This is a genomic window from Streptomyces vastus (assembly GCF_039532825.1).
Lineage (GTDB): Bacteria > Actinomycetota > Actinomycetes > Streptomycetales > Streptomycetaceae > Streptomyces > Streptomyces vastus.
Genome location: NZ_BAAASJ010000034.1, coordinates 1 through 45797, shown reverse-complemented (window position 1 = coordinate 45797; position 45797 = coordinate 1). Strand labels below are relative to the sequence as shown.

Genomic DNA, 45797 nt, shown 5'->3' with positions numbered 1-45797 from the left:
CTGGACAACATGTCAGCGATCCGTCTTCTCGTGCTCGGTGCGGTCCGTCAGCATGGGCGGGCCCACGGTTACCAGGTGCGTAACGACCTGGAGTACTGGGGCGCGCACGAGTGGTCCAACGCCAAGCCGGGCTCGATCTATCACGCCCTGAAGCAGATGGCGAAGCAGGGGCTGCTGCTTGCCCACGAGATCGCGCCGTCCACGGCCGGCGGGCCGCCGCGTACGGAGTACCAGATCACTGAGAAGGGCACCGAGGAGTACCTCAGGCTGGTGCGTGAGGCGTTGACTTCGTACGACCAGAAGCCGGACGTACTCGCCTCGGCACTCGGCTTCATCGTCGATCTGGAGCGCGTGGAGGCGCTGAAGCTGCTGCGCGAGCGGGTGCTCTCCATCCAGGAGTGGCGCAAGTCGGTCACCGAGTACTACATGCCCGAGGGCGGCCCCGGCCGGCTCGGGCACATCGGCGAGATCATGAATCTGTGGGTCCATTCGGCCGACGTCGGAGAGGAGTGGACCCGCGGGCTCATCGAGCGCATCGAGGGCGGGGCCTACACCTTCGCGGGTGAGGGCGAGCTTTTCCGCGGGGTGCACGCGGTACTCGCGGAAGGGGAGAGCAATCCCTACGCCACGGGGGAGCGGCATCCGGAGGACGACCGGTAACAGGGGTCCGAGTAGGAACGGAACAGAAAACCGGTGGAGCCGTCAAATCTTTTGACGGGCCGTGAGGTGGGCCGAGAAGCTCACCGGCGTCAACCGCCGCACCCTGTCCCCGCCGTTCTGGACCCATGTAAATCCGTACGGCCGCTTCGAGATGGACATGAGCAACCGTCTCGGCCTGACCCTGCCGCAGCCGCGTACCGGCGTACCGAATGCTGAACCGGCGAGCCAGAAGAGTTCCGGCACCAACACATGAGCATGCGGTCGGCCCCGGCTCCGCCCTACGGGGGGATGGGCAGTGCCGGGGCCAGTCTTGTGGGCATGCAGGGGGAATGGGCCGGGGAGACGGTCGGGCCGGATGTGCGGGAGACGTGGCGGGAATTGATCCCGGCCGGGAGCGTGTTCGCGTTCCTGGCCGAGCACCGGGAGGCACTGTTCCCGCCGTCGATGTTCGCCGACATGTATCCCTCGTCCAACGGCCGGCCGAGCCTGCCGCCGCAGGTCCTGGCCGCAACCGTGGTGCTGCAGCGCCTGCCTGGCGTGTTCGTGAGTCTTACCGAGACGAACACCGCCCCCTTTTTTCAATAAGGGCGGTGTTCGTCTCGATTCGGGCGGCGTCACCATCACGGATCAGGCTAATCCCGAGGCGATTGGAGAGAACTCCGGCGGAAATATAGCGCCGCTTCTCCCGCAGGCAGCACCCCATGGTTTCCACGGGCGCTTACGAGCCCGTATTTATCCAGGCGATTGCTCCGAGGATGAGTACCACGAAGATGAAAGCCAAGATCACACCAATGACGACACCGGTCCTGCGTCCGGACATGTGAGCCTCCCTGCGAGGGACTAGGCGTTCTTCAGATAGGAATACCGGTAGCCAGTCTCATCGCAACGGACGTGCTGCCGCTTGTCGATTTGCACCGTGAGGCCCGAAACGGTGATGTCCCCGTGCCACGTGACGTACGCGAGTGCGTTGCCCGCAGCGGAGATCCACTGCTCCTCCGGCTCATTGCTCATGATGACGCCGGGGTTGTAGTTGTAGTGGCTGGCGGACACGTTGTAGATCTTGTTGACCTTGGTCGAGGTGGAGCGGTACCACTGTTCGAGTTTGAACTTGGTGACCCTTACGCCGAAGACTTCCGAGTAGTATTGGGACCAGCAGTGCCAGTCGCCGGCCGTTCCTCGCGTGGTGGGCCGCGTCGTGCCGGTCTCCACCCTGACGACGACGTCCCCGCCGGCGAGCCGGGTTTCCGGGTCGGGGTCAGGGTCCGCCTGAACGTCCTCGATTGCCTTGAATACCTCTTCATCGACGAGGTCGCCGAGGAACTTCTGCTGCTCCTCCGTGGGCAGGGCCTTGAACTGGCTCGCGACCTTGTCGGATTCGGCGTCGTTCTGGGCGTCGAGTCAGGCGAGGTATTCCTGCGCTGTCGGCGGCTTCGGTTCATCCGCTGCCGAGGCCGGCGCCATAGAGGTCATCACGCCAGCGACGAGCGCTGCGGCGATGAGAGCTGCCTTGCCTCTGGCGCGGGGTCGTGCGATGGTTCTGATGCTCACAACTGCCCCTTCCCAAGGGAGTGAGTGTCACCCCGTGGCGTCCAACCGCCACGGGGTATCTCTTTGCCCAGCGCAGCGGGAAGGAAAGGCCGTCTGAGGCGTGATACACGTGCGAAAAAGCCGCACGCGCATCGCAGCCCGATTTACCCCCCCCCGCTGCCCACCAGTCACGCTGGGCAAGATGACGCCAACTCATCACGCAGAGGAGAGGAAGGATCTGTGGAGGAATCCAGGAAATCGCAGAGAGCCTTCCTGGCAATCAAAGACAAATGCCCCACTCGGCAAGGGGTGTTACCTCAAGGAAACCTCAAATCGTAACGTCGGCGGTTCTCCGGACCGTCCGTCAGCCATCGGCCGGATGATGGCTGAGCAGATCACCCGGCTGGCAGTCCAGCGCCTCGCAGATGCGGGTGAGGGTGGTGAAGCGGATGGCTTTGGCCCGGCCGTTCTTGAGGATGGAAAGATTGACGTTGGTCACGCCGACGCGGGCCGCGAGCTCGGCGAGAGTCATACCTCGTTCTGCGAGGAGGCGATCGAGATGCACCTCGATGGCGTGAGCTTCCAGCGTCCTGTCGTCGGCCATCAGATGGTGGCCTCGATGTCCTCGCGCATCACGACACCCTCCTGCATGATTCGGGCAAAGGTGAGCAGGCCCAGCGCGGTGAAGATGGCGAGGAAGGGAATGTCCCACATGTTGCCGACCGTGGCCCTGCCCCCCTCGACGAGCGTCGCCAGCAGAGCTGCCTGGGCGATGGCCTGCGTGACCTCGGAGACCAGACTGCCGACCAGCAGCCACCAGCCGAGCAGCCGCAGCCGAGCCGCGGTCTGCGCGGTGTAGGCCCCGTCCCGAGCCGCTCCCCGGAGCAGCCTGTTGAGCAGCAGCAGCCCGCCGACCATCAAGATGAATGACGGCAGGTCACGGAGGACCTCGAGAAGCTGCTGGCTGCCCGAGGGGTCTGCGATGCAGTACTGGGGAGTCGAACTGACATCCACCCCCTCGCGCGCACCGAACATGGCATCGGTGTCGCTTGAGCTGCCAGACACCCCGTCCGCAGTGACGCACGCGCTGCCCCCACCCCAGCCGACATGGACGCCGTCGACGAACAGGCTCAGGACGAAGCCCACCACCACCACGCCGACCATCACGCGAAGTACTACCGAAACCACGCTGAAGAGAGGCTCGACCAACTTGCGGCCCTCGGCCATGACTGTCACCCCGTTATCGAAAAACGATGTTATCGAAGAACGATACAGCCTCTCCCTCTGAAAGCAATACCGGCCACAGATCCCGCCCGGCAGCCTCAACGTCGGCCGGGGAACCGTGTTCGTCACCGGTCGGCGGCTGTCAACGCGTGCGACCGACCCCGCCCGCCCACCGCGCAGCAGACTCCGGAGAGCTACGCCTCCCACCATGTCGCGCAGCGGACCGTCGGCCTTCTGGATGTGCCCCACGCCTGGAGTGTCGTCAAACGATCGAATGACGACAGGCGCCGCGGGCGTCCAATGAACCCGGGCTTTTCCGGGCCTGACGGCACGCCGGATCCAATGAGATCCGATGGCGATTGGCGACAGGGTTAGATGACACCCCGGGTCCGATGCGGCGGCACAAAGCGAGGGACAGCGTGGCCAATCTCGTCTACAAGCGGGTGTCGACCGACCAGCAGTCGACCGACCGTCAGGATCTCGTCCTGGCCGAGGCCGGGATCGAGGACCCGGTCGTCTTCGAGGAGGATGCCGGAACGTCCAGCCGCCTTCACCCGCTTCAGCGGCCGAAGTTCGGCGAACTGCTCACCTACGCGCGGCCGGGCGACACCGTACACATCTCCGAGATGTTCCGCCTGGTGCGCGGCACCGGGCACATCCTCGACGTGCTCGACGTCCTGCACCGCGACCGTCTCGCCCTGCGCATCCACGACGGAGCGTTCTCCGGCATGGACCTCACCGCCCGCCACCCGCGCACCGGTGAGCTGCTGTCCACCGTGAAGTTCATGGTGCAGACCCTCGCCGCCGCCGGCGAACTCCAGCGCGACCTCCAACGGGAGCTGACGTACGACGGACTGCGGGCCGCCGAGGCCAAAGGCAACAAGGGCGGACGCCGCCCCGCCCTCGCGGGCGAGGCGATCGCCGACGTGCGCACCGCCTACCTGGAGGGCCAGTCCATCGCCGCCCTGGCCCGCGAGCACAGCGTCAGCCGCGGCGCCGTGCGCACCGCCGTCGCCGATCTTCTGCCCGAGCACGCCGCCGACGAAGTTGCCCCGGCCCCGGAGCTGCTCGTCACCCTCGACATGCCCGGCAAGATCGCCGACTTCCTTCGCGCCGCCGAGCTGGACGACGCCGAGCGGGCCGCGCTCGACGAGGGCCAGGCCGTACGCCGCGGCCAGGGCTACACCCTCCGCATCACCGCCGTACCCGCGCTCCACCGCCAACTCCTCGACCGCTGTCAGCTGCTCGACGCCGCCTCGGCGATCCCGGCACAGCGCAAGGCCCGCCGCGAATACGCCAACCGCATCAACGCTGTTGCAGCCGCCACCGGGCCGTGATCAATCTCAGCGCCAACCACGGTTCGATTGGTCCCGAGGCCGTATCACATGGGGTGATGCTCTGGGCTGGAATCGGGGATCACCTTACGCACCGTCAGGCCACCTGGCACCGTCGCGCGAATCACGCCGACGGATCAAGGAGCGGGCGGTGCCCACCAACTTTCTCAGCGACGAACAGCGCAGGCGCTTCGGTCACTTCACCGAGGACCCGGACGAGGGACAGCTCGCCGGGTCCTTCCTACTGGATCAGACTGCACGCCGGAGGGCGATGGCCGCTCGCAGCGCGCGGAACCGGATCGGCTGGGCCGTCCAGCTCGGCACCATCCGCTATCTGGGCACCTTTCTCGACAACCCCCAGGAGGTCCCTGCCGTGGTGGTCGGCTATGTCGCCGAGCAGCTCGGCCTGGACCCTGGCGAGCTCACCGGGTACGGCACCGGTGAGGCCCGCTGGGACCACCAGGACCAGATCCGCAAGGAGTACGGGTACACCAAGTTCGAGTTCGACCAGTGGTTCGCGCTCGCCCGCTGGCTCTACCAGCGGGCCTGGATCGGCAACGAACGCCCGACCCTGCTGTTTGACCTCGCGACCAAGCGTCTGGTGGACAAGAAGGTGGTGCTGCCCGGGGTGACCGTGCTGGAACGCCTGGTCTCCGGCACCCGCGAGCGCGCCGAGAAGCGCCTGTGGGCCACCCTCGCCGCGGCCCCGACCACCGAGCAGGCCGAACGGTTGCAGCAGCTGGTCGTCGTCCCCGTGGGCAAGCGCCTGTCCGAGCTGGACCGGCTGCGCCGCTCGCCGCGCGACATCTCCGCGCGCGGGGTGGGCAAGGCCCTGGAACGCTACGAATCCTTGCGCGCCTTCGGCGGCTCCGCGTGGGACCTGGATGCGATACCGCCGGGACGGCTGCAGGCCCTGGTGCGGTTCGCCAAGGCCGCCCGTGCCCAGGCCGTCTCCGACCTCGCCGGAGACCGGCGCCTGGCCACCCTGGTCGCGTTCGCCGCGGTCATGCCGCAGCTCGCCGCCGACGAGGCGATCGAGGTCTTCGACCTGGTGATGGGCGACATCATCCGCAGCTCGGCCACCAAGATGACCAAGCAGAGGCTGCGGACACTGAAGGACCTGGATGCCGCCGCGATCGAGCTGCGCAAAGCCTGGCTCGCCATCTGCAGCAGCGCCGCCGACCCCGACGGCGACATCCGTCAGCTGCTCGACGCAATGGACGTCGGCCCCGTCCACGCCGCAGCCGACACCGTCAAGCTGCTGGCCCAGCAGCCCGACGACGGGGCCGAGCAGATGCTCGCCGCCCGCTACAACACCATCGCCCGCTTCCTGCCCAACCTGCTCAAGACGTTCACCTTCGAGGCCAGCCCGGCCGGCGAACCGGTCCTGGACGCCATCGACTTCGTGAAGTCCCTCAAGGGCCGGCGTCGCCCCATCCAGGCTTGGGAGGTCCCCGCCAAGGTGCTGACCTCCGCCTGGCGGCGCCTGGTCTTCCCGCCCTCGCCGATGCCCGTGGGCAGCGTCGAGAAGCGCGCCCTGATCGTCGCCTCCACCGAGGCCCTGCGCACGGCGCTGCACCGGCACGAGGTGTTCGTTCCGGGCCTGCGCAAGTGGGGCAACCCCAACGCCCGCCTCCTGGGCGACGCGGCCTGGGAGGCGGCCCGCACCCGGGTCTGCGAAGAACTCGACCTCGACCCCAAACCCGACAAGATGCTCGGCGAGTGGACCGACCGGCTCGACAAGGCTCACCGGGAGTTCGCCGACGGCCTGGCCGCCAATCCCAACGTGCGCATCGAGCAGCAGGGCGGCCGCGACCGCATCATCCTCACCGGCCTGGACCGGCTGGGCGAACCCGCCTCGCTCATCGACCTGAACAAGGAGATCGAGGCGCGCACCCCCGCCGTCGACCTGCCGGAGATCGTGCTGGAAGTGAACTCCTGGGTGCCCTACCTGGCCGACTTCACCCACGTCTCCGAAGCCAACTCCCGCATGGATGAGCTGGAGCTGTCCGTGGCCGCGGTCCTCACCAGCGAGGCCACCAACGTCGGCATCGAGCCCATCGTCCACGACGGCGTCGCCGCCCTCAGCCGCGACCGGCTGTTCTGGGTCGAGCAGAACTACGTACGCGCCCAGACCCTCTCGATGGCCAACGCCCGCCTGGTCGACCACCACATGCGCCTGCCCCTGGTACAGGCGTGGGGCGGCGGCGAGCTGGCCTCCGCCGACGGACTGCGCTTCGTCACCCCGATCCGCACCCTCAACTCCGGGCCCAATCCGAAATACTTCGGCACCCGCCGACGCGGCGTGACGTTCTACAACTTCCTCTCGGACCAGTTCAGCGGCCTGCACGGCATCCTGATCCCCGGCACCCAGCGCGACTCCTTCTACATCCTCGACGGCCTGCTCGAACAGGAAACCGCCCTCCGCCCCGTCGAGATCACCTCCGACACCCACGGCGCCAGCGAGATCGTCTTCGGCCTCTTCCGCCTCATGGGCTACCAGTTCTCCCCGCGCCTGGCCGACGTCGGCAGCGCCACCCTCTACCGCGCCGACCCGGACGCCGACTACGGGCCGCTCAACCCCGTCACCCGCGACAAGATCAACCTCAAGCAGATCACCGCCTACTGGGACGAGATGCTCCGCCTCGCCGGCTCCCTGCACTCCGGCACCATCAAAGCCTCCGAGGCACTGCGCGTCCTCGCCCCCGCGGGCAAGCCCACCCCCACCGGCAAGGCCGTCATGGAACTCGGCCGCCTGGACCGCAGCGCGTACCTGTCCTCGTACTTCACCGATGAGCTACTGCGGCGCCGGGTCAACACCCAGCTCAACCGGCAGGAGTCCCGCCACGAACTCGCCCGGAAGATCTTCCACGGGCAGAAGGGCGAGCTGAGGCAGTCCTATAGAGAGGGCCAGGAAGATCAACTCGGGGCGCTGGGGCTGATGCTCAACATCGTCGTCCTGTGGAACACGGTCTACTTCCAGAAGATCATCGCCGAGATGCGGGCCGAGGGCATCCACGTCCGCGACGAGGACATCGCACGGCTCTCACCGCTGAAGTTCGCACACATCAACTTCCACGGCCGCTACAGCTTCGCCCTTCCAGGCGAGGTCCAGGGCGGACAGCTTCGCTCCACCGCCAAGCCCGAGAAGACCACCACCACGATCTAGGACGGATCCCCGGCCGGCTCGCCCCTGCCCGCGCTCTGGGCGAGCCGGTAGCGGACCTTCTCGTGTGACAGGCCCACCTGGCCGCCGATCTGCCGCAGCCCCCAGCCCTCCGCCTTCGCCGCGGCCATCCCTTCATCCAGCGCCGCGTCCGTCACCTCGTCCAACGCGGCCCGCAGCTGCACGAGCAGCCGCAGTCGGATCGCCGGAGCCAGTTCATCCAGACCAGCGCAGAACCGGGCCACGTCCGCCTTCAGGAAACCGATCGCTGGATCATCGCTCACCCGCACACCCTGGCAGCCCCGCTCACGGCCCGTCAAAAGATTTGACGGCTACACCGGTTTTCTGTTCCGTTCCTACTCGGACCCCGTAACAGTCCTGGCCCGCTTCCATGCGATCGCCCGCAGAGGTTTCCTCTCTTCGCGACTAATCAAGTTTGACCAACCTCCGTCGTGGGTGCTATCTTGCGCAGGCGAACGGTAGTCAAGGTTGACTACATGATCCGAAGGAGACGCATGACCGACGCGATCGTCGTCGACGGCGTACGAAAGCGATACGGAGAGAAGGCCGCCCTGGACGATCTCCACCTGACGGTCGGATGCGGCACCGTCCATGGCCTGCTGGGTCCGAACGGTGCGGGCAAGACCACCACCGTGCGGGTGCTGACCACACTGCTGCGGCCGGACTCCGGACGCGCGACGGTGGCCGAGTACGACGTCGTGCGGCAGGCCGACCAGGTGCGCCGCCGCATCGGTCTGCTCGGCCAGCACGCCGCGCTGGACGAGGAGCTGGGCGGTCGGCAGAACCTGGAGATGTTCGGGCGCCTCTACCACCTGGGCGCCCGGCGCGCCCGGACCCGGGCCGACGAACTGCTGGAGCGCTTCGGCCTCGCCGACACCGGCACCAAGGCGGTCAAGCAGTACAGCGGCGGCATGCGGCGCCGGCTGGACCTCGCCGCCTCACTGATCACCGAGCCGGAGGTGCTGTTCCTCGACGAGCCGACGACCGGACTCGACCCGCGCAGCCGGGCCGAGGTATGGGCCTCGGTGCGCTCTCTGGTGGGCGGTGGCACAACCGTGCTGCTCACCACTCAGTACCTGGAGGAGGCCGACCAACTGGCCGACCGTATCTCGGTGGTCGACCAGGGCCGGGTCATCGCCGACGGCACCGCCGACGAGCTGAAGGCCCGCACCGGCGGTGACCGCATCGACGTCGTCCTGCGCGACGCCGGGCAGTTGGGCGCGGCGGTGGCCCTGCTGCCGATCGACGCCGACGATGTCTCGGTGGACGTCGACCGACGCCTGTTCAGTGCCCCGGTCGCCGACCGGATGAGCGCGCTCACCCAAGTCGTACGGGCCTTGGAGGAGGCGGGCATCGAGGCGGAGGACATCGCGCTGCGCAGGCCGACGCTGGACGAGGTGTTCTTGCATCTGACGGGGCGCTCCGAGGACGCGGCGATCGACGGTGTGCGAGCCAGGGAGGTCGCATGAGCGCGGTCGGCGCCGTGGGGACGGTGCGGGAGGACAGCGGCGGCAAGGTCTCGCTCGCCCTGAGCGACTCCTGGACGATGACGCGCCGGGAGCTCGCCCACTGGGCACGGCAACCGGTGCAGGTGGCCGTCAGCCTGGTCTTCCCCGTGATGATCCTGCTGATGTTCGGCTTTCTGATCGGCGGCGGCCGGGGGGTCGAGGGAAGGTACGTCGACTACCTCGTGCCCGGCGCGCTCGCGCTCACCATGGCCTTCGGTCTGGAGAGCACGATGATCGCCGTCACCCAGGACCTCAACAAGGGCGTGATCGACCGGTTCCGCTCCATGCCGATGGCCAATGGCGCCGTCCTGGTGGGCCGTTCGGTCGCTGACATGCTGCAGTCGACGGTCGGACTCGCCGTGATGATCGGCGTCGGGTACGCGATCGGGTGGCGGGCGCACGCCTCGGCGGGCGAGTTCCTGGCCGCCGTGGGGCTGTTGCTGCTGTTCCGGTTCGCGATGCTGTGGATCGGCATTCAGCTCGCGCTGGTCGCGGGGAAGCCCGAGATGGTGCAGGCCGTGCAGATCCTGGTCTGGCCGGTCGGCTTCCTCTCCAACGCCATCGCGACCCCCGAGTCCATGCCGGACTGGCTGGGCACGGTCGTCGAGTGGAACCCCATGTCTCAGACCGCGACGGCCGTGCGTGAGCTGTTCAGCGGCCGGGGCGCCGACGCGGGCGAGATCTGGGCCGCCGTGATCTGGCCGCTCGCTCTGCTCGCGGTGTTCTTCCCGCTGGCACTGCGGCGGTTCGGGGCACTGAGCAAGTGACGGCGCACCCCCCGTTGCGCCCGGCTCAGTGGTGAAAGCCGGTGGCCGCCCCCCTGTCCCCCGTCAGGGGGTGCGGCTGCCGGCGAAGCTCCAGCAGAATCCGGCCGAGGTCTTCCACGAACCGTTCGGCGAGTCCTCGGAGAACCGGTTGCGACAGACCACTCGCAGGACGGACAGGTCCTCGCGGTTTGGCGGGAAGGCGTACGCCGGGACCAGCCAGCCCTTCTCGCGCAGCCGCCGGGAGACGACGTAGACGTCGTACGCCCGCACGTCCAGCGCCGGTCGTGAAGGCGAAGACCGGTACCTCGTCGCCCCTGGTCAGCAACCGGAAGTTACCGAACTCGGCCACCGCCCGGGCGACCTTCCCGGCCATGTCTCGAGCCGCCTGCTGCACGGCCCGGTACATCTGCCGGCCCAGCCGCAGGAACGAGTAGTACTGCGCGCCCGGCCGGGAGAAGTTCAAAGCGAAGGTCGGCATGTCACCGCCCAGGTAGTTGACGCGGAACACCAACTCCTCGGGCAGCGCCCTCTGGTCCCGCCACAGCAACCAGCCGACACCGGGGTACACGAGCCCGTATTTGTGCCCCGAGGTGTTGATGGAGGCGAGCTTCGGCAGCCGGAAATCCCACACCAGGTCCCCGTCCAGGTCGGGTGCCACCATGGCGCCGGACGCCCCGTCGACGTGTACCGGGACGTCGACGGGGCCGGGCCACGGGGTGGCATCCACACAGTGCCGGAACAGGGTTTGCCGGACGCTTCCCCGCGATCGGCTCGGCATGCACCCGCCGTCGTCCGGCGTACCACGCATCGCCCCGGCCGCACGGGAGCCGTATGCCTGCCCGTCCGACGCCCGGCGAACCGGCCTGCGCGACGCGCGCCGGGGCGGACGGAGATTCGAGTGATCCTCCAGCCCGGTGGGTGAGGCTCGATGCCCGAGGACGCAACAGAGGCTCAGGACTGTGAGGAAGGCCATGAAACGGGTCGTCATTACCGGTATGGGGGTCGTCGCCCCGGGCGGTGTGGGCACCAAGGCGTTCTGGGAGCTGCTCACGGCGGGCCGGACGGCCACCCGGGGCATCACCCTGTTCGACCCCACCCAGTTCCGCTCCCGTATCGCCGCCGAGGCCGACTTCGACCCGGCCGAGCACGGTTTCTCTGCCGAGGAGGCCCGGCGTCTCGACAGGGCCGCGCAGTTCGCCCTGGTCAGCGCGGACGAGGCGGTTGCGGACAGTGGAATCGACGAGGCGCTCGACCCGCTGCGTACCGGGGTCAGCCTGGGCAGCGCGGTCGGCTGCACCATGGGCCTGGACGCCGAGTACGCGGTCGTCAGCGACCGCGGGCGCGACTGGACCGTCGACCACACCCGGGCCGTCCCGCACCTGTTCGACTACTTCGTGCCCAGCTCCCTGGCGGCCGAGGTGGCGAGGGCCGTCGGCGCGCAGGGCCCGGTCTCGCTGGTCTCCAACGGCTGCACGTCCGGTCTGGACGCGATCGGCTATGCCGTCGAGCTGATCCGCGAGGGCACCGCCGACGTCATGCTGGCAGGGGCCACGGACGCTCCGATCTCACCGATCACGGTCGCCTGCTTCGACGCGATCAAAGCGACGAGCCCGCGCAACGACGACCCGGAGACCGCTTCCCGACCCTTCGACCGGAGCCGCAACGGGTTCGTCCTGGGGGAGGGGGCGGCGGTCATGGTCCTGGAGGACTTCGACCGGGCACGCCGACGCGGTGCGCGGATGTACGCCGAGGTCGCGGGGTTCGCCAGCCGCAGCAATGCGTACCACATGACCGGGCTGCGCGCCGACGGCCGCGAGATGGCCGAGGCGATCCGGGCGGCGATGGACGCGGCGCGCCTCGACGGCACCGCCGTCGACTACATCAACGCGCACGGTTCGGGCACCAAGCAGAACGACCGGCACGAGACGGCCGCCTTCAAGCGCAGTCTCGGCAGCCACGCCCGTGCGGTGCCGATCAGCTCCATCAAGTCGATGATCGGCCACTCGCTGGGTGCGATCGGCTCGCTGGAGGTGGCCGCCAGCGCGCTGGCCATCACCCATGACACGGTTCCTCCGACGGCCAATCTGCACGAGCCGGATCCGGACTGTGACCTGGACTACACACCGCTCACCGCCCGCGAGCAGCGCACCGACACGGTGCTCAGCGTCGGCAGTGGCTTCGGTGGCTTCCAGAGCGCCGTGGTCCTCACCCGCCCGCGTCGGACGGAGGCGGCATGACCACGGCCACCTCCGCCGTCCGGGGCCGGGCCGGCGCGGACACCGCCACGGCGGTCGTCACCGGGATAGGGGTCGCGGCGCCCAACGGGCTCGGCACGCAAGCCTGGTGGGCGGCCGTACTGCGGAGGGAGAACGGCATCCGTCCGGTCACCCGCTTCGACGCCGCGGGCTATCCGGTGCGACTCGTCGGTGAGGTGCCCGGATTCGTCGCCGAGGCGCATGTGCCCAGCCGACTGCTGCCGCAGACCGACCGGGTGACCCGGCTGTCCCTCGCCGTGGCCGACGAGGCGCTCGCCGACGCCGGGATCGACCCGGCGCAGCTGCCCGACTACAGCGCGGGCGTGGTCACCGCCAGCTCCGCCGGGGGGTTCGAGTTCGGGCAGCGCGAGCTGCAGGCGCTGTGGAGCAGGGGTGGTCGGCACGTCAGCGCGTACCAGTCGTTCGCCTGGTTCTATGCCGTCAACACGGGCCAGATCTCCATTCGGCACGGCCTGCGCGGGCCCAGTGGCGCCCTGGTGACCGAGCAGGCCGGTGGCCTCGACGCGGTCGCCCATGCCCGGCGGCAGATTCGAAGGGGCACCCGGCTGGTGATCACCGGAGGCGTCGACTCGACGCTGTGCCCGTGGGGCTGGGCGGCGCATCTGGCGGGTGGCGGCCTGAGCACCTCGGACGATCCGGAACGGGCATTCCTGCCGTTCGACGCCGGGGCGTCGGGCCATGTGGTCGGCGAGGGAGGCGCTCTGCTGGTGCTGGAGGACGCGGACGCCGCGCGGGCGCGCGGTGCCCGGACCTACGGCTCGGTCACCGGGTACGCGGCCACCTTCGACGGCGCCGGTTCCCCGCGACTGGCCGACGCGGCCCGGCTGGCGCTGGCCGACGCGGGGGTGCAGGCCGACGAGATCGACGTGGTGTTCGCGGACGCCGCCGGCGAACGCGCCGCCGACCGGGCCGAGGCCGAGGCGATCGCCGGAGTGTTCGGTGTCTTCGGGGTGCCGGTCACCGCGCCCAAGTCCATGACCGGCCGACTGCTGGCGGGCGGTGCCTCGCTCGACCTCGCCACGGCGCTGTTCGCGCTGCGTGAGCAGGTGATCCCGCCGACGAGGGGAACGGCGCGGCCAGCCGACGACTGCCCCGTCGACCTGGTGACCGGGACCGCGCGCCGGGGTGTGCGGCTGCGCAACGCCCTGGTCCTGGCGCGGGGGCGGGGCGGGTTCAACGCGGCGGCCGTGGTCAGCGCCGCGGACTGACCCTTCGGCACGAGTTCCGGACGACGGCGGCCGTCCCGCCGTACCCAGACCCACCCAGACCCACCCCGACCGGCTCCGGTCGGCGACGAGCGTGCCCCGCACGCGGAGGAGACAGAGTGATGAAGCACCTTGAACTCAGCGACCTGACCGCCCTGTTGCGCGAATGCGCGGGCGAGGAGGAGGGCGTCGACCTGGACGGTGACGTCCTGGACGTCCCGTTCACCGACCTCGGCTACGACTCGCTGGCGCTGCTCCAGACCACCGGGCGCATCGAGCGCGACTACGAGGTGACGCTCGACGAGGCCCTCGACGTGGCCGGCACTCCGCGCCAGTACCTGGACGCGGTCAACCGGGCCCTGTCGGCCAGGAATGTGGCCTGACATCCGGTCGCGCCGCGTCGGCACGGGCTCGGCACCCGGTCGCCCGCCACGAGAACCCGATTCACACCGACGAGAACCCGATTCCTCGAGAAAGGGCCAGGATGACAGTGCCCAGTCGTCGGCGCTTGGTCGCCGGCACGTTCACGGCAGGGGTCGCCGGGCTGGTCGGGGCAGGGCTGAAGCCCGCCTCGGCCGCGGCGGCCGACGCACCCCCGGCTCCGGGGGCGGCGGCCCGGACACCCGGTGCCGCCGACATCACCCCGGGCGATCCCCGCTACGAGGAGCTGGCGACCCGGGGCGTCAACAAGCGGTTCACCGCGCGCCCGGCGGCGTTCCGCGTGGCCACGACCACCGAGGAGGTCGTCCGGGCCGTCGGCGAGGCCGCCCGCTCCGGGCGGCGCGTCGCGGTGCGCAGCGGCGGACACTGCTACGAGAACTTCGTGGGTGACCCGGCCGTGCGGCTCGTGATCGACCTCGGGGAGATGAACGCCGTCTCTTACGACCCCCAAAAGCGCGCCTTCATGGTGGAGGCCGGTGCGCGGCTGATGGACGTCTACCGCAAGCTGCATGAGGTCTGGGGGGTCACGCTGCCCGGCGGCGCCAGCGCGACCGTGGGCATCGGCGGGCATGTCGCCGGCGGTGGATACGGAGCGCTGTCCCGGCGCTTCGGTGTCGCCGCCGACCACCTCTACGCGGTCGAGGTGGTGGTCGCGGACGCCCACGGCAAGGCCCGTGCCGTGGTCGCCACCCGCAAGCCGTCGGATCCGCACCGGGAGCTGTGGTGGGCCCACGCGGGCGGGGGCGGCGGCAACTTCGGCGTCGTCACCCGTTACTGGTTCCGTTCCCCGGGCGCCACCGGCTACGACCCGAGCGGCCTGCTGCCGCGCCCGCCCGCCACCACCGTGTCCAACGCGGTGCTCTACCCGCGCGAGGGCATGGACCGGGCGGCCTTCCGTCGGCTGGTGCGCAACTTCGGTCTGTGGCACGAGCGCAACAGCGGTGCCGACTCCCCGTACACCGGGCTGTACGGCGGCTTGGTGCTGCTGAGCCGGCTCAAGGAGAACGACCCCGGGCAGAGCGCCGTCAGCTTCGCCCATGTCGACGGTGACCGGCCCGACGCCGAACGGCTGTTGAAGCGGTATGTTGCGGCGGTGACGGAGGGTGTCGGCGTCACGCCGCACATCACCGAGGTTGCCCGGGACCCCTGGCTGACCGCCACGGCCGCGCTCGCCGAGTCCCAGGACCACGAGAAGGGCCGGCAGAAGATCAAGTCCGCCTATTTGCGCCAAGCGTTGACGGACCATCAGGTCGACGCCCTGTACAGGCACCTCAACAGCGGCGACCACAGCAGCGAGGCGGCCCATGTGTCGCTCCAGTCCTTCGGCGGCCGGATCAACTCCCTGCGGCCCTCGGCCACCGCCTACGCGCACCGCCAGGCGGTCATCAACGTCATCTTCATGAACATCTGGCAGGACGAGCGGGCCGACGCCGAGAACATCGGCTGGCTGCGCCACCTCTACCGGGACGTGTTCGCCGCCACCGGCGGTGTTCCCGTACCGGGCCGCAGCAGCGACGGCTGTTACGTCAACTATCCGGACCTGGACATGGCCGACGCCGACTGGAACACCTCGGGCGTGCCCTGGCACCGGCTCTATTACAAGGACAACTATCCGCGGCTCCAGCGGATCAAGGCCACCTGGGACCCGTGCGGCGTCTTCGGTCACGCGCTGGGTGTACGGCCCGCCTGACCGCGGGGCGGCACGGCGAGGAGGGGCGGCGCACGGTGTGCCGCCCCTCCTCGCCGTGCGGCCGTTCAGGACGGGACGCGCTCCAGGAACGGTGTGTACAGCCGCGGGTCGCTGCTGCTGAGCGCGCGCAGCGCGGCGCGGTGGGCGGCGAACTCCGGCTGCTGGAGTGCCCGGCGGAAGGACGGCTCGTCCTCCCAGTCGGACACGTTGACATAGTGGCCCTGCCCGTCCAGCGGACGCAGCAGCCGATGACGTATGAAGCCGGGCTGGGTGGCGAAGAACGCCGAGGTTCCGTCGAATACACGCTCGAACTCGTCGACCGCGCCGGTGACTTCGAACCGATTGATTAGTGTGATCACGGAGAGTTCCTTCCGGGGACTCAGCACATCCTGGTCACCGTCGCACACGGCGCTCGAGAAGCCGTGGAACGCGGATGGCCCGCATACCAGAACCGAGAAAGTGGGAGCAATGGTGTGGATTGCGCGTGAGGACGCCGGACTGCTGGCACGCTGTGCGGTCGCCTTCGAACCGGGCGATCCGGCTCGGACCGGACGGCTGGCCTTCTGGGATCCCGAGGGCGCCGGTCCGCCGGACGTGCCCTGCGGCGTGACGGAGGAGGCCGACCTCGCCACCGCCGACGGCTTACGCACCCTTCCCGTGCGGTGGCTGACGGTCGCCGACGCGCAGCCGGTCCTGGCCCTGGCCCGGCGTCTGCACGGCGGCCAGGCCGACGGCGCCGTCCATCCGTCGGCCGCGTTCTGGGGGACCGCCACCGCGCTCGCGCTCCATCTGGCCGCTCGTGAACGGCTGTTGCCCGGCGTCTCGGTCGGCGGGTACGACGCCTGGCGGGTCGGCCCACTCGACCCCGAGGACATGCTGCGGCTGCGGGAGCTGGCCGCCGCCGTGCCGCCGGAGGCGCTGGCCGTACCTGTTCCCGGCCACGCCGTGCTGCCCGAGCCGGGCCGGGCGGTGCGCGCCTTCCTCGACGCCGTCGCCGACACGCTGCCGCGCACCGCCGCCGCCGAGTCGGCCACCGGGCGCGCCGCGTTCGCCGCCGTGCAGCCCCAGCACGTGCCGCAGTTGCGGGCCTGGGCGGAGGAGATCGCCGTCGGCATCGACGCGGGCGTGCGGGTCTTGCTGGCCGTGCGGCTCGTCCACGGGAAGGACGGCGAGCCGGCCGGACGGATCGTGCCGCTCGTCTCCGACCTTGCCGACCCGACGGTCGCGCTGACCGCCGCGGAACTGTTCGACGGCGCACCGCACGCGCTGGGTCCGCGCGCCCAGGCCGAGACGGTGCGCGCCGTCCGCCGCGCCGCCGGCGTGTGGGACCCGTTGTCACGATTGTTGCCGGTACCGCGCGAACTCGACCTCGATGACGAGGAGTTCGGTGACCTGCTCGGCGGCGCCGCGTCCCGGCTGCGGGCGCACGGCATCGATGTGCGGTGGCCGGACGAGGCGGGGCACCTGCTGACCGCGCGGGCCGTGGTCGGCGCGGACCGCACCCCACCGGCCGACCTGCGTTCCGTGCTGGGCGGCGACGGCACCGTGGACCTGCGCTGGCAGCTGTGCTTCGACGGCGACCCGCTCACCGAGGAGGAGACGGCGGCCGTCGCCGAGGCGAACCGGCCGGTGGTGCGGGTGCGCGGCCGCTGGGTTTTCGTCGGCCCCGCGCTCGCCCGGAAGGTCCGCGAGCGCCTGCTCGGCCCGCTCACCGCCATGGAGACGCTGGCCGTGGCGCTGACCGGGTTCGCCGAGATCGGCGGCGAGCAGGTGCCGGTCGCCGACGGCCCCTGGCTGCAAGCCCTGCGGGCCCTGCTCGCGGACACCGACGCGGACACCACCGTCGAACCGCCGGCGGCGCTCGCCGCGACCCTGCGCGACTACCAGCTGCGCGGTCTGGGCTGGCTGACCCGGATGACCTCGCTGGGCCTCGGCGGCTGTCTCGCCGACGACATGGGTCTGGGCAAGACGATCCAGCTCATCGCGCTGCATCTGCGCCGTCAGGAGCACGAGGCGAGCCGGGGCCCCACCCTCGTGGTGTGCCCGGCCTCGCTGCTCGGCAACTGGGAGCGGGAGGTCCGCAGGTTCGCCCCCGGCACGGCCGTACGCCGCTTCCACGGCCCCGGCCGCACTCTCGCGGGCGCGGACTCCGGGTTCGTCCTCACGACCTACGGCACGATGCGTCTGGACACCGAGCGGCTCGGCGGCCACTCCTGGGGCATGGTCGTCGCGGACGAGGCACAGCACGTGAAGAACGCCTCGTCCGCCACCGCGAAGGCGCTGCGGCAGATCCCCGCGGACGCCAGGATCGCGCTCACCGGCACGCCCGTCGAGAACAGCCTGTCCGAGCTGTGGGCCGTACTCGACTGGACCACTCCCGGACTGCTCGGCAGCCACGCACACTTCCGCCGCCGCTGGATCGCCCCGATCGACGCCGAGCGGGCGGGGACCGGCGCGGAGCCCGGCACCGGCACCGCGGCGCGCCTGGCCGGTCTTGTACGGCCCTTTCTGCTGCGCCGCCGCAAGTCCGACCCGGGAGTGGCGCCCGAGCTGCCGCCCAAGACCGAGACGGACCGCCCGGTCGCACTCACCGCAGAGCAGACCGCCCTCTACGAGGAGCAGGTGCGGGCCGTCATGGCCGAGATCCGGTCGACCGAGGGGATCGCCCGCAGCGGCCTGGTGCTGAAGCTGCTCACCGGCCTGAAGCAGATCTGCAACCATCCCGCGCAGTTCCTCAAGGAGGAAGGCGCGAAGCTGTCCGGCCGCTCCGGCAAGCTGGCCCTGCTCGACGAGCTGCTGGACACGATCCTGACGGAGGACGGCGCGGCGCTCGTCTTCACCCAGTACGTCGCCATGGCGAGGCTGCTGGAGCGCCATCTCCGGGACCGCGGCATCCCGGCCCAGCTGCTGCACGGCGGGACACCGGTGGCCCGGCGCGAAGAGATGGTCCGCCGTTTCCAGGACGGGGAGGTGCCCGTCTTCCTCCTGTCGTTGAAGGCGGCCGGTACCGGTCTCAACCTGACCCGGGCCGACCATGTCGTGCACTACGACCGCTGGTGGAACCCGGCCGTCGAGGCGCAGGCCACCGACCGGGCGTACCGCATCGGGCAGACCCGGCCTGTCCAGGTGCACCGGATGATCGCGGAGGGCACGGTCGAGGACCGTATCGCGACGCTGCTGGAGGCCAAGCAGGAGCTGGCGGACGCCGTCATCGGCAGCGGTGAGCAGGCGCTGAGCCGACTCGGGAACGACGAGTTGGCGAACCTGGTCGAGCTGAGGAGCGCGCAGTGAGCGACGAACACGACAGCAGGGCCCGGGGCTTCGCCGCCTTCCCGGCCCGCAAGGGCGGCCGCGCCCGCGGGCAGTCCTGGTGGGGCAGGGCATGGACCGAGTCGATGGAGGACACCTGGCCCGAGGAGGAGCCGCTGAAGAAGGGGCGGGCCGTCGCGCGCTCCGGGCGGCTCGGCCCGGTCACGGTCAGTCCGGGCCGCGTCGCGGCGCTGGTGTACGGCGGTGAGGACGAGCCCTACACCGTCAGCCTGGAGCTTCCGGAGCTGGACGACGACCAGTGGGACGCGCTCTGGGAGAAGACCGCGGACCGGCCGGCGGAGACCGAGGCGCTGCTGGCCGGGGAACTGCCCCCGGATCTGCTGGAGGCCGCCGAGGACGCCCGGCTGGGCGTACTGCCCGGCTACGGCGAGCTCGAACCGGAATGCGACTGTGACGAGCCCGATCACCCCTGCGCGCACGCGGTCGCGCTCGGCTACCAGTTCTCCTGGCTGCTCGACGAGGAACCGCAGGTCCTGCTGCTGCTGCGCGGCCGGGAGTGGGCCGAGGCCCTGGAGGAGCTGAAGTCCGTTCTCCTCCTGCGGGCCATGACCGGCGACGCCGAGGACGCCGACGACACTGACGACACGGTGGAGGAGGACGCGGAGCCGGACGTGCGGCAGCCCGAGGCCGCAGGGGCGCCGCGCGGGATCTCCGTCGCCGAGGCCTACGCCCGTCCCGTGGCCCCCCTGCCGGCGATCCCGGCCCTGCCCGAACCACCCGAGGAGACCGCCGAGTCCGTCACCGGTATCGAGGCGGATCCCCTGGAGCGGCTGGTCGCCGACGCGGCCGTGCGCGCGCGCCACCTGCTCGCCTACACCCTGGGGCTGGCCGCCGAGCCGCCCCGGCCGCTCGATCTGTGGCAGGACACCGTGCGGATCGCCGCCACCCATCCCGATCCCAGGGTGCCGCATCGGCTGCGGGATGCCTGCGGACGACCGGAGGAACTGGACCGGGCGGTCGAGGCCTGGCGGGCCGGCGGCAGCGCCGGACTCGACGTCCTCGAACAGCCCTGGGAACCCCCGGGGGCCGACGTCGCGCGGGCGCGCGCGGCGCTCACGGCGGGCTGGGAGGAGGACGAGCTGCCCGAGCTGGTCGTGCGCGGCAACCACTGGACGCTGGCCGGCCGGGGAGTGCAGCTGCGCTACGGGCGGGACGGCCGCTGGTACCCCTACCAGGAGCGGTCCGGAGTCTGGTGGCCCGCCGGTCCGCCGACCCACGAGCCGGCACTGGCGCTCGGCGAACTCCTGGGCGGCTGAACGTGTTCCTGCTGACGGGGTAGGTGTCACGCCCTGTTCGACAGTTCGGAAGGAAGGCCGGCTTGTGCCCCCACCGGGGCACGGGCCGGCCTTCCTCTTGCGCTGAGCACCCCGCTCACCCGCCGCCCGCTCGCCCCGCGGTGCCGTCACGCACCGTACAGCGAGGCTCGAACGATCCTCCAGGTGTCGAAACCACCATCGGGATCAACGAGTTCGGCAGACCAGGAGCGGAGGGAGCACCGGTGGACAGCAGCCCCACGACGGTCGCCGCCACACCGACGGGCACGTTCGTCCACGCCGTCGTGGACCACGCCCGGCGGGCCCCGGAGGCCACCGCACTGGCCTGGCGGGAGCACGCGGTCAGTTACGGCGCGCTGGTGCGCCGGGCGACGCTGGAGCGGGAGCGGCTCGCCCACCTGCCGACCGGTGAGCCCCTGGCCCTGCCCGCGGTCAAGTCGCCGCGCACCCTGGCGCTGATCCTGGCCTGCCTCCTGGAGCGCCGGCCGCTGCTGCTGCCCGCGCCGACGCTCGGCGAGGACGTCCTGGACAAGCTGTACGCACAGGCCGGCGTACGTCACGTACTGACCGCGGGAAAACCGCCGGCGGCGAGGGCCGCGGCCGACGGGGCACGCCGGTGCCCCGGTGACACCGCGCTGCTGCTCACCACCTCCGGCTCCACGGGCACGCCCAAGATCGTGCCGCTGGGCGCCGCGGCGCTGGACCGCTTCACAGGCTGGGCCGGCCGGGCCTTCGGGATCGGCCCCGGCACGGCGGTGCTCAACTACGCGCCGTTGAACTTCGACCTGTGCCTGCTGGACGTCTGGACGACGCTCGCACGCGGTGGCCGGGTCGTCCTGGTCGATCCGGACCGCGCCACCCGGGGCGGTGCCCTCCTGGACCTCGTCGCGCGGGAACGGCCCGAGGTCGTCCAGTCGGTTCCGATGTTCTACCGGTTGCTCACCGACGCCGCCCGCGAACAGGGCCGTACGCTCCCGTCCGTCCGGCACGCCGTGATCACCGGGGACAGCATGCCCGGCGCGCTCCTGGCCGAGCTGCCGTCCGTGCTGCCCGGCGCCCGGCTGTACAACCTCTACGGCTGCACCGAGACCAACGACAGCTTCCTGCACGAGGTGCGCGGTGCCCCGGACCCCGGCCGCCCGCTGCCGCTGGGGCAGCCGCTGCCCGGCGTGCACGCCCTGCTCGTCACGGGCGACGGCGCGGTGCTGGACGGGCCCGGCACGGGCGAGCTGTATGTCTCCACCTCCTTCCAGAGCGAGGGCTACCTCGGCACGGCGGCCGCCTCCGGCGCGTTCGTCCCGCACCCCGAACGGGCCGACGGGCGACGCTGGTTCCGCACCGGCGACCTCGTGTGCCGGTCCGCGGACGGGGCGCTCACCCTGGTGGGACGCAAGGACTTCCAGGTCAAGGTGCGCGGGGTGCGGGTCAACCCGCAGGAGGTCGAGCACCGGCTCCTGGACCACCCCGGCGTCACCGAGGCAGCCGTCCTGGCGCTGCCCGACCCGGTGGCCGGCCACGCGCTGCACGCCGTGGCCCGCCGCACACCCGGTTCCGGTCTCAACAGCCTGACCCTGCGCGGCCACCTGGCCCGCGGGCTGGCCAGGGCCGCGATCCCCTCGACGCTGCTGATCACCGACGATCCGCTGCCTCGGACCAGCACGGGAAAGGTCGACCGTGACCGTGCCGTCCGAGACCGCCGCACCGCGGCCTGACGACCAATTCAGCGAGGAGAGCTGACATGCGATACGCCCAGACCATCAAGGAGTTCGTCGTCGGGGAGTTCATGCCGGACGTGCCCGCCGCGGAGCTGGACGCCGAACTCGACCTGCTGGAGTACGGGGTGATCGACAGCCTCGGGCTGCTCAAGGTGATCGCCTGGATCGAGAACCGGTACGGCATCGACACGGACCGGGTCGACCTGCGGCCGGAGTCGTTCCGGTCGGTGGCAGCCATCGACGCGTTCATCAGCCACGCGTCGCCGAAGCGGACGGAGATCGGGTAGCCGTGCATGACGCCGTCGCCGCCTTGATCGGGCAGGACCGGCCGGTGGACCTGCCGGTCTGGCGATCGTTGTGGGACCGGCTCCACGACGGTGGCCTGCAGCGGGGAGAGACGGTAGCCCTGCTCGCCTCGCTGTCCACCCGGATGCCCGACCGCGTGACCCTGACCGCACTGCTGGACTCGCTGGCCGAGCGTCGCCCGGCCGGTCGGCCCGGCGATCTCGGCGCCGCGGTCAACATCGTCGGGACCGGCGGAGGTCCGGGCACCTTCAACATCTCCACCGCCGCCGCCCTGGTCGCCGCCGCGATGGGCGTCAGGGTCGTGAAGACCGGTTCGCGGGCCTACACCGGCAGGCTCGGCTCCGTCGACCTTCTGGAGCGGCTCGGGGTGCCGCTGGTGTCCTCGTATGAGGAGACGCACGACTTCCTGGAACGGCATGGTATTGCCTTCGCCGGAGCCTTCGTCTACCCGGCCGAACTGGCGCTGCTCAGCCGCAGCGTGCTGCCGCTGGACGTCAGAAAGCTCGGCCGCTTCGTCAACGCCCTCGGCCCTCTGCTCGCCGACATGCCGGTCGCCGCGCAGCTCACCGGTGTCGCGGACGCGCGGCTGACGAACGGACTGCGGCAGGCCACCGCGCACCTGGCCCGGGGGAGCGGCCGCTCGGTGTGGCTGTGTGTCAACGACGTCGGCGCCGATGAACTCCTGGGCTTCGTACCGAACCGGGTATACGCCTACGAGGGCGCGGCGGAGGACGAGTTCGTGCTCGATCCCACCCGGCTGGGGCTGTGCTCCGGTTCGCTGGAGGAGTTGCGTCCGCGCGGCGACGCGGTGACGTTCTTCCGCGAGGTGCTGTCGGGCCGGGGCGCCCCGGCGGCCGCCGAGACCGTGTGTCTGAACGCCGCCGCACTCGCCGTCGCCGGCCGGCTCACCGGCGACTGGCGGGCCGCGCTGGACGCCGCCCGTGACGCACTGTGCAGCGGCCGGGCCCTCGACCTGCTCACCCGACTGCACGCGGGGGTGAGCGCGCATGTCTGAGCCCGCCGTGACCGGGCCCTCCGTCGCCGCGTCACCCGGGCCGGAGTCGCCCGGCTCCCCTTTCTTCGCCCGCCGCGCGCCCGGGCGGCCCGGTCTGGCGATGTTCCTCAACGCCGGGGACCCGCCGCTGGCCGTGCTGCCCGAGCTGCTGGCCATGCTCGACGACAGCGGGGTCGACTGTCTCGAACTGGCCGTACCGTTCCCCGACTCGCCCACCGACGGGCCGGTCGTCCGGGCCTCGGCCGCCCGGGCCCTGGCCGACGGCGTGACGCCGCGGGCCGTCCTGGACGCCGTGGCGGCCGCCCGGCCCGGGCTGCGCGGACCGCGGATCGCGCTGCTCGCGGACTGGAGTCACACCGTGCGGGGCACCGACCCCGGTGACTTCGCCGCGGCCGTCCGCGACGCCGGCTGCGACGGCCTGCTGCTGCACGGCGTGCCGCCCCGGCTGCGACGCGCCCACTATGACGCCGTGTACCGGGCGGGACTGCCGCTCGTCACGACCTGCTACGCCGCCTCCGGCCCCGACGTCGTGGCCGAGGCGGCGGATCACGCCTCCGCCTATCTGTACCTGGTCGCCCACTATGGCCGCAGCGGAACCGCCGCCGCCTGGGACCGGGAGCGGCTCGGGGCTGTGATCACCACCCTGCGCTCCACCGCGTCCGTGCCCGTGGCCGTCGGCTTCGGGGTCCGCACGGGCGGCGACATCGCGCTCCTGGCAGAGCTCGGCGCCGATGCCGTCGTGGTCGGCAGCGCCGGGGTGGCCCGTATCGAACAGGCCCGCGCTGCTGGGCGGGACCCCGTCGAAGAGCTCCGCACCTTCGTGAGTGAACTGCGCGCTCCCGGCCCCGCCCCAGCTACCGACGGACACGAGAGAGGAATCCGCTCATGATCGTCCGCAAGCTTGACGAGGTCACCTGTGTCGACTGGGGCAACGGCCTCAGCCGCAGGTTCCTCACCGAGGCCGACGGCGTCGGCTACACCGTGACCGACACCCTCGTGCGCGCGGGCAGCAAGTCCCGCCTGGAGTACCGCAATCACCTGGAGAGCTGCTACTGCATAGCGGGCAGCGGAGAGGTCATCGACACCGACGGCACGGTGCATCCGATCACCCCCGGCACGCTGTACGCGCTCGATCTGAACGACGCGCACTGGCTGGTCGCGCACCCGGACGAGGACCTGCGTCTGGTGTGCGTGTTCAGCCCCGCGTTGTGCGGGGACGAGCGCCATGACCTCGACTCGGCCGGCTACTCCCACTACTGATGATCGACTGGACCGCGGAACAGCGGGCGCTGCGCGACGGCCTGACGCCCTGGCTGGGGAAGCTCAACGCCGGCCTTCACGAGCGGGACGCGGCCGCCTCCTTCTCGTACGACAACTTCCGGACCGTGGCCGCCGCCGGCGTCCTCGGACTGCCCTTCGACGAGAAGTGGGGCGGCCTCGGTCAGTCGCTGCCGACCACCATGTACGTCCTGGAGGCGCTGGGCGAGGGCTGCCGGGACGCCGGGCTGAACTTCTCGGTCTGCACTCACCTGGTGAGCACCGGCGTACCCTTGCAACGCTTCGGCTCCGAGGCGCTCAAGCGACGCTGGCTGCCCCGGATCTGCTCCGGCGAGCTGATCGGCGCGCATGCCATCAGCGAGCCGGACAGCGGGTCGGACGCGCTGGCGATGCGGACCAGGGCGCTCCGGGACGGCGACGACTTCGTGCTCAGCGGCAGCAAGGCCTTCGTCAGCAACGGGCCGGTCGCCGACCTGATCACGGTCTACGCCCGCACCGACGACCGCCCCGGCCCGCTCGGCGTGACCGCGTTCCTGCTGGAGCGCGGCACGCCGGGCCTCGAGATCGGTGCCCCGGTGGCGAAGATGGGACTGCGTACCTCCCCGCTGTGCGAGCTCTACCTCGACGACTGCCGGGTCCCCGCCTCCCGGGTCGTGGGGCGTGTAGGTGGCGGCTTCCTGGTGCTCGACCACGTCATGCGCTGGGAGATCCTCTGCTCCTTCGTCATCAACGCGGGGGAGATGCGCCACCGGGTCGACCGCTGCGTCGAGTACGCGCGTACCCGCACCCAGTTCGGCAGGCCGATCGGCCAGTACCAGGCCGTCTCGCACCGCATCGTCGACATGGAGATCGGGGTGGAGACCGCCCGGCGCTGGCTGTACGGCACCGCCGAGCGGATGGCCGCCGGTGTCAACGTCACCCGGGACATCGCCATGGCCAAGCTCGTCACGAGTGAGGCCAACGTCGCCTCCGCCCTCGCCGCCGTGCAGATCTTCGGCGGCAACGGCTATCTGACCGAATACGGCATCGAGGCGGAGCTGCGCAACTCGGTCGCCTCGACCATCTACTCGGGCACTTCGGAGATCCAGCGCAACCGCATCGCCGCCCTGCTCGGCCTGTGACCGGCCGCCCGCCGAGCCCTTTGAACACGAGAGAGAGTCCACTGTGACGACCCAGTACAGCGAGGATCCCGGCACGCTGCGCGCCACCGCCTTCCTCGACCACCAGGCGCCCGAGGTCCGGGACTTCGTCGCCGACGCGGTGCCGGCCACGGCCACCACGCCGACCGCGCGGGCGGTCGCGCTCCACTACGCGGTGCGCGACTCCGTCCGCTACGAGGTGTACGGCGCCGACCTGTCCCGGGCGGGCCTGCGGGCGAGCACGGTGACCCGCTCCGGCTCCGGCATGTGCCTGCACAAGTCGGTGCTGTACGTGGCCGGGCTGCGCTCGCTCGGCATCCCGGCCCGGCTCGCCCTCGCCGACGTACGCAACCACCTTGCCTCCGAGCGGCTCAAGCGGTTGCTCGGCGGCGATGTCTTCCACATGCACTGCTTCACCTCCGTCTTCCTCGACGGGCGCTGGGTCAAGGCGACACCGGTGTTCAACAGGACGCTGTGCCGGCTGTACGGACTGACGCCGCTGGACTTCGACGGCACGTCGGACAGCATGTACCACCCCTTCGACCTGCAGGGCCGACGCCACATGGAATTCCTGCGCCATCACGGGGAGTTCGACGACCTCCCCTACGAACGGATCGTCGCCGAGCTGAGGGCGGCGCACCCGGGACTGCTGAGCGCGGACGGCACCGGATTTTCCGAGGGCTCGCTGGTGCGGGAGGCCGAGCCCTCGGCGGCCGGGTAGTGCTCGTCAAGTTCTGCGGTGCCACCTCCGCCGCGGAGGTGACCGACCTGGCGGCTGCCGGGGCCGATCTGGTCGGCCTGTGGTACCAGGTGCCGGGCGGCCGGTCGGAGGTGACGGCCGCCCGGCTCGGCGCGTTGTCCGAGGCCGCCTCGGACACCGGGCGGCTCACACCGGTGCTGGTCACCTTCTCCTCCGACCTCGGGGCACTGCTGCGGGCCGTGCGCGCGGCCCGGGTGCCGTACGTGCAGCTGCACGGGTTCCAGACCCCCGGCACGGTGCGCGCGCTGCGCAGGGACGGGCCGGCCGGCCTGAAGATCATCAAGGCGCTCCACCTGCAGGGGAGCGAATGCCTGGAGGAGCGGCTGACCGGCGCCTACGAGCGGGCCGGCGCCGACTGCTTTCTGCTGGACACGGCGACCGCCGACGGGCGGATCGGCAGTACCGCCGAGCCGCTTCAGGACATGGCCGTGCGGCGGCTCGCGGACCGGATCCAGCTGCCCTTCCTGCTGGCGGGCGGTCTGCACGCCGGTAATCGGGGCGACTTCGCGGGGGCGCGCGCACACCCGCGCTTCCTCGGTATCGACGTCGACTCGGCGGCGCGCGGCGAGGACGGACTGCTGTGCGCCGACCGCGCGGCGGCCGTCACTCACGCATGGAGAAGCACGTGAACGCGGACTTCGTGGGGGCGCTGGCCAAGGCCGCCCGGCCCCTGATCATGGAGGTCAAGCGGCGGGACGCCGACGGGCGGGATCTGCTGGGCGGCCGTGGCGTCGCCGAGACGGTCGAGCGGTTCGAGGCCGCCGGCGCGCCCTGCCTCTCGGTGGTCACCGGGCACTGGTTCGGCGGCACCGAGGATCTGCTGACCCAGGTCGCCGCCCGCACCGAACTGCCCTTGCTACGCAAGGACTTCCTCATCAGCAGGCGTGAGCTGGAGCGGAGCCGCGAGCTGGGTGCCTCCGCCGTACTGCTGACCGCGAAGCTGCTGCCCGCGTCGGTCCTCGCCCGGCTGACCGACCACGCCCTGGACCTGGGCCTGACCCCATTCGTGGAGGTCGCCGACGAGGCGGACGTCGCGGCCGTGGCGCGCGGGTCCGCGTGCGTGGTCGCGGTCAACAACAAGGACATCGCCACCCGGGAACGGCTGCCGGCCGATCCGCACCGCGGTCGAGCACTGCTGCCCGCGGTGCGGTCCACCGGCACCCGCTGCCCGGTCAGCGCGAGCGGAATCACCGATCCCGAGGCGGCGGCCGAGCTGATCGACGCGGGGTTTTCCGGTCTGTTGATCGGCACCGGGCTGCTGCGGGCGCGGAGCGTGGGGGCCTGGTGCGCCGCGTTCGACACCGCGCGCAGCGCGTCGGCCGGCTCCACCGGCTGACGCGCGGCCCGCGGCGCCTCAGCGGCGGCCGGGCTGGGCGCTGCGACCGCGGGCGGTGCGGCCCCACGGCTTGTAGACGGAGACCACCGCGGCGACGGTGAGCAGGGCGAACAGCACGGGGACGCTCCACAGCAGGAAGTCCGCGGCCCAGCCCGGGTCCGGCGGGCCGTCGCCGACGTCGGCGGTCCGCTCGGTCGCCGTCATGACGATCGGGTGGATCACGAACCAGGCGAAGATCGTCATGAATAGTGTGATGACCCACTTGACGATGATCCACCAGTGCAGCAGCAGGCCCCACTTGGTGCCGCAGGAGAGCAGGATGCCCGTGATCGCGGCGGTGACGCTGAAGACCGTGACGCTGGTGTCGTCGAAGACGTACATCGCGTAATAGACGCCCTTGGCGACGGCGGCGTCGTCGGTGGTGTACCCCATGATCGCCAGAACCGCCATGGAGAGCGACAGGCCCACCCAGCCGACGGATGTGACCACGTGGATGGCCAGCGTCAGCTTCCTTGTTCTGCGGCTGAGTTCGAACTTCTTCCGGGACGGTTGCCGGGGCGTGCCGGCCCTGCCTTTCTTGGCGGTGGCGGCGGGGACGGGAGCGGACAAGGCGATGCCTCGCTTTCTGCTCGGCTGGGGACGTGCCGATACGGCAAGTAAACTCTTTACAGCGTACGGAAACTCATTACAGCGTACAGGGTTACGCGTTCGATGTGAGGTCGTAAACGGAATGGCGAAAGGAAACGGCCGGATGGACCCGGCCCGCGCCCTGGCTCTGCTGTGGCGCATCGAGCAGGAGCCGACACGTCCGTCCCGCGGCCCGCGCCAGGGACTGACGGTCGACCGCATCGTGCGGACCGCGATCTCCATCGCCGACGCCGAGGGCCTCGGCGCCCTGTCGATGCGCAAGGTCGCCGAGCCCCTCGGCGTCTCCGCCATGTCCCTGTACACCTATGTGCCGGGCCGTGCCGAGCTGGTCAACTGCATGCTCGACGACGTCCTCGGCGAGGCACCGTCGTTGCGGGACGCCGACGGCTGGCGGGCCGCGCTCGAGCGCTACGCCCGGGGCGGCATGGACATCGCCCGGCGCCATCCGTGGGTGCCGCCGCTGGTGTCGTCGCGGATGCTGATGGGCCCCAACGAGACCGCCATGTGGGACGGCGTCCTCGGGGCCCTCGCCGGGGTGGGGCTGGACGAGCGCGAGATGCTCTGCGTCGTCCATCTCGTCAACGGGTACGTACGCGGTGCGGCCCAGCAGTCCGCGGACGCCGACCACGACGTGCGGCGCGCGGGCCTGAGCTACGACGAGTGGTACGAGAAGACCGGCCCGCTGCTGGAGCGGATGATCTCCGCCGAGCGCTTCCCGGACCTCACCAAGGTCTGGCGCGCCGGCGTCTTCGAGGAGCCCGGCGAGGGACTCGGGTCCGACGGCGGCTTCGAGTACGGCCTGCAGCGCGTCCTCGACGGCATCGAGGAGCGCATCGCGCGCCGCGCCGCCGAGCGCCCCGCTCCCTGACTGGCCGCGACCGGCGACCGCCCCCGTCCTCCAGCGAGCCTCAAAAGCTCCTCCAGCCCGGTTTCCCACCCTGGTGACGCAACGGATGAAGCGCCTCACAGGGCTGAGGCCGACAGGGCGGAGCAGGCGTGACAGTTCTGGTGACAGGAGCGACAGGATCCGTGGGCCGTCATGTGGTCGGCCGGCTGGTCTCGGCGGGCGTACAAGTGCGGGCGCTGACCCGGAACCCGGCGACCGCCTCGCTACCGGAGGGGGTCGAGACGTACGCCGGCGACCTGCGGCACCCGCGCACCCTGCGTGCCGCGCTGCGTGGCGTGGAGCGCCTCTACCTCTTCCCGGTGCCGGAGACCGCCCGCCAGGTGGTCGCCGCCGCCCGGGAGGCCGGCGTACGCCGGATCGTCGTCCTCTCCTCGTCCTCCGTGCTCGACACCTCCGGTGACAACCACAGCGCCGAGCACCACCGCGCCGTGGAGCGCGCCGTGGAGGAGTCCGGCATCGAGTGGACCTTCGTACGGCCCGACGAGTTCGCGACCAACGTGCTGTGGAAGTGGGGCCCTTCGATCCGCAGCGAGGCAGTGGTCCGGGCGCCGTACGGTGACGCCCCGCGGGTGCTGGTCCACGAGGCGGACGTCGCCGACGTGGCCGTGGCGGCGCTGCTGGAGGACGGGCACGCCGGGCAGGCGTACGTGCTCACCGGACCCGAGGCGATCACCCAGACCGAGCAGGTCCGGGCGATCGCCGAGGCGATCGGCCGTCCGGTCGCCTTCGAGGAGATCACTCCCGATCAGGCCCGCGAGGCCATGGGGAAGGCCATGCCCGCGCCGGTCGTCGAGATGGTGCTGGGCTATCTCGCCGACGCCGTCGCCCACCCGCCCGTCCCTGTGGACACCGTCCGGCGGATCACCGGCCGGCCGGCCCGGAGGTTCGCCCACTGGGCCGCCGACCACGCCGCCGACTTCACCCCGGACCACGAGGAGGCGGGCGTATGACGGCCCAGGCCCCTGGTCCCGCCGAGCCGACCTCGTCCGGCGCGAAGGCGGCCGGGCCGGAGGCGGGCGGCGCCAACGTCTTCGTCCGGATGACCGGCACCGGAGACCCCGAGCGGCACGTCACCCTGGGCACGGGCGAGCGCCCGGTCGCCGGACGCGGCAAGGTCGTCGTCCGGGTCGAGGCGGCCGGCGTCTCCTACGCCGAGGTGCAGATGCTCCAGCACCTGCACCCCTTCCCGCCCTCCTTCCCCTTCGTCCCCGGCTACGACCTGGTGGGCCGCATCACCGAGGTCGGCCCCGGCGTCACCGACCGGCAGGTCGGCGACCGCGTGGCCGCCATGCCCCGGCACGGCTCCTGGCAGCGGTATGTCGAGACGCCCGCCAAGACGCTCGCCACCGTCCCCGAGGAGCAGGACGCCGCCGTCGCCGTGGCGCTGGTCACCAACGGAGTGACCGCGTGGCAGATGCTGCACCGGGTGGCCGACGTGCGGCCCGGAGACGCCGTGCTGGTGCACGGCGCCAGCGGTGGCGTCGGCACCCTGCTCACCCAGCTCGCCGTGCACCACGGCCTGCGCGTCATCGGCACCGCCTCACCGGCCAAGCACGACGCGGTCCGCGCCCTGGGGGCAGAGCCCCTCGACTACCGGACCCCCGGCCTGCCGGCCGTCGTCAGGGAGCTGGCTCCCGGCGGCGTACGGGCCGTGTTCGACCACGTGGGCGGCCGCGGCCTCGACGACAGCTGGGCCGTGCTCGCCGACGGCGGCACCCTGGTCTCCTACGACTCCTCCGTCGCCGGATACCGGCCCGGTCAGTGGTTCCGTCCGCATGTACCCGCTCTGCGGCGCACCGTCCGGCGCTGGGCGGCCCGGCACCTGGGGCTGACCCGCGGTCGGCGCATGTCGATGTACTACGTCAAGCCCGGCAAGGACTTCAACGACGATCTCGCCGCCCTGCACGGGCTGCTCGCCAACGGTGTGCTCCGGCCCGAGATCGCAGGCCGCCACCCGCTGGACGAGGCCGCGGTCGCCGTACGCGCCCTCCTGCACGGCAGCACCGTCGGCAAGCACGTGCTGCTTCCCTGACGACCCGTCTTCCCTGGTGCCCCCCTCAGAAAGGAAACCGCACATGAGCGCCACCCTGACCGAGCAGTCCGCCCAGGAACGCAACAAGGAACTCGCCCTCTCCATGGTCGCGAGCTGGAACCGATGGGAGCTGCAAGGCATCATCAAGCACTGGGCCCCGGACATCCAGCACTTCTCCGAGGACCGCCAGATCTCCTCCAAGGTCATGGTCAGGGCGATGGAGGGCGGCCTCGCTGCCTTCCCCGACCTGCACCTGGACGTCAAGAGCATCGTCGCCGAGGGGGACCGCGTCTGCCTGCGGATCACCGTGACGGCCAGTCACCAGGGCGAGTTCCGGGGCAAGGCGCCGAGCGGCCGCAAGGTGACCTGGTACATGCTGGAAGAGCTGCGCTTCAACGAGGCCGGACAGGTCATCGAGCACTACGACGTCTTCAACTACCTGCCGATGCTCAAGGAACTGGACCTCGTGCCGGCGGACGTGCTGTGAGCACGGCGGTGCGGGCCGTCCCGCACATGGTCGACATCGCCGACGGGGTGTACGCCTACGTACAGCCCGACGGCGGCTGGTGCCTCAACAACGCGGGCCTCGTGGTCGGCGCCGAGGGGCAGAGCCTGCTGGTGGACACCGCGGCCACCGAGCTGCGTGCCCGGCTGCTGCGGGCCGAGGTGCTGCGCCGGTCCGCTGTGCCGCCGCGCACCGTCGTCAACACCCACTTCCACGGTGACCACACCTTCGGCAACTCCCTCTTCCCCGAGGCGCTGATCGTCGCCCACGAGCGCACCCGGACCGAGATGTCCGCGGCCGGACTGCACCTGACCGGCCTGTGGCCCGACGTGCGCTGGGGCGACATCGAGGTGACGCTGCCCCACCTCACGTACAAGGACACGCTGACCCTGCACACCGGTGGGGTGCGCGCCGAGCTGATCCACGTCGCTCCGGCGCACACCACCAACGACACCGTCGTCTGGCTGCCCGAACAGCGCGTCCTGTTCGCCGGCGACCTGGTGATGTCCGGTGTCACGCCGTTCTGCCTGATGGGCTCGGTCTCCGGGTCGCTCAGGGCCATGGCGCGGCTGCGCGCCCTCGGCGCCGAGACGGTCGTCCCCGGGCACGGCGAAGTGGGCGGCCCCGAGCTGATCGACCGCAACGAGGCGTACTTCCTCTGGCTCGCCGAACAGGCCCGGCAGGGCGTCGCCGCGGGTCTGACGCCCCTTCAACTCGCCCGTGAGGCCGGTCCCGGGCCCTTCGAGGGACTCATCGACTCCGAGCGGCTGGTGCCCAATCTGCATCGCGCCTACGCCGAGGTCCACGGAGCGGCGCCCGGCAGTCCGCTCGACGTCGGTGCGCTCTTCACGGAGATGGCCGGCTTCCACGGTGGGCTCCCCGAATGCCACGCCTGAAAGATATCTCAGGTCGAATTTTCATTAGGGGGGTCATAGGGGAAGTTGGGGATGGCCGGGCCGGCCAAATCCTGCCACGCTGATGAATGAAAGGGCTGGGGGCGGATATTGATGACGCCTCAGATGCGAATCTTTTCCTGCCAGTCCCGCCTCAGGACAGAAACAAGGAGTTTTTCGAGTGAATACCTTTGGCTCTCTGGCCGTCGCCGGCGCTTCGCTGGCGCTGATCCTTTCTGGCAGCGCGACGGCACAGGCGCAAACACCGGTGACGCAGAGCGACGTGTCCATCCAGTCGGCCAGCCCCAAGAAGCCGTACAAGAGCGGAAACAAGATGGTGGCGAAGACGACGTTCCGCGGCAACAAGAAGACCTGTGTCTACCTCGAGTTCATTCGCCCCATGTGGCCGGCGCCCGTCCCGGTCGCGAGCAAGTGCACCCGTGCCTCGTCGGGCACCGTCAAGGCTTCCACGAACTGCAGCACCGGGATCCACCGCACCACGGTGCTCTACACGCGGAACGACGGCCGGAAGCTCGCGGAGGCCTCCGGCAACAAGTTCATCAGCTGCTGAACACAAGTCCCTGAAGGAGAGTGATCAGTGTGAGGATCCTTGGTTCTCTGACCGTCGCCGGCGCTTCGCTGGCGCTGGTCCTCGGCGGCGGCGCGGTGGCACAGGCGCAGACCGCGGTGGCGCAGAGCGACGTGACCATCCGGTCGGCCACGCCCTCGAAGCCCTACAAGAGCGGCGGGAGCATAGTCGCGAAAGCCACGTTCAGCGGCAACCGGAGCACGTGCGTCTACCTTGAGGCCGTCAATCCGCTCTATCCGCCGGTCCCGGTCGCGAGCAAGTGCTCCAACGCCGCATCCGGCACGATCACGGCGTCCAAGAGCTGCTCCACCGGTTTCTTCAACACCAAGGTGATCTACACGCAGACCGACGGCCGGAGGCTCATGAAGGACTCGGGCTCCGTCTACATCCAGTGCTGACGCACTTTCGGCGCTGCCGGTGAATCGAATGTGCCCCGGAAAGGAATTCGGCCTGACCGGGGCGCATTCCTGTGCGTTTCCCGGTGCGTGCCTCTCTCCGTCGCGGCTCGATCCGCCCTACAGTCCCGTCACCCACCCTTGGGAGCGTCCTCGGCACGAGGACACTCTCACGCGGCGCCGACGGGAGGAAAAGGGGTGGGCTGGTCGGTGGAACCGGGACAGCGGACCGGAGAACTCGGCAGGCTGACGGAGATTCTGGCGAACTGCGCGGCGGGCAGCGGGCGAGCGGCACTGATCACCGGTGTGCCGGGCGTCGGCAAGACGAGGCTGCTCCGGGCGGTCTGCCGCGTCGCCGAGGGCGAGGGCGCCGCGGTGCTCGACGCCACCGCCACCCGGGCCGAGCGCGATCTCCCGCTGGGCGTCGTCGGCCAGCTGTTGAGCTGCGCGGACCTGCGGCCTCCGGACCCGCGTGACGCCCTGGCCGAGGTGCGACGGATTGTCCGGCGGCTGGCCGAGTCCGCAACCGTGGTCGTCGCCGTCGACGACGTCCGGCACACGGACACCGAGTCGGCACGATGCCTGCTCCATCTCCTCGGGCGGATCGCCTCTGCCCGGGTCCTCGTCCTTCTCGCAGGCCACCTGCCCGCCCGGCCGCTACCCGCGCCGCCGGTCCTGGAACTCGTCCGACACCCGCGGTGCGCCCGCTTTACGCTGGACCGGTGGTCCGAGCAGGAGGTGGCCGGCTTCCTCGCCGAACTGTCGGGCGGCGCGGCCCGGTTCGCCCCCGCCTGGCACCGGGCCGGCGGCGGCAACCCGCGACTGCTCCAAGCCCTGGCCGAGGACACGCACGCACACCGCCCCGGCTCCGGCTGCGGCCCGGAGGAACCGGTGGCCGGGCCGGCCTTCCGGCAGGCCGTGAGCGAGTGTCTGCGGCAGGTGGATCCCGATACGGCGGCCGTGGCCCGCGCCGCCGCAGCCCTCGGCCCCGACATGCGAGCCGAGCGGATCGCACGGCTGCTGGACAGCACCGAACGGTCCGTCGCCCTCGCCCTGGACGCGCTGACGGAGATGGGCCTGCTGGCCTCCGGGCGGTTCCGCCACGAGGCGGCGCCTGCCGCGCTGCTCGACGAGATCCCGTCCGCCGAGTGCGCGGCGCTGCACGCGCGGTGCGCGCGGCTGCTGTACGACGACGGGGCTCCGTCTTCGGCGGTGGCCCGGCAGCTCATGGCGGCCGCCCCGTTGCGGCCGGCCGGACCGGGGCCGGTGCCCTGGGCTGTGTCCGTGCTGAAGCCGGCGGCCGAGGAGGCGCGGTGCGCGGGCGACGCCGAGTCCGCGGTGGCCGCCCTGCGCCTGGCCCGTCGCCTGTGCGCCGACGAGGCGGAGCGGGCCGGGCTCCTGGTGGCCCTCACCCGGGCGGAGGCGGAACTCGACCCGGCTGTCGCCTCTCGTCGGCTGCCCTCACTGGTCAGCGCCCTGCACCAGGGGTTGCTCGATGTCCAGGACGCGGCGGTGCCGATCGCCCAACTGCTGTGGCACGGCCGCCCCGAGGAGGCGCGGGACGCCCTCACCGCGCTCAGCGCCCGCACGACGCAGCACCGGACGCACTCACCTCTTGCACGGCTGTGGCACCGGCTCGCGCGTCTCTACCCGGAGCTCCCCGGCTCCGAGTGCGCCGGGACGCCCGGCCGCCTCCTCGGCGAACCGCCGGACCAGGACCCCGCGGAGGACCCGTGCCGCGCCGCCGAGCGGGTTCTGCAACGCCTCGCCGTGTCCGCCCCCGTGCCGGTCGCCCCGGTGTGCGCCGCGCTCATCGACCTGACGCACGCCGGAGAGCCGGACCGGGCCGCGCTCTGGTGCGAGCGGCTGGCGCCCGCCCTTCGCTCCGCGACCCCGGTCCGGCGAGCGCTCTTCGCGGCCACCGCGGCGGTGGTCCACTGCCGGCTGGGCGACCACGCGGCCGCCGCGGAGCGGGCCCGCACCGCACTCGCCCTGCTGCCGGACCGCGGCTGGGGGATCGGGATCGGACTCCCCCTCCACGCCGCCGTGCTGGCGGCCACGGAGCAGGGCGAGCACACGACGGCCGCGGAACTGCTGCGCCGCCCGGTCCCCAAGGAGATGTTCCGCACCCCGGCCGCGCTCTACTACCTCTTCGCGCGCGGCCGGCACCACCTCGCCCAGCGCCGTCACCACGCCGCGCTCGCCGACTTCCGCGCCTGTCGCGACCTCATGGAGCGATGGCGGCTCGACTGGTCCGAGGCACTGCCCTGGCGGACGTATGCCGACGAGGCCCGGCGCGCGACGGGCGGCGCGGCCGAGCCCCGCGAACCTCTCGCGGGGCTCAGCGAGGCCGAACGCCGGGTCGCGGTGCTGGCCGCCGAGGGCCACACCAACCGGGCGATCGCGGCTCGGCTGTTCGTCACGGCCAGCACGGTGGAGCAGCATCTGACCCGGGTCTACCGCAAGCTCGGGCTCAGGAGTCGCGCGCAGCTGGCCGGACTGCTGGACACGGTCACTGCGGATGGTGCGTGATCTCGATGCCCTTCAAGTAGCTCGCGAGGGTCATCAGGCCCGGGTGCTCGGCGCGCAGCGCGGGGATGTCCGCACGGTAGCCGTGCTGCTGGAACCACTCGAACATCAGCGAGATCTCCGGGGCGTTGGGGATGTACGGGTTGGCCGCCACGTCGTCCAGTCCCAGCTCCTCGAACCGCGCCGACATTCCGGTGCGCTGCGCGAACGCCTCGGCCAGCTCATCCGCCGTCAGCTCGTCACCGGCGATCTCCAGGTCCCGGCCCAAGTACTCCCGCGGACGGTCGAAGGCCTGCGCGGCGAAGAACGCAATGTCCTCGACGGCGATGAACTGCACCCGGGTGTCCGGTTTCAGGCCGAGTCGCACGACCAGGGTGCCGTCTTCCGACTGCACGCCGTGGGCGGCGAAGTTGTCCATGAAGAATGCCGGACGCAGCACGGTCGTCGGGACCCCGAGACCGCGCAAGTACCGCTCGATGCCCCGTTTGGAGTCGAAGTGGGGGACACCGCTGTGGCGTTCGGCACCGCCGACGGAGCTGTAGACCACGTGGGACACGCCGGCCGCCAGGGCCGCCCGGGCCGCCGCTCGGCCCTGGCGGACCTCGCCGCCGATCCCGGCCGGCGTCATGAAGGTCTGCACCGAGAAGACACCGTGCACGCCCTCCATTGCCGCCCGCAGCGACGCCTCGTCGTCGAGGTCGCCGTGCACCAGCGTCACCCCGAGCTCGGCCAGCCGCCGGGCCGCGGCCGAGGACGGGTCACGCACCAGGGCCGCCGTGTCCCGGCCCCGGCGGACCAGCTCGCGCGCCACGGCACCGCCCTGGAGGCCGGTCGCCCCCGTCACGAGGACCGTCCCCGCGGCGTCCTGCCCGCCGGTGTCCCGAGCGTCGGTCATGTCCCGCTCCCTTCCTGCGTGAACAGCGCCGTGTTGGCCGCGGCCCAGTCGCGGTAGGGGCGCGGCTCGCGCCCGGTGAGGTCACGAACCGAGGTGGTGGGCCTGGCCCACGGCACCTGAGGGCTGTGCAGCGCGGCGACGTTGGTCTTCGCGGCCGCGCGGTCCCCGGTGATGCCGGCGAAGACCTCCACGACCTCCTCGGGCGGCGCCACCGAGAAGTCCAGCTCCCGCCCCAGGACATCGCCGAGCATGCGCGCCTGATCCTGCGAGGTGAGTGTCTCCGGGCCGGTGAGCAGGTAGGACCGGCCATCGTGGCCGTCCTCGGTGAGCGCGGCGACAGCCGCCGACGCGATGTCGTACTCGTCGACGGGCGCTCCCGGATTGTTCCCGATCCAGCAGCGCACGGCGCCGCGCTCGCGGACCGTGCGGGTCCACCAGGAGGTGTTCGCGTGGAAGGGGCCGGGCCGCAGGAAGGTCCAGGCCGCGCCGGAGCCCAGAATCGCCTCCTCGGCGGCCCGGTGCTCGTCTGCGATGCCGTGCGGCACCGGGTGCTCGACGCTCGCCGACGACAGCAGCACGATCCGCTCCAGGCCCGCTTCGCGTGCCGCCGCCGCGACGCCCGCGGCCTGCGCCGCCACGTCGCCGGAGAGCACGACCAGCGCCGCCGAGACGTCCTTGAACGCCCGGTCCAGCGAGCCGGGGTCGGCGGGGCTGCCCGCGACCACCTCGACGTCCCCGGGCAGCCCGGCCTCCTCCGGTGTGCGGCTCAACGCGCGGACTTCTCGGCCCTGTTCGACGAGCTGCGCGGTGGCCTCGCGGCCGACCTTGCCGGTCGCTCCGGTGATCAGAATCATGGGTCAGGCCCTCCAGCCCTGGGGCTCCGGCCACGGCGAACCGAGCTGGCGGTAGGTGCCCTGGTAGTCAGGCCAGTCGCGGTGGTCGCGGATCTTGCCGTCGACGAACCGGATCAGATGGATCTGCTCGCCCGAGAAGACCCGCCCGGTCGGGGCCATTCCGACGAGATCGCCGACATGGCGGCCGTAGAGCACGAGGTACGCCCGCACCCAGTCACCGCGCTCCTCGATCTGAACCTCCTCCAGACGGGCCTCCTCGGAAAACGTCATCCGCAGCCATTTCACGGCCATGGCAAATGAATCCGGCCCGCGCAGATCCATGTGTTCCAGCGCCGCCGGATTGAGGTAATCCGGGTGAATGTATTCGGCGACGTCATCGGTGGCCCCGGTGTTGTAGGCCCGTATCATTCGACGTACGGCATCGATCTGACCACTCATCATATTCCTTTCGGATGGCTGGGAGGCGGGCTCAATCCTGCGGCAGTGGATTGCAGCCGGGCAAGGGTCGAATTTCCAGGTGGAGCCGTTCTGTACGGCAATTCGAGCGGCCGTCCACCGCTTTTCGACCTTTTTTCAGGCGGAGCCCATGTCCTGGACCGGACGATTGAGGCTCCTGCACGATTCGCCGTACGACATCGGAGTGCAAATGGACACCGCCGCCTTCAAGACAAAAGTCACCGACGCCTTCAACGGGGCAGCGGCGACCTACGACCGGCTCGGGGTGGAGTTCTTCACCCCCATGGGCCGTCGGCTCGTGGAACGGACCTCTCCGCGCCCCGGGGAGCGGGTCCTCGACATCGGCTGCGGACGCGGTGCGACCCTGCTGCCCGCGGCCGGGCTGATCGGGCCCACGGGCCGTGCGCTCGGCATCGACATCGCACCCGCGATGATCGACGAGGCCCGGCACGAGGCCGCCCGGCAGGGCATCGACAACGTCGAGTTGCAGGTCATGGACGGCGAGCACCCGGATCTGCCGGCCGGCTCCTTCGATCTGGTGCTCGGCAGCTACAGCATCATCTTCCTGCCGCAGGCGCGGGCCGCGCTCGCCCGCTACGCCGGTCTGCTGGCCGACGGCGGCCGCATCGGCTTCACCAGCCCCGTCTTCACCCGGGACACCTTCCCCTTCCTGCCGCCGATGTTCACGGAGCTGATCCCGCTGTCCCTGCTGCGGCATCTGCCCGAGTCCTGGCACCCGGAGCAGTTGCACCGGCAACTGCACTCCTGGCTGGAGCGCCCGGCCGACCTCACGGCCGCGATGGAGCAGGCCGGGTTCACGGACGTGGAGATCGTCGACGAACCGGTTTCGATGTCGGCCGTGTCCGGTGAGGCTTGGGTCGACTGGTCGCACACCCAGGGCATGCGTCTGCTGTGGCAGCACCTGCCCGAGGACGAGGCCGCGACGTTGCGCAGCCGTCTCATCGGCGCTCTCGACGCGCTGCGCGACGGTGACGGTCCGGTGCTGATCGAGGTGCCGGTGCGGTACGTCACCGCGACGGCCGCCCGCTGAGACGCAAGGGCGGAGGGCCGCATCACCCGGCCCTCCGCCCTCCGTCCGCCGTGCTGTGTCAGGTCACCGAGAGGGCGCCGTCCACCGCCAGGACGGCTCCGTTGGCGTATCCGGCCTCCGGCCGGGTCAGCTGCACGATCCACCAGGCGATGTCCTCCGGGCGGCCCACCCGTCCGGCCGGGATCCGCTTGGCCATCCCCGCCAGAAACGCCTCGTACGCCTCGGGCGGCATCCCCGCCCGCACCCCGACGCCGGTGTCGACCACGCCCGGGGCGATCCCCATGCAGCGGATGCCGCGCGGCGCGAGCTCCACCGCCCAGGTGCGGGTGAGGAAGTCGAGGGCGACCTTGGCCATGCCGTACACGGAGTTCTCCGGCCAGGCCCGCCGGCCGAGCGAGCCGGCCGAGCCGACGTTCACCACCGTGCCCTGCGCCGCCTCCAGGGCGTCCAGCGCGTGCTGAGTCAGGAACAGCGGGGCGAGCAAGTTCGTGCCCAGCTGGGCCTCGGCCGCCGAACGGTCGAGGTCCGCCAGGGCGGCGAAGCGGGTCACGGCCGCGTTGTTGACCAGGACGTCGATGCGCCCGAACTCTCGCAACGCGGCGGCGACGATCTCCTCTGGCGCGTTCGGATCGCGCACGTCGGCGGCGAGGTGGCGCATCCTGTCGTATCCGTCGGCGGTCTCCTTCAAGGTCGCCGTCGAGCGGCCGACGATAAGCACGTGCGCCCCGGCCGCATGGAACGCGCGGGCGGTGGCGGCGCCGATTCCGGTGCCGCCGCCGGTGACGACGACGGCCTTCTCCACGGAGGGGGACATGCCGCGGGCCTCAGAGGCAGACGGCGGTGTTGACGCCCCGGATGACGGCCTGCTCGGCCTCCTTGCCGAAGTCCGCGTTCAGCGTGATCGACAGCTGCACCCGGATCCCCAGGTCCGGGGTGGTCGCCATGAACGTGGCGTAACCCGGAATGCCCGCGCCGTGGCCCCACAGGTCCAGGTCCTTGTCGTTCTGGAGCTTCATCAGCCCCAGGCCGTAACCGATCCCCATGGGCAGGTCCTTGATCATCTCCGCGGGCAGGGGAGTGGTCATCTCCCGGAACTCCGCGTCGCCGAGCAGCTTTCCGCCGAACAGCGCGACCAGGAACCGGTCCAGGTCGGCCGTCGTCGAGATGATCTCGCCCGCACAGCCGGCCTCGGAGGGGTTCATCAGCGTGACGTCCTCGGCCCGGCCTCCGATGCGCATGTAGCCGCGGGCGTGCGGCTGCGGGATCTCCGGGTCGTCGCCCGGCAGCGTGGTCTGCGTCAGGCCGACCGGTTCCAGGACGCGCTCACGGATCTCATCGCGGTAGGAGCGGCCGGTCACTTTCTTGATGAGCAGGCCGATGATGAAGTAGTTGGTGTTGCAGTAGGCGAACTCGGTCCCCGGCTCGAATTCCAGCGGCTTGGCGGCCGCGATGGCGATCAGGTCCTCCGGCTCGTAGTGCTTGTAACGGTCGCGCAGGAACCGGTCGCCGGGCTTCTGGAACGAGTCGGCGTAGTTGTACAGGCCGCTGGTGTGCTGGAGCAGGTTGCGGACGGTGATCTTGTCTCCGTACGGCAGCAGGCCCGGCAGATAGCTCTCCACGCTCCGGTCCAGCTCGATCCTGCCCTCGGCGACCAGCTGGAGCACCACCGTGGAGACGAACGGCTTGGTGATGCAGGAGACCCGGAACCGGCCGTCCTCGGGGACCGGGCGGTCCGTGCCCAGCTCCGCGACCCCGGAGGTCACCACAAAGGTGTTCTCCCCGCGGGTGACCCGGAACTGCACGCCCGCGGAGCCCAGTTCGACGAGCCGGTCGGCCGCTCGCTGGACGGCCTCCTTGTGGGCCGAGAGCTCCGGCTGTGCGAGTGTCGTCTGCGTCATGTCGGCATACCCCATGTCCTGTGGCAGTTGATTGTTGCGTCCCTCTCGCGGGAGGCCCCCGCCGCGGCGGGGATCCCTGTACGGCGAGACTGACCGCCCGCGATGGAGGCACACCCGTGCTCCGCTTGAGCCGCGCTCAGGCGAGGTCGTCGCGGGTGACCTTGCGGCTGCGGACCTGGAGCGCGCCGTCCACGCGCACCAGCACGTCGTCGCACACGCACACCCGGTGCACCTGCGAGTCGCCGCCGATCCGGGAGACGTAGACGGTCGCGTACGAGCGGACGCTCACTGCGCCGTCCGGCCGTTCCGCCACGTGGAACATGCCCATGAAGTGCCGGTGGCGCTGACCTGCGGCGCTCAGTTCGGCCGCGGTGCGGGCGGTGGCGGCGGCCAGGGACGCGCGCCCGGTCACCGGCTCGGGCAGGGTTGGTACGTCGAAGGTGGCGTCCTCGGTGAAGGTGGCCGCCCACGACTCGCCCTCACTGAGGTCCAGCAGGTGCATCTGGTGGGCGTAGAACTGCTGGACCTCCGTGTACAGGGCGGCGAACGCATGGGTGGCCTGCGGCTGGACACCGGCCTGGATGGTCATGGGCATCTCCGTTTTCCGTCGGTGCCGCCACTGTCCGAGGGCCGGGTCGAGCGGCCTTCGAGGACGCCTTGAGCCCGCGCCTCGAGCGATCTTCGTCCAGACTTCAAGCGGTGCCCGACACGGTCGAACCCACATCCCTCGCCTAGGAGGTCGACCGATGACGACAGTGACGAAACCGGTAGCCCTGGTCACCGGGGCCACGAGCGGCATCGGCCTCGCCGTCGCCCGCGACCTGGGCCGGCGCGGGCACCGCGTCTTCATCTGCGCCCGTACCGGAGAGCAGGTCGAGCAGACCGTCAAGGAACTGCGCGAGGAGGGCCTGGAGGTGGCGGGCGCGGAGGCGGACGTGCGCTCCTCCGCCTCCGTGGCCGCACTGGTCCGTACCGTGGTCGACACGTTCGGCCCGATCAACATCCTGGTCAACAACGCCGGGCGCAGCGGGGGTGGGCCCACCGCGCGCATCCCGGACGAGCTCTGGTACGACGTCATCGACACCAACCTCAACAGTGTCTTCCTGGTGACCCGTGAGGTGCTCGCCCTCGGGGGCCTGGCGGACGCCGAGTACGGCCGGATCGTCAACATCGCCTCGACCGCCGGCAAGCAAGGCGTCCTGCTGGGCGCTCCCTACTCCGCGTCCAAGCACGGCGTCGTCGGTTTCACCAAGGCGCTGGGCAAGGAGCTCGCCCCGGCCGGCATCACCGTCAACGCCGTCTGCCCCGGCTATGTCGAGACCCCCATGGCCGAGCGGGTGCGCCGGGGGTACGCCGCCGCCTGGGACACCACGCAGGAAGACGTACTGGAGCAGTTCCAGGCAAAGATCCCGCTCGGCCGCTACTCCACCCCCGAGGAGGTGGCGGGCCTCGTCGGCTATCTGACCACGGAGCAGGCCGCCTCCATCACCGCGCAGGCGCTCAATGTCTGCGGCGGTCTGGGCAACTTCTGATCCGAAAAGAGGATGTTGAGATGTCTGCTGATCATGTGCACCGTACGACGCACGAGATCGCCGTGGCCGCTCCTGAGGACGTGGTCTACGGGATCGTGTCCGACGCGACCAAGTGGCCGCTGTACTTCCCGCCGAACGTGCACGTGGAACAGCTGGAGTTCGACGGTGCGCGGGAACGCCTGCGCATGTGGGCCATGGCCAACGGCCGGACCAAGTCCTGGACCTCCCGCCGGGTCCTGGACCACGAGCGGCGCCGGGTGGAGTTCCGTCAGGAGCAGTCCGCGGCGCCGGTGCGGTCGATGGGGGGCACGTGGATCGTGGAGCCGCTGGGCACCGATCGGTCGAGGCTGACCCTGCTGCACGACTTCACGGTCGAGGGCAACGTCGCCTCGGACGTCGAGTGGGTCGAGCGGGCCACCGACACCAACAGCCGCGCCGAGCTGGCCAGCCTGAAGGAGCTCGCCGAGCGCTGGGCACGCCTGGATGATCTGACCCTCTCCTTCGAGGACTCCGTGCGGGTCGCCGGCCCCGCCGAGTCGGTGTACGAGTTTCTCTACCGGGTGCGGGACTGGCCTGAACTGGTCCCGCACGTCTCCCGCCTGGACGTGGTCGAGGACGAGCCGGGGGTCCAGGCGATGTCCATGGACACCCGCACGGCGGACGGTCTCACCCACACCACCGAATCGGTCCGTGTCTGCTTCCCGCACGCCGGACGCATCGTCTACAAGCAGACGGTGACACCCGCGCTGATGTCGGCCCACACCGGCGAGTGGCAGGTCGTCCCGGACATGTCGGGCGTGACCGTCATCTCGCACCACAGCGTGGTCCTGCGCGAGGAGAACATCCGGCGCGTGCTCGGCGAGAACGCCGGGGTCGCGGAGGCCCGGCGGTACGTGCGTGAGGCGCTCGGACGCAACAGCGGCGCGACGCTCGACCTCGCGAAACAACACGCCGAGCGCAAGGCCGTCAATTCCTGAAAGCTGGCTCGAAGAGGAGGCTATGGTTGAAATAAGGGGAATGTTTACTCATGTCGTAGTCGACATCCGTGGACATGGCTGAAGGAAAGCAATGTTTACGCATATCGCGGGCGGCATCCGTGGCTCACTGATGTAGATGCCGCTCCGCCGTTTCTGAGTGGCCGGGCCATTTCCCGCCACCTGCCCGCCGGGTCCGCGGTGCGGCGCACCGTGCGAGCGGGTCTGCCCCCAAACCGAATGGAGAGTCACTCAAGCTTGGCTGGATAAAAAAGGAACGAGGGCGCGAGTCCAGCTAATGTGCCCTTGGGCGATGACTGATTGAGCCATCGCCGCTCGGCGTTGTTCGGCGAGAAACGGGGAGACACTGTGGAGATTCAGCTACTGGGCCCACTGGGTGCGAATATCAAGGGAGAGTCCATCGTTCCGAGCGCGGGTAAGCCGCGGCAGGTCCTGGCTCTTCTGGCACTCCACCCGGGCAGGGTTTTACCGGTATCCACACTCATGGAAGAGGTCTGGGGGACGGAACCGCCTGCGAGCGCGCTGACCACGCTCCAGACGTACATCCTTCAACTGCGTCGGCGACTGGGCACCGCGATGGGCCCGGACGCATCGGGGACGGCGAAGAACGTGCTGGCGACCAGGCACGGCGGCTATGCGCTCCAGGCCGGGCCGGAGTGCACGGACGTGCACGAGTACGAGCGGCTGGTGGGGGCCGGGCAGAGTGCCTTCGAGCAGAACAGGGACGAACAGGCCTCCACGCTGTTCAGCCGGGCGCTCTCGCTGTGGCAGGGGCCGCCGCTCGTGGACGTCCGCGTCGGGCCGATCCTGGATATCGAGGTGATGCGCCTGGAGGAGTCCCGGATCGTCACCACGGAGCGGCGCATCGACGCCGATCTCCGGCTGGGCAAGCACTCGCGGCTCATCGCTGAGCTCTTCGACCTGATCTCACGTCATCCGCAGCACGAGGGGCTGCACTCGCAGGCCATGGTGGCGCTCTACCGCTCCGGTCGGCAGGCGTGCGCGCTCGATGTGTACCGCAAGCTGCGGACCCGGCTGATCGAGGAGCTGGGCGTGGATCCCTCACCGCAGCTGCAGCGGCTCCATCAGGCGATCCTCACCGTCGACCCGCAACTCGAGGTCTTCGCCAGCGCGCGCCACGGCTCGACCTTCGACCTGTACGCCGCCTGACCCGGCGAGCCCCTGCTCGTGCCGTCCTGTCGCTGTCCCAGCCATGTCGCGGACCGACAGGGCGGCTTCTTCCTGTCCCGGCCGGCGGAGGAAAGCGGCGCGCCCCTCTCACACGGGCGTGTCGCCCTCTTCCTCGTCATTTTCGGCCAGTACAGGGGAGGCGTGGTGCGACCACATCTACGTGAACGACGGCACCGTCCACGACGAGCCGATCGTCCCCTTCGGCGGGGAGAAGCACTCCGCCTTGGCCGCCTGAACGGTGAGACGATGCTGGACGCCTTCACGACGACCAAGTGGATCTCGGTGAAGCACGGCAGGAGCGGTTTCCCATTCTGAGCGGGGGCTACCGGGCACGCCGCGACAACCCGGCCCTAGTCTGGACAACATGTCAGCGATCCGTCTTCTCGTGCTCGGTGCGGTCCGTCAGCATGGGCGGGCCCACGGTTACCAGGTGCGTAACGACCTGGAGTACTGGG

Annotated in this window: 46 protein-coding genes and 3 pseudogenes; 36 read left to right on the top strand and 13 right to left on the bottom strand. The window is 70.8% G+C overall.

The features are described from left to right. Positions 1-9: 9 nt before the first annotated feature. From ABD357_RS17885 to ABD357_RS17875, 3 genes are all read left to right on the top strand, one after another. A complete protein-coding gene (locus ABD357_RS17885; protein WP_344391244.1) occupies positions 10-660 on the top strand; it encodes a PadR family transcriptional regulator in 651 nt (216 codons plus the stop codon). Between the two features lie 61 nt (positions 661-721). After that, positions 722-913, top strand: coding sequence for a hypothetical protein (locus ABD357_RS17880; RefSeq protein WP_344391240.1), 192 nt, complete (start codon positions 722-724; stop codon positions 911-913). A gap of 65 nt (positions 914-978) precedes the next feature. Then, positions 979-1245, top strand: a complete 267-nt coding sequence (locus ABD357_RS17875; protein WP_344391239.1) for a transposase — start codon at positions 979-981, stop codon at positions 1243-1245. A 255-nt stretch (positions 1246-1500) separates the two neighbouring features. Here ABD357_RS17875 and ABD357_RS17870 read toward each other — a convergent pair whose 3' ends face one another. The 3 genes from ABD357_RS17870 to ABD357_RS17860 form a co-directional block, all read right to left on the bottom strand. Then, positions 1501-1869, bottom strand: a complete 369-nt coding sequence (locus ABD357_RS17870) for a hypothetical protein (protein ID WP_344391238.1) — start codon at positions 1867-1869, stop codon at positions 1501-1503. 682 nt (positions 1870-2551) lie between these two features. Further along, on the bottom strand, positions 2552-2791 hold the full coding sequence (locus tag ABD357_RS17865; RefSeq protein ID WP_344391236.1) for a helix-turn-helix domain-containing protein: 240 nt from the start codon (positions 2789-2791) through the stop codon (positions 2552-2554). Next, positions 2791-3414 carry a DUF2975 domain-containing protein gene (locus tag ABD357_RS17860; protein ID WP_344391235.1) on the bottom strand — a complete coding sequence of 208 codons (624 nt, stop codon included), beginning with the start codon at positions 3412-3414 and terminating at the stop codon, positions 2791-2793. Before ABD357_RS17860 ends, ABD357_RS17865 begins: the two co-directional genes overlap by 1 nt. A 389-nt stretch (positions 3415-3803) precedes the next feature. Between ABD357_RS17860 and ABD357_RS17855 the strand changes: the two genes are divergently transcribed. Then, positions 3804-4748, top strand: a complete 945-nt coding sequence (locus ABD357_RS17855; RefSeq protein WP_344391233.1) for a recombinase family protein — start codon at positions 3804-3806, stop codon at positions 4746-4748. A 148-nt stretch (positions 4749-4896) separates the two neighbouring features. Continuing rightward, on the top strand, positions 4897-7914 hold the full coding sequence (locus ABD357_RS17850) for a Tn3 family transposase (RefSeq protein ID WP_344391232.1): 3018 nt from the start codon (positions 4897-4899) through the stop codon (positions 7912-7914). Here ABD357_RS17850 and ABD357_RS17845 read toward each other — a convergent pair. Continuing rightward, positions 7911-8195 (bottom strand): hypothetical protein, encoded by a 285-nt coding sequence (locus tag ABD357_RS17845; RefSeq protein WP_344391230.1) that lies wholly within the window; start codon positions 8193-8195, stop codon positions 7911-7913. The genes ABD357_RS17850 and ABD357_RS17845 overlap by 4 nt on opposite strands. A 231-nt stretch (positions 8196-8426) precedes the next feature. On the opposite strand from ABD357_RS17845, the gene ABD357_RS17840 reads away from it, so the two are divergent. Then, complete coding sequence (locus tag ABD357_RS17840; RefSeq protein WP_344391228.1) at positions 8427-9401, top strand: ATP-binding cassette domain-containing protein; 975 nt, start codon at positions 8427-8429, stop codon at positions 9399-9401. Then, positions 9398-10207 (top strand): ABC transporter permease, encoded by an 810-nt coding sequence (locus ABD357_RS17835; protein ID WP_344391226.1) that lies wholly within the window; start codon positions 9398-9400, stop codon positions 10205-10207. The genes ABD357_RS17840 and ABD357_RS17835 overlap by 4 nt, the downstream gene beginning before the upstream one ends. 25 nt (positions 10208-10232) lie before the next feature. Here ABD357_RS17835 and ABD357_RS17830 read toward each other — a convergent pair. Beyond that, positions 10233-10907: pseudogene (locus tag ABD357_RS17830) on the bottom strand (pyridoxal-dependent decarboxylase); the annotation flags it as partial. A 271-nt stretch (positions 10908-11178) separates the two neighbouring features. On the opposite strand from ABD357_RS17830, the gene ABD357_RS17825 reads away from it, so the two are divergent. The 4 genes from ABD357_RS17825 (at position 11179) to ABD357_RS17810 (ending at position 15819) form a co-directional block, all read left to right on the top strand. Next, positions 11179-12444: a beta-ketoacyl-[acyl-carrier-protein] synthase family protein gene (locus ABD357_RS17825; RefSeq protein ID WP_344391224.1), complete on the top strand. Its 1266-nt coding sequence runs from the start codon at positions 11179-11181 to the stop codon at positions 12442-12444. Next, positions 12441-13691 carry a ketosynthase chain-length factor gene (locus tag ABD357_RS17820; RefSeq protein ID WP_344391223.1) on the top strand — a complete coding sequence of 417 codons (1251 nt, stop codon included), beginning with the start codon at positions 12441-12443 and terminating at the stop codon, positions 13689-13691. The genes ABD357_RS17825 and ABD357_RS17820 overlap by 4 nt, the downstream gene beginning before the upstream one ends. A 119-nt stretch (positions 13692-13810) precedes the next feature. Then, the gene (locus ABD357_RS17815; protein WP_344391222.1) at positions 13811-14071 is read left to right on the top strand and encodes an acyl carrier protein; all 261 of its coding nucleotides are present in this window, start codon (positions 13811-13813) and stop codon (positions 14069-14071) included. A 101-nt stretch (positions 14072-14172) separates the two neighbouring features. Next, a complete protein-coding gene (locus ABD357_RS17810; RefSeq protein WP_344391221.1) occupies positions 14173-15819 on the top strand; it encodes an FAD-binding oxidoreductase in 1647 nt (548 codons plus the stop codon). 65 nt (positions 15820-15884) lie between these two features. Here ABD357_RS17810 and ABD357_RS17805 read toward each other — a convergent pair whose 3' ends face one another. Then, positions 15885-16178: an antibiotic biosynthesis monooxygenase family protein gene (locus tag ABD357_RS17805; protein WP_344391220.1), complete on the bottom strand. Its 294-nt coding sequence runs from the start codon at positions 16176-16178 to the stop codon at positions 15885-15887. 109 nt (positions 16179-16287) lie between these two features. On the opposite strand from ABD357_RS17805, the gene ABD357_RS17800 reads away from it, so the two are divergent. The 11 genes from ABD357_RS17800 to ABD357_RS17750 all read left to right on the top strand — a co-directional run bounded on the left by ABD357_RS17800 (position 16288) and on the right by ABD357_RS17750 (position 27972). Beyond that, complete coding sequence (locus ABD357_RS17800; RefSeq protein ID WP_344391219.1) at positions 16288-19110, top strand: DEAD/DEAH box helicase; 2823 nt, start codon at positions 16288-16290, stop codon at positions 19108-19110. Further along, positions 19107-20405 (top strand): SWIM zinc finger family protein, encoded by a 1299-nt coding sequence (locus ABD357_RS17795; protein ID WP_344391218.1) that lies wholly within the window; start codon positions 19107-19109, stop codon positions 20403-20405. The genes ABD357_RS17800 and ABD357_RS17795 overlap by 4 nt, the downstream gene beginning before the upstream one ends. A gap of 242 nt (positions 20406-20647) precedes the next feature. Next, on the top strand, positions 20648-22135 hold the full coding sequence (locus ABD357_RS17790) for an AMP-binding protein (RefSeq protein ID WP_344391217.1): 1488 nt from the start codon (positions 20648-20650) through the stop codon (positions 22133-22135). 26 nt (positions 22136-22161) lie between these two features. Then, positions 22162-22425: an acyl carrier protein gene (locus ABD357_RS17785; RefSeq protein ID WP_344391216.1), complete on the top strand. Its 264-nt coding sequence runs from the start codon at positions 22162-22164 to the stop codon at positions 22423-22425. A gap of 2 nt (positions 22426-22427) precedes the next feature. Beyond that, on the top strand, positions 22428-23459 hold the full coding sequence (locus ABD357_RS17780; protein WP_344391215.1) for an anthranilate phosphoribosyltransferase: 1032 nt from the start codon (positions 22428-22430) through the stop codon (positions 23457-23459). After that, positions 23452-24348, top strand: coding sequence for a tryptophan synthase subunit alpha (gene trpA / locus ABD357_RS17775; RefSeq protein WP_344391214.1), 897 nt, complete (start codon positions 23452-23454; stop codon positions 24346-24348). The genes ABD357_RS17780 and trpA overlap by 8 nt, the downstream gene beginning before the upstream one ends. Beyond that, a complete protein-coding gene (locus tag ABD357_RS17770) occupies positions 24345-24719 on the top strand; it encodes an ectoine synthase (protein ID WP_344391213.1) in 375 nt (124 codons plus the stop codon). The genes trpA and ABD357_RS17770 overlap by 4 nt, the downstream gene beginning before the upstream one ends. Beyond that, positions 24719-25858 carry an acyl-CoA dehydrogenase family protein gene (locus ABD357_RS17765; protein ID WP_344391212.1) on the top strand — a complete coding sequence of 380 codons (1140 nt, stop codon included), beginning with the start codon at positions 24719-24721 and terminating at the stop codon, positions 25856-25858. Before ABD357_RS17770 ends, ABD357_RS17765 begins: the two co-directional genes overlap by 1 nt. A 43-nt stretch (positions 25859-25901) precedes the next feature. Next, a complete protein-coding gene (locus tag ABD357_RS17760) occupies positions 25902-26597 on the top strand; it encodes a transglutaminase-like domain-containing protein (RefSeq protein WP_344391211.1) in 696 nt (231 codons plus the stop codon). Next, positions 26597-27265 carry a phosphoribosylanthranilate isomerase gene (locus ABD357_RS17755; protein ID WP_344391210.1) on the top strand — a complete coding sequence of 223 codons (669 nt, stop codon included), beginning with the start codon at positions 26597-26599 and terminating at the stop codon, positions 27263-27265. The genes ABD357_RS17760 and ABD357_RS17755 overlap by 1 nt, the downstream gene beginning before the upstream one ends. Continuing rightward, the gene (locus ABD357_RS17750; protein ID WP_344391208.1) at positions 27262-27972 is read left to right on the top strand and encodes a beta/alpha barrel domain-containing protein; all 711 of its coding nucleotides are present in this window, start codon (positions 27262-27264) and stop codon (positions 27970-27972) included. Before ABD357_RS17755 ends, ABD357_RS17750 begins: the two co-directional genes overlap by 4 nt. Before the next feature lie 18 nt (positions 27973-27990). Here ABD357_RS17750 and ABD357_RS17745 read toward each other — a convergent pair whose 3' ends face one another. Further along, positions 27991-28581, bottom strand: a complete 591-nt coding sequence (locus tag ABD357_RS17745) for a hypothetical protein (RefSeq protein WP_344391207.1) — start codon at positions 28579-28581, stop codon at positions 27991-27993. A 142-nt stretch (positions 28582-28723) separates the two neighbouring features. On the opposite strand from ABD357_RS17745, the gene ABD357_RS17740 reads away from it, so the two are divergent. The 8 genes from ABD357_RS17740 (at position 28724) to ABD357_RS17705 (ending at position 36473) form a co-directional block, all read left to right on the top strand. Continuing rightward, complete coding sequence (locus tag ABD357_RS17740; protein WP_344391206.1) at positions 28724-29488, top strand: TetR/AcrR family transcriptional regulator; 765 nt, start codon at positions 28724-28726, stop codon at positions 29486-29488. Between the two features lie 161 nt (positions 29489-29649). Beyond that, positions 29650-30477 carry an NAD(P)H-binding protein gene (locus tag ABD357_RS17735; RefSeq protein ID WP_425584907.1) on the top strand — a complete coding sequence of 276 codons (828 nt, stop codon included), beginning with the start codon at positions 29650-29652 and terminating at the stop codon, positions 30475-30477. Then, positions 30474-31559 carry a zinc-binding dehydrogenase gene (locus tag ABD357_RS17730; RefSeq protein ID WP_344391204.1) on the top strand — a complete coding sequence of 362 codons (1086 nt, stop codon included), beginning with the start codon at positions 30474-30476 and terminating at the stop codon, positions 31557-31559. Before ABD357_RS17735 ends, ABD357_RS17730 begins: the two co-directional genes overlap by 4 nt. Before the next feature lie 43 nt (positions 31560-31602). Then, a complete protein-coding gene (locus ABD357_RS17725) occupies positions 31603-32046 on the top strand; it encodes an ester cyclase (protein ID WP_344391203.1) in 444 nt (147 codons plus the stop codon). Positions 32047-32072: 26 nt separating this feature from the next. Next, on the top strand, positions 32073-32960 hold the full coding sequence (locus tag ABD357_RS17720; RefSeq protein WP_344391242.1) for an MBL fold metallo-hydrolase: 888 nt from the start codon (positions 32073-32075) through the stop codon (positions 32958-32960). A 178-nt stretch (positions 32961-33138) separates the two neighbouring features. Continuing rightward, positions 33139-33528, top strand: coding sequence for a hypothetical protein (locus ABD357_RS17715; protein WP_344391201.1), 390 nt, complete (start codon positions 33139-33141; stop codon positions 33526-33528). 29 nt (positions 33529-33557) lie between these two features. Beyond that, positions 33558-33944, top strand: coding sequence for a hypothetical protein (locus ABD357_RS17710; protein ID WP_344391200.1), 387 nt, complete (start codon positions 33558-33560; stop codon positions 33942-33944). Between the two features lie 207 nt (positions 33945-34151). After that, entirely contained in the window at positions 34152-36473 is a 2322-nt protein-coding gene (locus ABD357_RS17705) for a helix-turn-helix transcriptional regulator (protein WP_344391198.1), read from the top strand. Here the strand turns inward: ABD357_RS17705 and ABD357_RS17700 are convergent. The 3 genes from ABD357_RS17700 to ABD357_RS17690 are packed head-to-tail and all read right to left on the bottom strand — an operon-like array spanning position 36454 to position 38657. Further along, positions 36454-37365, bottom strand: coding sequence for an NmrA/HSCARG family protein (locus ABD357_RS17700; protein ID WP_344391197.1), 912 nt, complete (start codon positions 37363-37365; stop codon positions 36454-36456). The genes ABD357_RS17705 and ABD357_RS17700 overlap by 20 nt on opposite strands. Next, positions 37362-38219 (bottom strand): SDR family oxidoreductase, encoded by an 858-nt coding sequence (locus ABD357_RS17695; RefSeq protein ID WP_344391195.1) that lies wholly within the window; start codon positions 38217-38219, stop codon positions 37362-37364. Before ABD357_RS17695 ends, ABD357_RS17700 begins: the two co-directional genes overlap by 4 nt. A 3-nt stretch (positions 38220-38222) precedes the next feature. Continuing rightward, positions 38223-38657: an ester cyclase gene (locus tag ABD357_RS17690; RefSeq protein WP_344391194.1), complete on the bottom strand. Its 435-nt coding sequence runs from the start codon at positions 38655-38657 to the stop codon at positions 38223-38225. 208 nt (positions 38658-38865) lie between these two features. Between ABD357_RS17690 and ABD357_RS17685 the strand changes: the two genes are divergently transcribed. After that, the gene (locus tag ABD357_RS17685) at positions 38866-39726 is read left to right on the top strand and encodes a class I SAM-dependent methyltransferase (protein WP_344391193.1); all 861 of its coding nucleotides are present in this window, start codon (positions 38866-38868) and stop codon (positions 39724-39726) included. A gap of 58 nt (positions 39727-39784) precedes the next feature. Here ABD357_RS17685 and ABD357_RS17680 read toward each other — a convergent pair whose 3' ends face one another. The 3 genes from ABD357_RS17680 to ABD357_RS17670 all read right to left on the bottom strand — a co-directional run bounded on the left by ABD357_RS17680 (position 39785) and on the right by ABD357_RS17670 (position 42213). Next, on the bottom strand, positions 39785-40540 hold the full coding sequence (locus tag ABD357_RS17680; protein WP_344391191.1) for an SDR family NAD(P)-dependent oxidoreductase: 756 nt from the start codon (positions 40538-40540) through the stop codon (positions 39785-39787). Between the two features lie 10 nt (positions 40541-40550). After that, a complete protein-coding gene (locus tag ABD357_RS17675) occupies positions 40551-41624 on the bottom strand; it encodes a serine hydrolase domain-containing protein (RefSeq protein ID WP_344391190.1) in 1074 nt (357 codons plus the stop codon). Between the two features lie 136 nt (positions 41625-41760). Then, positions 41761-42213: a nuclear transport factor 2 family protein gene (locus ABD357_RS17670; RefSeq protein WP_344391188.1), complete on the bottom strand. Its 453-nt coding sequence runs from the start codon at positions 42211-42213 to the stop codon at positions 41761-41763. A gap of 157 nt (positions 42214-42370) precedes the next feature. On the opposite strand from ABD357_RS17670, the gene fabG reads away from it, so the two are divergent. From fabG to ABD357_RS17645, 5 genes and pseudogenes are all read left to right on the top strand, one after another. Continuing rightward, a complete protein-coding gene (fabG, locus tag ABD357_RS17665) occupies positions 42371-43156 on the top strand; it encodes a 3-oxoacyl-ACP reductase FabG (protein WP_344391187.1) in 786 nt (261 codons plus the stop codon). A 20-nt stretch (positions 43157-43176) separates the two neighbouring features. Beyond that, complete coding sequence (locus ABD357_RS17660; protein WP_344391185.1) at positions 43177-44133, top strand: aromatase/cyclase; 957 nt, start codon at positions 43177-43179, stop codon at positions 44131-44133. A 366-nt stretch (positions 44134-44499) separates the two neighbouring features. Next, positions 44500-45321 carry an AfsR/SARP family transcriptional regulator gene (locus tag ABD357_RS17655; RefSeq protein ID WP_344391184.1) on the top strand — a complete coding sequence of 274 codons (822 nt, stop codon included), beginning with the start codon at positions 44500-44502 and terminating at the stop codon, positions 45319-45321. A 178-nt stretch (positions 45322-45499) separates the two neighbouring features. After that, positions 45500-45657: pseudogene (locus ABD357_RS17650) on the top strand (aldehyde dehydrogenase family protein); the annotation flags it as partial. 49 nt (positions 45658-45706) lie between these two features. Further along, positions 45707-45797 (top strand): annotated as a pseudogene (locus ABD357_RS17645) (PadR family transcriptional regulator); the annotation flags it as partial.

What these genes read in the sequence shown, in the direction of transcription:
- ABD357_RS17720 (WP_344391242.1), top strand. Translation starts at nt 32,073, where the DNA reads ATGGTCGACATCGCCGACGGGGTGTACGCCTACGTACAGCCCGACGGC.
- ABD357_RS17825 (WP_344391224.1), top strand. Translation starts at nt 11,179, where the DNA reads ATGAAACGGGTCGTCATTACCGGTATGGGGGTCGTCGCCCCGGGCGGT.
- ABD357_RS17785 (WP_344391216.1), top strand. Translation starts at nt 22,162, where the DNA reads ATGCGATACGCCCAGACCATCAAGGAGTTCGTCGTCGGGGAGTTCATG.
- ABD357_RS17670 (WP_344391188.1), bottom strand. Translation starts at nt 42,213, where the DNA reads ATGACCATCCAGGCCGGTGTCCAGCCGCAGGCCACCCATGCGTTCGCC.
- ABD357_RS17820 (WP_344391223.1), top strand. Translation starts at nt 12,441, where the DNA reads ATGACCACGGCCACCTCCGCCGTCCGGGGCCGGGCCGGCGCGGACACC.
- ABD357_RS17700 (WP_344391197.1), bottom strand. Translation starts at nt 37,365, where the DNA reads ATGACCGACGCTCGGGACACCGGCGGGCAGGACGCCGCGGGGACGGTC.
- ABD357_RS17835 (WP_344391226.1), top strand. Translation starts at nt 9,398, where the DNA reads ATGAGCGCGGTCGGCGCCGTGGGGACGGTGCGGGAGGACAGCGGCGGC.
- ABD357_RS17840 (WP_344391228.1), top strand. Translation starts at nt 8,427, where the DNA reads ATGACCGACGCGATCGTCGTCGACGGCGTACGAAAGCGATACGGAGAG.
- ABD357_RS17815 (WP_344391222.1), top strand. Translation starts at nt 13,811, where the DNA reads ATGAAGCACCTTGAACTCAGCGACCTGACCGCCCTGTTGCGCGAATGC.
- ABD357_RS17695 (WP_344391195.1), bottom strand. Translation starts at nt 38,219, where the DNA reads ATGATTCTGATCACCGGAGCGACCGGCAAGGTCGGCCGCGAGGCCACC.
- ABD357_RS17675 (WP_344391190.1), bottom strand. Translation starts at nt 41,624, where the DNA reads ATGACGCAGACGACACTCGCACAGCCGGAGCTCTCGGCCCACAAGGAG.
- ABD357_RS17685 (WP_344391193.1), top strand. Translation starts at nt 38,866, where the DNA reads ATGGACACCGCCGCCTTCAAGACAAAAGTCACCGACGCCTTCAACGGG.
- ABD357_RS17885 (WP_344391244.1), top strand. Translation starts at nt 10, where the DNA reads ATGTCAGCGATCCGTCTTCTCGTGCTCGGTGCGGTCCGTCAGCATGGG.
- ABD357_RS17865 (WP_344391236.1), bottom strand. Translation starts at nt 2,791, where the DNA reads ATGGCCGACGACAGGACGCTGGAAGCTCACGCCATCGAGGTGCATCTC.
- ABD357_RS17860 (WP_344391235.1), bottom strand. Translation starts at nt 3,414, where the DNA reads ATGGCCGAGGGCCGCAAGTTGGTCGAGCCTCTCTTCAGCGTGGTTTCG.
- ABD357_RS17725 (WP_344391203.1), top strand. Translation starts at nt 31,603, where the DNA reads ATGAGCGCCACCCTGACCGAGCAGTCCGCCCAGGAACGCAACAAGGAA.
- ABD357_RS17660 (WP_344391185.1), top strand. Translation starts at nt 43,177, where the DNA reads ATGTCTGCTGATCATGTGCACCGTACGACGCACGAGATCGCCGTGGCC.
- ABD357_RS17855 (WP_344391233.1), top strand. Translation starts at nt 3,804, where the DNA reads ATGCGGCGGCACAAAGCGAGGGACAGCGTGGCCAATCTCGTCTACAAG.
- ABD357_RS17690 (WP_344391194.1), bottom strand. Translation starts at nt 38,657, where the DNA reads ATGAGTGGTCAGATCGATGCCGTACGTCGAATGATACGGGCCTACAAC.
- ABD357_RS17810 (WP_344391221.1), top strand. Translation starts at nt 14,173, where the DNA reads ATGACAGTGCCCAGTCGTCGGCGCTTGGTCGCCGGCACGTTCACGGCA.
- ABD357_RS17765 (WP_344391212.1), top strand. Translation starts at nt 24,719, where the DNA reads ATGATCGACTGGACCGCGGAACAGCGGGCGCTGCGCGACGGCCTGACG.
- ABD357_RS17740 (WP_344391206.1), top strand. Translation starts at nt 28,724, where the DNA reads ATGGACCCGGCCCGCGCCCTGGCTCTGCTGTGGCGCATCGAGCAGGAG.
- trpA (WP_344391214.1), top strand. Translation starts at nt 23,452, where the DNA reads ATGTCTGAGCCCGCCGTGACCGGGCCCTCCGTCGCCGCGTCACCCGGG.
- ABD357_RS17730 (WP_344391204.1), top strand. Translation starts at nt 30,474, where the DNA reads ATGACGGCCCAGGCCCCTGGTCCCGCCGAGCCGACCTCGTCCGGCGCG.
- ABD357_RS17680 (WP_344391191.1), bottom strand. Translation starts at nt 40,540, where the DNA reads ATGTCCCCCTCCGTGGAGAAGGCCGTCGTCGTCACCGGCGGCGGCACC.
- fabG (WP_344391187.1), top strand. Translation starts at nt 42,371, where the DNA reads ATGACGACAGTGACGAAACCGGTAGCCCTGGTCACCGGGGCCACGAGC.
- ABD357_RS17800 (WP_344391219.1), top strand. Translation starts at nt 16,288, where the DNA reads ATGGTGTGGATTGCGCGTGAGGACGCCGGACTGCTGGCACGCTGTGCG.
- ABD357_RS17875 (WP_344391239.1), top strand. Translation starts at nt 979, where the DNA reads ATGCAGGGGGAATGGGCCGGGGAGACGGTCGGGCCGGATGTGCGGGAG.
- ABD357_RS17770 (WP_344391213.1), top strand. Translation starts at nt 24,345, where the DNA reads ATGATCGTCCGCAAGCTTGACGAGGTCACCTGTGTCGACTGGGGCAAC.